Below are 56,855 nucleotides of genomic sequence, written 5' to 3'. Positions count from 1 at the left end.
GCCCGCCGGGGGTCGGGGGGCTTCCGGTCGGGGGCCTCCGGTCGGGAGGCTTTCGGTCGGGAGGCTTCCGGCCGGGTGCCGGCCCGTCAGGAGACGGCGACCTCCGCCTCCGCCTCCGTTACCGGCGCCCCCGCCGTCCTCGGTGTGAGCGCCGCGTAGAGCAGGCCGCCCACCGCGCCCGACAGCACGAAGCTGCAGTCGACCCCGCCGGTCAGGGCGAGCAGCGGCCCTTCGTAGAGCGGGGTGGACACCGCCGCGAGTCCCACGCCGGCGCCGAGCGCCCAGGAGGCGACGGCCCGCGGGTGCCAGCCGGCCGAGAACCAGTACGCTCCGCCGCGCGCCCGCCGGTTGTAGACCTGGAGCGCCTCCGGGTCGTACGCCCCGCCGCAGCGCCGGTGCCCGATCAGCGTGATCACCGCCCACGGCGTGCCGATGGCGGTGAGCAGCAGCACGAACGACGTCATGGCCGTCTGCGCGTCGGAGGCGAAGTGGCCGAGGAAGACGAAGGCCGTCGCCACCGCCGCGACCACCAGCGTCGCCCGCGCCCGGGTGGTGCGCGGCAGGATCGCGTCCAGGTCGAGGCCCATCGAGTACAGCATGAGCCCGGCGTTGCCGACCGAGCCGGCCGTCGCCGCGAGGAGCAGCGGGACGAGGTACCAGACCGGGGAGGCGTCGACGAGCGGCCCGGCGTAGTCGAGGGCGCCGCGCGCCGCCAGGGCCGTGTACGTACCGAAGAGCTGGGGGATCAGCAGGCCGGCGAGGAGACCGAGACAGGTGGTGCGCCAGACGGTCCGCGCGCCGTACCGGGCGGGGGAGACGTAGCGGGTGTAGTCGCCCAGGAGCGTGATGAACGCGACCGGTCCGCTCAGTCCGGCGGCGACGGCGGCCAGCGCCCAGGTCGGCCAGAACGAGCCGAGGAGGTACGGGGTGTCCGGCACCGCGGCGGCCGTGGCATCGCCGGCGTAGGCCGCCACGCCGAGCGCGAGGAGCACGATCATGCCGATCGCGAGCGCCTTGCTGAGCTGGAGCAGCAGCCGGTAGCCGTACACGGCGGCGACGACCGTGCAGGCGGCGAGCAGGGCGTAGACGGCGGCGTGGGTGGCGCCGCCGGTCGGCAGCCCGGTCAGCCGGGCGAGCGTGCCGACCATCACGTCCCCGCCGATCCACAGGGTCAGCGCCGTGTAGCCGAGCGAGAGCAGCAGGCCGACCACCGAGCCGACGAGCCGTCCGCGCACGCCGAAGAAGGCGCCGCTGGAGGTGGAGAGGTTGGTCGCGGTGCGCAGCGAGACGAGCGCGAGCGGGGCGGTGAAGGCGACGCCGACGAGGGTGCCGGCGACGACGGAGGTCACCGACGCCCACAGGCCGAGGCCGAAGGAGACGGGCAGCCATCCGAAGACGATGACGCCGAGGCAGAGGTTCGAGCCGAGCAGGATCGACAGGAGGTCACGGGGGCCGCTGGTGCGTTCCGCCTCGGGGATGGTGTCGACTCCGCGCTGTTCGATCGGCATGGGGCTCCCTGCGGGGGCTAGAGTCCGGACGAGGTTTTTGAGCGACGCTCAATGTGACCTATGCGGACCGGCTCCGTCAATGCTTGGAACCGGCGGATTCTCAGTTTAGAGTGTCACTCAAACAGGAGGTGTTTCTGACGTGCGACTGACCCCCACGGAACGCGACCGGCTGCTGCTCTTCGGCGCCGCCGAGCTCGCCCGGGCCCGCCGGGCCCGGGGCCTGCGGCTCAATGTGCCGGAGGCGACCGCCCTCATCGCGGACACCGTCTGCGAGGCGGCCCGCGACGGCAGGCGGCTCGCCGAGGCGATCGCCGCCGCCCGGTCCGTCCTCGGCCCGGACGACGTGCTGCCGGGGGTGGCCGATGTCGTCACCGAAGTGCATGTCGAGGCCGTTTTCGACGACGGCTCGCGGCTGGCGGTCGTCTCCGACCCGATCGGCGGCGGCGCGCTCGGCGAGGCGGCCCCCGGCGCCCTGCTGCCGGCCCCGGCCCACGCCGAGGAGCCGCCCGCGCTCACCCTGACCGTCCGCAACACCGCGGCCGTCCCCGTCAGCGTCACCTCCCACTTCCACTTCTTCGAGGCCAACCCCCGGCTCGACTTCGACCGCGCCGCCGCCTACGGCATGCGGCTCGCCGTCCCCGCCGGCTCCTCGTTCCGCTTCGACCCGGGCGGCGCGGCCGAGGTCGGCCTCGTCCCCATCGGCGGCGCCCGCGTCGCCATCGGGTTCGCGGGCCTGGTCGACGGCCCGCTGGACGGACCCGGCGCGAAGGAAGAGGCCCTGCGGCGCGCGGCGGCCTGTGGCTACCTGGGAGCGGAGGCGTGATGGACCCCTACGAGTACGCGTCGGTGCACGGACCCCGCACGGGCGACCGGGTCGTCCTGGGCGACTCCGGCCTCGTCGTCCGGGTCGAGTCGGACGCCCAGAAGCCGGGCGACGAGTTCCTCGCCGGCTTCGGCAAGACCGCCCGCGACGGACTGCACCTCAAGGCCGCGGCCGTACGCGACACCTGCGACGTGGTGATCAGCAACGTCCTCGTGATCGACGCCGTCCAGGGCATCCGCAAGGTGTCCATCGGCATCCGCGAGGGCCGGATCCACGCCATCGGGCGGGCCGGCAACCCGGACACCCTCGACGGCGTCGACGTCGTCGTCGGCACGGGCACCTCCATCGTCTCCGGCGAGGGCCTCATCGCCACCGCCGGAGCCATCGACACCCATGTCCACCTCCTCTCGCCGCGGATCATGGAGGCCTCCCTCTCCTCCGGTGTCACCACCGTCATCGGGCAGGAGTTCGGCCCCGTCTGGGGCGTCGGCGTCAACTCGCCGTGGGCCCTCAAGCACGCCTTCAACGCCTTCGACGCCTGGCCCGTCAACATCGGCTTCCTCGCCCGCGGCTCCTCCTCCGACCCCGCCCCGCTGGTCGAGGCGCTCGCCGAGGGCGGCGCCTCCGGCTTCAAGGTCCACGAGGACATGGGCGCGCACACCCGCGCCCTGGACACCGCCCTGCGGGTCGCCGAGGAGCACGACGTCCAGGTCGCCCTGCACAGCGACGGCCTCAACGAGTGCCTCTCGGTCGAGGACACCCTGCGCGTCCTGGACGGCCGGACGATCCACGCCTTCCACATCGAGGGCTGCGGCGGCGGGCACGTCCCGAACGTGCTGAAGATGGCGGGCGTGCCGAACGTCATCGGCTCGTCCACCAACCCCACGCTGCCCTTCGGCCGCGACGCGGTCGCCGAGCACTACGGGATGATCGTCTCCGTCCACGACCTGAAGACCGACCTCCCGGGCGACGCCGCCATGGCGCGCGACCGGATCCGGGCCGGGACGATGGGGGCGGAGGACGTCCTGCACGACCTCGGCGCGATCGGGATCACCTCCTCCGACGCGCAGGGGATGGGAAGGGCCGGCGAGACCGTACGCCGGACCTTCGCCATGGCCGGGAAGATGAAGGCCGAGCTGGGCCCGCTGGAGGGCGACGGCGCGCACGACGACAACGCGCGCGTGCTGCGCTACATGGCCAAGCTGACCGTCAACCCGGCGATCGCCCACGGCCTCGCCCACGAGATCGGCTCGATCGAGGTCGGCAAGATGGCGGACATCGTGCTGTGGCGGCCGGAGTTCTTCGGCGCCAAGCCGCAGCTCGTCCTGAAGTCCGGCTTCCCCGCGTGGGGGGTCGTGGGCGATCCCAACGCCGCCACGGACACCTGCGAGCCGCTCGTCCTCGGACCGCTGTTCGGAGCCCACGGAGCGACCCCGGCCGACATCTCGGTCGCCTTCGTCGCCCAGGCGGCCGTCGATCTCGGCTCCGACGCGATGCCGACCCGCCGCCGCCGGGTGGCCGTCCGCGGCACGCGCGGCATCGGCCCCGGCGACCTGCTCCTCAACTCCCGTATCGGGGACGTCGCGGTCGACGGCCGGACGGGTCTGGTGTCGCTGGACGGCGACCCGATCCGCTCCGAACCGGCCGAGTCCATCTCCCTCAACCGTCTCTACTTCCTCTGAGGACCTTTCACATGACCTTCCGTATGCCGCCGGAGTGGGCCCCGCACGAGCGCACGTGGATGGCCTGGCCCGGCCCCAACCCCACCTTCACCAACGACGAGGAGCTGGCGGAGGCGCGCGCGGCCTGGGCCTCGGTGGCCCGTGCCGTACGCCGCTTCGAGCCGGTGACCATGGTGGTCGGCCCCGGGCAGCTGGACTCCGCGCGGGCCCTGCTCGGCGACGCCGTCGAGCTGGTCGAGCGGGACCTCGACGACGCCTGGATGCGGGACATCGGCCCCACCTTCGTCACGAACGGCACCGAGCTGGCCGCCGTGGACTGGGTGTTCAACGGCTGGGGCGGGCAGGACTGGGCCCGCTGGGAGCACGACTCCAAGATCGCCCGCCATGTCGCGGACCTCGCGGGCGTGACGGTGCGGAGCAGCCGGCTGGTGAACGAGGGCGGCGCGATCCACGTCGACGGTGAGGGAACGGTTCTGCTGACCGACACCGTCCAGCTCGGCGCGGGCCGCAACCCGGAGTGGACCCGCGAGCAGGTCGAGGCCGAGATCCACGCCCAGCTCGGCACGAGCAAGGCGATCTGGCTCCCGCACGGCCTCACCGGCGACTACGGCCTCTACGGCACCCAGGGCCACGTCGACATCGTCGCCGCCTTCGCGAAGCCGGGCGTCGTGCTCGTCCACAGCCAGCGGGACCCGGCCCACCCCGACCACGAGCGCTCCCGGATGTACGTCGACATCCTCCGCCGCCAGACGGACGCGAAGGGCCGGCCGCTGGAGGTCGTCGAGATCCCGGCGCCGACCGTCCTGAAGGACGAGGAGGGCGACTGGGTCGACTACTCGTATATCAACCACTACCTCTGCAACGGCGGTGTGGTGCTGTGCGGCTTCGACGACCCGAACGACGAGATCGCGGCGGGCGTCTTCCGCCGGCTGTTCCCGGAGCGGACCGTCACGCTGGTCGACGCCCGCGCCATCTTCGCGGGCGGCGGCGGCATCCACTGCATCACCCAGCAGCAGCCGAAGGTCTGAACCCGGCGGGCCCCGGACCGCGGGACGGCGAGACGCCCCGCGGCCCGGAGCCCCGAGAAACGATGGGGTAGAACGTACGAGTGACCCGCATCGACCCGGCCGCCCCCCGGCGGCGCAACAACGCCGCTCCTCCGCGTGAGGAGCTGCTCGCCGCCGCCATGGACACCATCGCCGAACGCGGGCTCGACGGGCTCACGATGGCCGGGCTCGGCCGCCAGGTCGGCATGAGCAGCGGCCACCTCCTCTACTACTTCCGCACCAAGGACGAACTGCTCCTGCAGACCCTGGAGTGGAGCGAGGGCCGGCTCGGCGCCGAGCGCAGCGCCCTGCTCTCCCGGCCCGGTACGGCGCGCGAGCGGCTCGACGGGTACGTGGACGTGTACGTCCCCGACGGGCCCCGCGACCCGCACTGGACGCTGTGGCTGGAGGTCTGGAACCGGTCCCAGAACGCCGACGCCGACGCCCGCGCCCGGCAGGCCGCCATCGAGGGGGCCTGGCACCGCGACCTGGTCGCCCTGGTCGCCGAGGGCGTCTCGCGCGGGGAGTTCCGGGCGGTCGACCCCGACCGGTACGCGGCCCGGATGCGGGCGCTGCTCGACGGCTTCAGCGTCCACGTCGCCGTCGGCATCCCGGGCACCGGCCGGCAGCAGGTCCTCGCCCACGTCCGGGACTTCGTCGAGGAGACGCTGCTCCTCCGCCCGTGAGGCGGCGGGACGGGGCCGGACGGTCGCCCCTCGGCGGCCGTGACGCGGCGGGCCGTCGCTCGTTCCGTATCGTGAGATCCGTGTCCCGCGCGCGGCCTGCCTGTGGGAGACTGCGGGCGTGCTTGCTACCACGATGATTATCGGCAGCAGCGCGCCGGTCCGCAGTGACCGCTGAACCGTGGCTCGATCCCCGCGGCAGTGGACACCGTGCCCCAGACCCGCGCGCAGACCTCTCGCACCCGCGAGGGGTTTTTTCGTTTTCCGGCCCCACCACCGCCGGACGGCGACCGCGCGCGAAAATGGGGGCAAGTGGATCCAGACCTTCCGGAGCCACATCCGACAGGAGCCATCAGAGTCATGACCACGGAGACCGACGCGAGCCCGCGTCCCGACGACAGCTTCCACGTCTTCGACACCACGCTGCGCGACGGGGCGCAGCGCGAGGGCATCAACCTCACCGTCGCGGACAAGCTGACCATCGCGCGGCACCTCGACGCGTTCGGCGTGGGTTTCATCGAGGGCGGCTGGCCCGGCGCCAACCCGCGGGACACCGAGTTCTTCGCCCGCGCCCGGGAGGAGATCGACTTCCGGCACGCCCAGCTCGTCGCCTTCGGCGCGACCCGCAGGGCCGGCGGCCGCGCCGCCGAGGACCCCCAGGTCAAGGCGCTCCTCGACTCCGGCGCTCCGGTGATCACGCTGGTCGCCAAGTCGCACGACCGGCACGTCGAGCTCGCCCTGCGCACCACCCTGGACGAGAACGTGGAGATGGTCCGCGACACCGTCTCCCACCTGGTCTCCCAGGGCCGCCGCGTCTTCGTCGACTGCGAGCACTTCTTCGACGGCTACAAGGCGAACCCCGCCTACGCCAAGGCCGTCGTCCGCGCCGCCTCCGAAGCCGGCGCCGACGTCGTGATCCTCTGCGACACCAACGGCGGCATGCTCCCCGCCCAGGTCCAGGCCGTCGTCGCCACCGTCCTCGCCGACACCGGCGCCCGCCTCGGCATCCACGCCCAGGACGACACCGGCTGCGCCGTCGCCAACACCCTCGCCGCCGTCGACGCGGGCGCCACCCACGTGCAGTGCACCGCCAACGGCTACGGCGAGCGGGTCGGCAACGCCAACCTCTTCCCGGTCGTCGCCGCACTGGAGCTGAAGTACGGCAAGCGGGTGCTGCCCGAGGGCGCGCTGGCCGAGATGACCCGTATCTCGCACGCCATCGCCGAGGTCGTGAACCTCACCCCCTCCACCCACCAGCCCTACGTCGGCGTCTCCGCCTTCGCGCACAAGGCGGGCCTGCACGCCTCCGCGATCAAGGTCGACCCCGACCTCTACCAGCACATCGACCCCGAGCTGGTCGGCAACACCATGCGGATGCTCGTCTCCGACATGGCCGGGCGGGCCTCGATCGAGCTCAAGGGCAAGGAGCTCGGCGTCGACCTCGGCGACGACCGGGCCCTGGTGGCCCGGGTCGTCGAGCGGGTCAAGGAGCGCGAACTCCAGGGCTACACCTACGAGGCCGCCGACGCCTCCTTCGAGCTGCTGCTCCGCGAGGAGGCGGAGGGCCGCCCGCGCCGCTACTTCCGTACGGAGTCCTGGCGCGCGATCGTCGAGGACCGGCCCGACGGCATCCACGCCAACGAGGCGACCGTGAAGCTCTGGGCCAAGGGCGAGCGGATCGTCGCCACCGCCGAGGGCAACGGCCCCGTCAACGCCCTGGACCGCGCCATGCGGGTCGCCCTGGAGCGGATCTACCCCCAGCTCGCCAAGTTCGAGCTGGTCGACTACAAGGTCCGCATCCTGGAGGGCCGTCACGGCACGGAGTCCACGACCCGCGTCCTCATCACCACCGGCGACGGCAACGGCGAGTGGTCGACGGTCGGCGTCGGCGAGAACGTGATCGCCGCCTCCTGGCAGGCCCTGGAGGACGCCTTCACCTACGGACTGCTGCGGGTGGGCATCGACCCCGCCGAGTAGGGCCGCGAAGGAACGCGACGGCTCCGCCGAGCGCGACGCGACGCCTTGTACCTCCCCCTGCGCCCCGGCCGGGGCGCACGGGGAGGACGTTCAGCGGGACGTGTACGAGGCCGGCGGAGGAGGCCACCGCCAGATAGTTCGGCCCGTATGGCCTGGTTTTCATCCTTTCGGGTAAGTTTCAAAGCATGAGGACTCGGCCGTTCCACCTTCTGTCGGCCCTCGCGGGGCTGGCACTCCTGCTGCTCCTCGCCCTGGCCCCCTCCGCGGGCGCCAAGGCGACGGGGATATCCGATGCGGCCGCGGCCCTGAAGCAGGGCCCGGTCTACGTCGATCCGGGCGCCGCCGGCCAGCTCTCGACGGCCGAGGCGGCCGCCCTCACCCAGAAGATCGAGGACGCGGACAAGCCCCTCTTCGTGGCCGTCCTGCCCGCGAACGCCGAATTTCCGCCGGACGACCTGCTGCGGAACCTGCGGACCGAGACCGGGGTGACCGGGCTCTACGCGGTGCGGCTCGGTACCGGCTTCGACGCCGGCGCGGACTCCTCCGTGATGTCCCAGGACGCGGTGCGCAACCTCGTGACGGCCGTGCGCCAGCCGGGCGTCGACGCGGCCACGGAGCTGAACAACTTCGTCGATCAGGCCCTGCCGACGGTGCGCGGGTCCGCCCCCGCCTCCTGGGGGTCCGTGGGCGCGGACGACGGCGGCGTGCCCGTCGCCGGCCTGATCACCCTCGGGGCGGTCACCGCCGCCGGCGGCGCCGGTGCCTACGCGGTGGTCCGCCGCAACCGGCTCCGCAAGGAGGCGGCCGAGCGCGAGGCCCTCGAACGGCTCCGGGTCGTCGTCGACGAGGACATCACCGCATTCGGCGAGGAGCTGGAACGCCTCGACTTCCATCCGGCCGAACCGGGCGCCGACGACACCATGCGCGGCGACTACGAACGCGCCCTGGACTCCTACGACCAGGCCAAGTCCCTGATGGGCTCCGCCACGCGCCCGCACGACGTCCGGGCGGTGACCCAGGCCCTGGAGGACGGCCGGTTCTCCCTTGCCCTCCTGGGCGCCCGCCGCGAGAAGCGGCCGCTGCCGGAGCGCCGGCCGCCCTGCTTCTTCGACCCGCGCCACGGCCCCTCCACCACGGACCGGAGCTGGGTCCCGGCCGGGGGCGCGGCCCGCGAGGTCCCGGTCTGCGCCGCCGACGCCGCCCGCCTCGACGACGGCCAGGATCCGCAGGCCCGTACCGTCGAGACCGACGGCGGCCGCCGCCCGTACTGGGAGGCGGGACCGGCGTACGGCCCCTGGGCGGGCGGCTATTTCGGCGGCGGCATGCTCCCCGGCCTGCTGGTGGGCACCATGCTCGGCTCGATGCTCGCGACCCCGGCCTACGCGGCGGAGTACGGCGGCGGCGAGTTCCAGGGCGGCGACTTCTCCGGGGCCGACTTCGACTCCGGCGACTTCGGGTCGGGTGACGCCGGCGGAGGCGGATTCGGCGGCGGCGACTTCGGCGGAGGCGGCGGGTTCGACGGGGGAGGCGGCTTCTGACCACCGGGCCCCCGGCCGAGGCCCGGTGACCGCCGGGCTGAGGGCCTACGCCGGCGGCTTCACCGACATCAGCAGGTGCTGGTGGACGCCGTCGGCCCGGTCGGTGAGCAGGGCGCGCTGCCCCGGTCCCAGGAGGTGGAAGCGGACGGTGCCGGTGTCGAACGAGCCGAGCGCGTCCAGGAGGTACGCCGGATTGAACGCGACCGTCGTGGACACCGCCCCGTCGAGGCGGGCCGGGAGCCGCTGGGAGGCCACGTCGTCCTCGTACCCGGCGTGGAGCCGGACGGCGTCCTCGCCGAAGGACAGCTGGACGGGGCTGTCGCCCTCCGCGACGACGGCGACCCGCTTCACGGCCTCGACCAGCGGGGCCCGGTCCGTCTCGGCGACGGCGTGCTCGCCCAGCGTGAAGAGCTTCTCGTGGCGGGGGAGCCGGCCGTCGAGCAGGCGGGTGGTGGCGCGGACGCCGTCGCCCTCGAAGCCGATCGAGCCGCCGTCGAGCGCCAGCCGGACCAGGCCGGCTCCGGCGAGGGAGCGGGCGATCTCCGTCAGCCGGCGGGCGGGCACCACGACATCGGTGTCCCCCACCGGGCCGGTGCCGCCCTCCGGTTTCCACTCCAGGGTGCGGACCGCGTAGCGGTAGCGGTCGGTCGCGGCCAGCGTCATCTCCGTACCGTCCAGGGCGAGGCGTATGCCCGTCAGGACCGGCAGCGCGTCGTCCCGGCCGGCGGCCACCGCCACCTGCCCGACGGCGGCCGCGAAGGCGTCCGCGTCCACCGCGCCGCGCAGGGCGGGCAGACCGGGCGGGGCCGGATAGTCCTCCAACGGCAGGAGGGAGAGCCCGAAGCGGGCCTCCCCGCCGGTCACCGACAGGCGCGAACCCTCGACCGCGCACTCCACCGGCCCCTTCGGCAGCACCTTGGAGATGTCGAGGAGCCGCCGCCCCAGGACGAGCGCCCGGCCGTCGACGGCCGTGTCCGCCTCGACCTCGATCCGTGCCGACGCCTCGTGGTCGAGTCCGGAGACGCGCAGCCGGCCGTCCGCCGCCTCCAGAAGCAGACCGCCGAGCACCGGGACGGGGGAGCGGGCGGGCAGGACGCGGGCGGCCCAGGCGACGGCGTCGGTCAACGCGCTGCTGTCGATGCGGAATTCCATGCCCGCGACGCTAGCGGCCCCCACTGACAACGGCGTTGACCAGCGGTTCCCGGCGCCCGTCGGTGAGATCGGCCCGCGGCCCGCAGCCCGCGGCCCCGTCCCGGAACGGCCGAGCGCCCGCCCTCGCTGTCGCGGAGAGGCGGGCGCGCTCGTATCGCCGGGGATTCGCGATCCGTCAGGCGGCGGTCTTGATCGCGGAGATGTCGAAGGTCAGCTTCACCTTGTCGCTGACCATGACGCCGCCCGTCTCCAGGGCCGCGTTCCAGGTCAGGCCCCACGCGGAGCGCAGGATCTCGGCCGAGCCCTCGAAGCCGACGCGCTCGTTGCCGTAGACGTCGGTGGCCGCGCCGTTGAACTCCAGATCGATGGCGAGCGGGCGGGTCACGTCCTTGATGGTGAGGTCGCCCGTGATCCGGTACAGGTCGCCGCCCAGCTGCTCGGCCCCGGTCGAGCGGAAGGTCATCAGCGGGAAGGTCTCGGCGTCGAAGAAGTCCGCGCTGCGCAGGTGGCCGTCGCGGTCGGCGATGCCCGTGTCGATCGAGGCGATGGTGACGTCGATCGAGGCGGAGGAGGCGCTCGGGTCGGTGCCGTCGAGGCTCAGCGTGCCCTGGTGCTCGGCGAAGGAGCCGCGGACGTTGGTGACCATGGCGTGGCGGACCGTGAAGCCGATGCTGCTGTGCGCCGGGTCGATGGTGTAGTCGCCGGTCAGCGCGGCCAGGGCCGGGTCGACGGGGCGGGTGGCGACGGCGGTCGCGGTGCCGGTGGCGGTGTCGTTCTTGCGGCCGAAGATGCCCATGACGTGCTCCTTGGGGGACGAGGCGGGGGAGCGCCTGCGGAAACGAACTTGTTGAAGCTTCAACGAGAACGACCGTAGCGCTATTCCGTTCAAGTTTCAACATCTCCCGTAAATGTTCACCTCGACGGCCCCCGGGCCCTCTGGCGGACGCGCGTAGAACTACGGCACCATCTCCTTGCTCGATCGGAACTCTCCGCTCCACCTGCACCGCCGTCCCATCCGTCACGGTCATCAGCAGGAGGCACCCCCCGATGAAGCTCCGCTCCGTCCTCACCGCCCTCGCCCTCGTCCTCGGCGCGCTCTTCGCGCCCGGCGTCGGCGTCCTCTCCGGCGCCACCGACGCCCAGGCGGCCACCAAGATCAGCCACGCCACCGCGACCTCGAAGTTCCGCGCCTCGGGGATCACCTGGTCCTCGTCGGGCGGCTGCTCCGACCGCAACAACCCCACCTGCACCTCCTTCGAGCAGCTCAACCTCGCCACCGCCCAGGGGGCCCAGACGCTCAAGAGCGCCAGCGGCTGCGCCCTCAACATCACGGGCGGCACCGAGACCGGCCACGCCGGCGGCACGTACTCGCACTGGAACGGCTACAAGCTCGACTTCGCCAAGTACGCCTGTGTCGGGACCTACATCAAGAACACGTTCACCTACATCGGTGTACGCGGTGACGGCGCCCCGCAGTGGAAGTCCGGCGCCGGCAACATCTACGCCGACGAGGGCAACCACTGGGACGTGACGTTCTACAACTGCGGCGGCTGCTGACCTCCATCAGGCCCCCTTCGGTGGTCACTTGGACTAACCGAAGGGGGTTCTTGGACTGGCGGGCCCGCCGGGCCGCGATCTCGTTGACGGTGCGCCGGGGGCCGAGGACAACTGGTGCGCATGTCCCTCCCCACGCCCCGAAGGATCCGTACGGCCTGCGCGCTCGCCGCCGCCTCGGCCGCCGTGTTCGCCCTCTCTGGGCCCGCCCTCGCCCAAGCCCCGCGGGAACAGGCCCCGCGGGAACAGGCCCCGCAGGCGCAGGCCCTGCAGGAACAGGCCCCCGGGGCGCAGGCCCCCCGCCAGGAAGCCGCCGCCCTCATCGGCTCCGACCGGCTCACCGTCGCCGTCGCCGAGGACTTCCCGCGTGTCCTCTCGTACACCGACCGGGCGACCGGAGCCCGCCTCCTCGGCAGTACGGCCCTGGTGACCGAGGTCGTCCTCAACGGCACGGCGTACGCGGTCCGCGCCCAGGGCGCCCCCGTCCTCACCTCCTCCACCGCCGCGTACACCCTGGTCTTCCCCGCCCTCCCCGGCGTCCGGATCGACGCCACCCTGGGCGTCAGCGGCCGCGTTACCACCTTCCAGGTCACCGCCGTCCACGACACCGAGGCGTTCCGGGTCGGCACCCTCGACATACCGGGCCACGACCTGGTCTCCGTCGGCTCCGCGGACGGCGGCGCCGCGACCGCCTTCACCCGGCTCGACCCCGACTCCACGCGTACCGCCGACGTCTTCGCCGGGATCACCGACGCGACCCCCGCCGAGTCCGCCGCCACCGGGGCGAGCTACGCACTGGTCAGCACCGGCTCCCTCGCCGCCGCCGTCGAGTCCAACTCCTCCTACGACAAGCCCGCGGGACCGAGCGCCCGCGACGGAGCCCGCTTCTGGCACCAAGCGCGGAAGAACGGCGCCGAGACCCGCGTCGGCGTCTGGTCCGGCCAGTGGACCTACCGGGGCGAGGGCGCCCCCGCCCCGGAGCGCGGCGGGAACCTCCCCTGGGCCAAGGTCGTCGTCACCCCCGACGCCAACGCCGACGGACGCACCGACTGGCAGGACGCGGCCGTGGCCTTCCCCGCCATCGGGATCAAGGCCCCGGGCAGCGAGGCGACCCCGGACCGGGTGATCGCCCACATCCCCTTCAACTTCGCGTCCCACGCCACCCACCCCTTCCTGCGCACCCTCGACGACGTCAAACGGATCTCCCTCGCCACCGACGGACTCGGCCAGTTCGCCCTGCTCAAGGGGTACGGCTCCGAGGGCCACGACTCGGCCCACCCCGACTACGGCGGCAACTACAACAAGCGGGCCGGCGGCCTCGCCGACCTCAACACCCTCCTCAAGGAGGGCCGGAAGTGGGGCGCGGGCTTCGGCGTCCACGTCAACGCCACCGAGTCGTACCCCGAGGCGAAGAACTTCAGCGAGACACTCGTCGACACGAGCAAGCCCGGCTGGAACTGGCTCAACCAGAGCTACTCCATCGACCAGCGCCGGGACGTGAACAGCGGCGATCTCGCCCGCCGCTTCCAGCAGCTCCGCGACGAGACCGACCCGAACCTGTCGATGCTCTACATCGACGTCTACTACACCCACGGCTGGATCGCCGACAAGACGCTGCAGGCCGTGCAGGCACAGGGCTGGAACGTCGCCACCGAGTGGTCCGAGAAGTTCGAGCGCGCCTCGCTCTGGTCCCACTGGGCCAACGACCTGGACTACGGCGGCGCCACCAACAAGGGCCTCAACTCGCAGATCGTCCGCTTCATCCGCAACGGCGAGAAGGACGTCTGGAACGACCACCCGGTCCTCGGCCGGACCGCCCTGGAGGACTTCGAGGGCTGGACCGGCGAGACCGACTGGAACCGCTTCCAGGCCAACGTCTGGCAGAAGAACCTGCCCGCCAAGTACCTCCAGCGGCAGCGCATCACCCGCTGGAACGGCAACGACCTGACCTTCACCGGCGGCGTCCGCGGCACCGTCGAGAACGGGAAGCGCACGTTCCACGAGGGCGGCCGCACGGTCCTCGACGGCGAGAACTACCTGCTGCCCTGGGACGGCGGAAAGAAGCTGTACCACTACAACAAGACCGGAGGGACGACGAGTTGGGCGGTGCCCGGCTCCCGCTCGTACAGCGTCTACAAGCTCACCGACAACGGTCGCGTCAAGACCGGCACCGTGCGGCCCACGGGCGGCCGGATCACCCTCGACGCCGCCGCCGGACAGCCCTACGTCCTCTACCCCGACCGCGCCCCCGAGCCGCGTGACCCGCGCTGGGGCGAGGGCACGCCCGTGAAGGACCCCGGCTTCAACGACAGCCGGCTCCGCGCCTGGACCACGGCCGGCACGGTCGCCCGGGACACCGACGCCCAGGGGCGCAACAGCGCCCGGCTGACCGGCTCCGCCACCGCCGCCGTACAGCAGCGGCTCACCGGCCTCACCCCCGGCGCGCGCTACACCGCCTCCGCCCTGATCGAGGTCGAGCCCGGCCGGACGCGTCCCACCACCCTCTCCGTCGGCGGCCGGTCCGTCACCGTGGCCCGCTCGCCGCTGGTGGACCGGGTCGCCGCCTCCGACTGGAACGGCACCCGCCTCCAGCGCGCCAAGGTCACCTTCACCGCCCCCGCGCGCGGCGCCGCCATGCTCGGGATCCACGCCGCGCCGGGCAGCCCGGCCGCCGTCCGGATCGACGACGTACGGGTCGTGCGCAACGACCCGACGACCAGGCCGGGCGCGACCGTGTACGAGGACTTCGAGGCCGTCGACCAGGGCTGGGGCCCCTTCCTCAAGGGCGACTCCGGCGGGACGACCGACCCGCGCACCCACATCGCCCAGCTCCACGCCCCCTACACCCAGGCCGGCTGGAACGGAAAGCTCGTCGACGACGTCCTCGGCGGCGCCGAGTCCCTCAAGTCCCACGACGAGAACAGCGGGCTCGTCTACCGCACCGCCCCCTGGACCGTCCCGATGCGGGACGGGCACCGCTACCGCGTGGAGTACGACCACCAGTCCAGCCACGCGGGCGCCTACGAGTGGGTCACCGGCTACGACCGCCCCGACGGGACCGCCGTGGAGACCCGCCGCACGCCCCTCGGACAGCAGCGGACCACCGGGCGCTTCACCGAGACCGTCACCGCCGGTTGCGGCGGCACCTGGACCGGGCTGCGCAAACGCGCCGACGCCCCGGACGGCGCCGACTTCGTCCTCGACTCCTTCACCGTGACCGACCTCGGCCCGGCCGCCGAACCCGCCGCCTGCGGCACGCTCGCGCTCGCCGCGCCCGAGACCCTGGAACCCGGCCGTCCGAACCGGGTCACGGCCACCTTCGCCCACGACGAGGCCGCAGCGGTCTCCGGCGCCGTGGCCACGCTCGCCCTGCCCGCGGGCTGGACCGCCGAACCGGCGGCGCCGGTCACCCTCGACCCGGTCGCGCCGGGCGGGCAGGCCACCGCCGCCTGGCAGGTGACGCCGCCGGCGGACGCGGCCCACCGGTCGTACCCGCTCGACGCCTCCCTCACGTACGCGATCGGGGGCCGGGAGCGGAGGCTCACCGCCGCCGCCACCGTCCGCACCCTGCCCCCGCCGCCCACCACCGACAGCTGGGCGACCGACCTGGAGTGGACCTCGGCCACCAACGGCTGGGGGCCGGTCGAACGCGATCTTTCCAACGGCGGGACCGGCACCGGCGACGGCACCCCGCTGCGGATCGGGGGAGTGGCCTACGCCAAGGGGCTCGGCAGCCACGCACCCGCCAGGATCCGCTACTACCTGGGCGGCCGGTGCGCCTCCCTCACCGCCGAGGTCGGGGTGGACGACGCCCAGGCCGCCCGGGGCAGCGTGCGGTTCGACGTCCTGGCCGACGGTGTACGGAAGGCGACGTCCCCGGTCCTCACGGCGACGGACGGGCCCTGGCGGCTGACCGCCGACCTCACCGGCGCCGCCTACGTCGACCTGGTCGTCGACGACGGCGGGGACGGCAACGGCAACGACCACGCCGACTGGGGGAACGCCCGCTTCCACTGCTCGGCCTGACCCCGGCGCACGTCGCCAGGTATCGGACAGCAAGCGCTTGCCCAATCTCTCCTCGCCCGACGTGTCCTACCCATTGATACGTATAGAAAGCGCGTGCTAGACCGGGGGCCGTCCGGTCCCACCCCTGCCCCGGGAGGCTCCCGTGCCCGTCTGGTCCCGCCGTACGTTCCTCACGACGGCCACCACCGCCGCCGCGTCCGCCGCAGCCCTCGGAGCCGCCGCCCCGGCCCGCGCGGCGGAGGCGGAGTTCGAGACGCTGCGGCTGCGCTGGCTCGGCATCCAGCTCGGCGCCGGCTTCGACTCCGGCGCCGAGCCCTACGCCTCCCGCCTCGCCGGGACCGGCGCCCTCGCCCGCTCCTTCCGGGCCGCGATGGCCCCCACCGACACCTCCCTGTGGCCCGGCGTCCCCTTCGACCCGCCCGCCGGGATCACCCAGAGCCACAGCCGCCTGTGGACCATGACCCAGGCCTACGTCCAGCCCGGCACCGGCCTCACCGGCGACCCCGGGCTCCTCGCTGACGTCCTGCGCGGCCTCGACCACCTCTCCGCCCGGGCGTACGCGGCGGGGATCAGGCCGTACGGCAACTGGTGGGAGTGGCAGATCGGCAGCCCCCGCCTGCTCATGGACATCGTCGCCGCGCTCCACCCGCACCTGGGCGCCGAGCGGATCGCGGCCGCCTGCGCCGCCGTCGACCACTTCGTCCCCGACTCCGCCCTGCGGGACTACACCGGCACCTCCACCGGCGCCAACCGCGTCGACCTCTGCCGCTCCGTCGCCCTGCGCGGCATCCTGGGCGGCGACGCGGCCAAGGTCGCCCTCGCCCGCGACGCCCTCTCGCCCGTCTTCCCGTACGTGACCGAGGGCGACGGCCTCTACGCCGACGGATCGTTCGTCCAGCACACCTGGGTGGCCTACTCGGGCACCTACGGACAGGTCATGCTCGACGGCCTGGGCCGGCTCTTCACCCTGCTCGCCGGCTCCCGTTGGGAGGTGACCGACCCCCACCGCCAGATCATCCTCGACAGCGTCGAGAAGGCCTACGCGCCCCTCATCTACGACGGCCTGGCCATGGACAGCGTCAACGGCCGGGCGGTCAGCCGCGGTCTGCTCACGAGCGACGAGCGGCGGATCATGCGCTCCGACCACTTCCACGGCCAGGGCCTCATCGCCGCCATCGCCCTCCTCGCGGGCGGCGCGAGCCCGGCCGAACGCGACCGCTGGCACGCGCGCGTGAAAGGGTGGATCGAACGGGACACGGTCAGCCCGATCCTCACCGCCCCGCAGTACGGCGTCGCCGACCTCGCCCGCCTGCACGCCGTCGCCGCCGCGCCCGTGCCCGCCGCGCCCGAACCGACCGGACACCGGCTGTTCACCGCCATGGACCGGGCCGTCCACCGCCGCCCCGGCTGGGCCGCCAACCTCTCCCTCTCCTCCGAGCGGATCTCCTCCTACGAGTGCGGCAACGGCGAGCACCCGCGCGGCTGGCACACCGGCGCCGGGATGCTGTACTGGTGGACCACCGGCCAAGGCGGCCAATACACCGACTGGTTCTGGCCCACCGTCGACCCCTACCGCCTCCCGGGCACCACCGTCTCCACCCGGCGGCTCGCCGACCGGGCCGGCGGCGAGTGGGGCGCGCACCGGCCCGCCGTCCAGTGGGTCGGGGGCACCACCGACGGCGAGTTCGCCGCGATCGGCCAGCATGTGAAGGGCCTCGGCTCCACGCTGGAGGCCCGCAAGTCCTGGTTCTGCGCGGCCGACACGATCATCTGCCTCGGCGCGGGCATCACCGCCTCCGACGGCGTCCCGGTCGAGACCGTGGTCGACAACCGCAACCTCGGCGAGGCGGGCGCCTCCCGCGCCGCGGGCCGCGGGGGAGACCCCGCCCCGCTCACCACCGGCGCCGGCTGGGCCCACCTCGACGGCCACGGCGGCTGGGTCTTCCCCGGGGGGACCGCCGACCTGCGCACGCTCCGCGAGGAGCGGACCGGCGCCTGGAACGACATCAACACCACCAGCTCCACCGAACGCCGCACCCGCGTCTACCAGACCCTGTGGTTCGACCACGGCACCGACCCGGTCGCCGCCTCCTACGCGTACCTCCTGATGCCCGGCGCCACCCGCCGCACCCTGGCCGCCCGCGCCGCCGACCGCCGCTGGTTGCGCGTCCTCGACAACACCGCCGACCGTCAGGCCGTCTCCGTCCCGTCCCTCGGGCTCACCGCGGCCAACCTCTGGCGGGCCGGTACGGTGGGGCCCCTGACCGTCTCCGCCCCGGCGAGCGTGCTCGTCCGCCGACGGCGCTCCGTCCTCGACCTCCGGGTCGCCGAGCCGCCGCGCACCGGGCAGCCGCTGGAGCTCGTCTGGGACCGCCCGGCCCGCCGGGTGATCTCCCACGACCCGTCCGTGGAGATCCTCGCCACCGGCCGCTCGCTGCGGCTCCGGATCCACCCCGGCACCGCCGGCGCCACCCACCGCTGCAGCGTGCTTGTATAGGAATCCTACAAATGGAAGGGGTCTTCCGCTGTCGACTCGGGCCGAGGGCGGCATGGTTCTGTCCAGCTCCACCAGGAATCGACGCGGGAGACTGTACGGAGTCAACGGCGGGTTTTCCTTGGTCGACTTCGTAGGGTCGGTACATGACCGTTGTGGACCAGATCCCGAGCGAGCCGACTGACGCCCGTGGCCGTGTGGCCGAGCTGCACGCCCTGCGCGAGGAGGCCCGGCGCGGCCCCAGCGATCGGGCGACCGAGGCCCAGCACGCCAAGGGCAAGCTCACCGCTCGCGAGCGCATCGAGCTGCTGCTCGACCCGGGTTCCTTCAGCGAGGTCGAGCAGCTGCGCCGCCACCGCGCCAGCGGCTTCGGGCTGGAGGCCAGGAAGCCGTACACCGACGGCGTCATCACCGGCTGGGGCACGGTCGAGGGGCGTACGGTCTTCGTCTACGCGCACGACTTCCGGATCTTCGGCGGCGCGCTGGGCGAGGCCCACGCCACCAAGATCCACAAGATCATGGACATGGCCATCGCGGCCGGCGCCCCGCTCGTCTCGCTGAACGACGGCGCGGGCGCGCGCATCCAGGAGGGCGTCTCCGCCCTCGCCGGCTACGGCGGCATCTTCCAGCGCAACACCCGCGCCTCCGGGGTCATCCCGCAGATCAGCGTGATGCTCGGTCCCTGCGCGGGCGGCGCGGCCTACAGCCCGGCGCTCACCGACTTCGTCTTCATGGTCCGCGAGACCTCGCAGATGTTCATCACCGGCCCGGACGTCGTCAAGGCGGTCACCGGCGAGGAGATCACCCAGAACGGCCTCGGCGGCGCCGACGTCCACGCCGAGACCAGCGGCGTCGCGCACTTCGCGTACGACGACGAGGAGACCTGCATCGCCGAGGTGCGCTACCTCCTGTCGATGCTCCCGCAGAACAACCGTGAGAACCCGCCGACCGTGGGTTCCGAGGACCCGGCCGACCGCCGCTCGGACGTCCTGCTCGATCTGGTCCCCGCCGACGGCAACCGCCCGTACGACATGCACAAGGTGATCGAGGAGCTCGTCGACGACGGCGACTACCTGGAGATCCACGAGCGCTGGGCCCGCAACATCATCTGCGCGCTGGCCCGGTTCGACGGCCAGGTCGTCGGCATCGTCGCCAACCAGCCCCAGTCCCTGGCCGGTGTCCTGGACATCGAGGCGTCCGAGAAGGCCGCGCGATTCGTCCAGATGTGCGACGCTTTCAACATCCCCATCGTCACTCTTCTGGACGTACCCGGCTTCCTGCCCGGCGTGGATCAGGAGCACGGTGGAATCATCCGCCACGGCGCGAAGCTGCTGTACGCCTACTGCAACGCGACCGTGCCCCGAATCTCACTGATTCTGCGGAAGGCGTACGGCGGTGCGTACATCGTCATGGACTCCCAGTCCATCGGTGCCGACCTGACGTACGCCTGGCCCACCAACGAAATCGCGGTGATGGGCGCGGAAGGCGCCGCCAACGTCATCTTCCGCAAGCAGATCGCCGAGGCCGAGGACTCCGAGGCCATGCGGGCCCGCATGGTCAAGGAGTACAAGGCGGAGCTCATGCATCCCTACTACGCGGCGGAGCGCGGCTTGGTCGACGACGTCATCGACCCCGCCGAGACGCGGGAGGTCCTCATCCGGTCCCTCGCCATGCTCCGCACCAAGCACGCCGACCTGCCGTCCCGCAAGCACGGCAACCCGCCGCAGTAAGAGGAGTCCTCCGTGACCACCCCCGCCAACCTTCTCCGCGTCGAGAAGGGCCACGCAGATCCCGAGGAGCTGGCCGCGATCACCGCGGTCCTGCTCGCCCGCGCGGCCGCCCAGCCGGCCGAGGCGACCGCCCACGGCCGCTCCACGGCCGGCTGGCGCCGCCTGGAGCGCCAGTCGGGCTTCCGTCCCTCCCACTCCTGGCAGGGCTGAGCCCCACGGCACCGAAGGCCCCCCGCTCCTCCTCGGAGCGGGGGGCCTTCGCCGTACGACCGCCGACCACCAAACCCCTCTCACACGGGCACGGAAAAGCCCCGCCCACCGGTCCGGTGTGCGGGGCCTCTGCGTGCCGTGGTCCGGTGGGACTACCGGAGGCGGGCCATCAGTGCGTGCTCCACGAGCGTGATCAGCGCGCTCTTGGCGTCCGCGCGGTGACGGGCGTCGGTGGTGATGATCGGCGTGTCCGGGCCGATCTGGAGGGCCTCGCGGACCTCCTCCGGGTTGTACGGCTGGTGGCCGTCGAAGCCGTTCAGGGCGATGACGAACGGCAGGCCGCTGTTCTCGAAGTAGTCGACCGCCGGGAAGCAGTCGGCGAGGCGGCGGGTGTCCACGAGGACGACGGCGCCGATGGCGCCGCGGACCAGGTCGTCCCACATGAACCAGAAGCGGTCCTGGCCCGGCGTACCGAAGAGGTACAGGATCAGGTCCTGGTCCAGGGTGATACGGCCGAAGTCCATCGCGACAGTCGTCGTCGTCTTGTCGCCGGTGTGCGTGAGGTCGTCGATGCCCGCGGACGCAGACGTCATCACGGCCTCGGTACGCAGCGGGTTGATCTCCGAGACGGCGCCGACGAACGTGGTCTTGCCCACGCCGAAGCCACCCGCCACCACGATCTTCGCGCTGGTGGTTGAACGGGCCGCGCCGCCGCTAGAGCTTGCGAAGTCCACTGAGCACCCTTTCGAGCAGTGTCACGTCTGGCTGACCGCCGGCGGCCTCGTCGCCGCCGGGCTGGTGGATGGCGACAAGTCCGGCCTCTGCCAGGTCGGCGACGAGAATCCGGGCAACGCCGAGGGGGATCGAGAGAAGCGCCGAGATCTCGGCGACCGACTTGATCTCGAAGCAGAGCCGGCAGATCCGCTGGTGCTCGGGCAACTGCCCCTGCAGCCGGGACGGATCGGCCGTCGTACTGACCAGCGCCTCGATGGCGAGCTGGTAACGCGGCCGGGTCCGGCCGCCGGTCATCGCGTACGGACGCACGAGCGGGTTGTGACCGCCCGATCCGCCCGAACCACCCGCGCCGCGCTGGGCGCGCGGCGCGCTCGGCGGCGCGCTCACGGGCGAGGGCTGGGCCTGCGGCTGCTGATAGGGCTGCTGTGTGCCCTGTCTGCTCGGTGCGGAGGGAAAGTTGAACCGGTTCTGCGCGGTGTCACCGTGCGGCTGCTGCGCGTCAAAACCGTTGTAAGGGCGTCCGCCCGGGGGTGTTCCCACTTCTCCTCCTCCGACTGCCTCGCGGTCCATGTCCCTGTGGAGCCGCGCCACCGCACCTTACGGTGCGGTGGCGAGATACGCACTGTCTGTCTATTAGTTGAGCAGACTTCCCTGCAGCTCCGCCCGGAGGTCGGGCGTCAGCACGCTGCCCGCGCGGTCGACGAGCAGCGCCATCTCGTAGCCCACGAGGCCGATGTCGGCCTCCGGGTGCGACAGCACGGCCAGCGAGGAGCCGTCCGAGATCGACATGATGAAGAGGAAGCCGCGCTCCATCTCCACGACGGTCTGGTTGACCGCACCGCCCTCGAAGATCCGGGACGCGCCCGCGGTCAGCGAGGTCAGTCCGGAGGCGACGGCCGCAAGCTGGTCGGCTCGGTCCCGGGGGAATCCCTCGGACATCGCCAGCAGGAGACCGTCGGCGGAGACCACCACCGTGTGGGACACCCCGGGGGTGTTGTCCACGAAGTTGGTGATCAACCAGTTCAGATTCTGCGCCGCCTGGCTCATGCTCACACTAACGCTCCTGGTTGTAGGTACTGCCCGGGCCGAGGCCCGATCCGTTCGTGTCCGTTCCCGCGCTGCGTCCCTGCTGGACACCGCGGCGCAGGTTGCTCAACCTGCCCCGGACGTCCTCAGGTGCGCGGGAGACCTGGGGGCCGCCCTGCGGGGTCTGCTCCGCCGTGCCCTCGACCAGATTGGCCTTGGGGACCCGCTTCGGAAGACCGGACGAGGTGACCCCGCCCGCCTTCGGGTCGCGGAGCTTCTCGGCCCGCTGCCAGCGCTCGTCGTTGGTCGAGCGCCATTCCTCGGGACCGTCGGCTTCGTTCTGCTGGGCCGGCTGCTGCGCCGGCTGCGGAACCGACCGCGTGGGCAGCGGCTGCTGGGCGGGCCGGGGTGCCTGCGCGGCGGTGCCGCCTCGGCGCGGCAGACCGGCGTCGGTCAGCGCGTGCCCGGCGTCCGGGGCCGGGTTCGGGGTGGGACCCGGACGGTCGAAGCCTACGCGCTCCGAGGGCTGCGCGGGAGCGCTGGGCGCAGATTCCGCTTCCGGCCGGTACTCCTGCTCGTAGCCGCCCTGGTACGCACCCTGCTCGGGCCAGGCACCCTGCTGGGACTGGGTGTCGTAGGCGTTGTCGTACTGCGCCTGCCCGTTGCCCTGACCCTGATAGGGAGCTTCCGTATAGCCGTTGTCGGCGGACCGGCCGTAGTCGCCCGCGGCCTGGCCGTACTCGTCGTAGCCCTGCTGCGGGTAGTCGTATCCGGCGTGCTGATGAGCCGGCTGACCGTAGTCGGACGCGTACTCCTGCCCGTATCCCTGCTCCGGTGCGTACGCCTGGTCCTGCTCCTGCTGTACGTACCCCTGCTGCGAGGAGTCGAGCTCGTCACGGAAGAGCGGACGGTCGCCGCCCTGCGCCTGTGCCTCCAGGGCCGCACGGCGCTCTTCGCGCATGAGCGAACGGTTCACCGGGTCGAGCTGGCGCTCCTCCCCGGGCTCGTCGTAGCGGGAGTCGTCGAAGCCGAGCTCCGCGGCGGTCCGCATCGGCTGCTGCTGCACCGGCTCGAAGGCGTGCGACTGCTGCTGCGGGATGATCTGCGAGACGGTGAAGTCGTCCTGCGGCAGCGACTCGCCGCCGCCACCGTGGGTGATCGCGTCCGGCAGCATGACGAGCGAGGTCGTGCCGGCCTGCTCGCCCGAGGGGCGCAGCTGGACCCGGACGCCGTGCCGGTCGGCCAGCCGGCCGACCACGAACAGGCCCATGCGCTGCGAGACGGCGGCGTCCACGGTCGGCGGGTTGGCCAGCTTGTGGTTGATGTCCGCGAAGTCCTCGGCGGTGAGGCCGATGCCCTTGTCGTGGATCTCGACCATCACGCGGCCGTCGGGCAGACGGGTCGCGGTGACGCGGACCTTGGTCTGCGGCGAGGAGAACGTGGTGGCGTTCTCCAGCAGCTCGGCGAGGAGGTGGACGAGGTCGGTCACGGCCTGGCCGTGGATCTCGGCCTCCGGGACGCCGGCGAGCTCGATGCGCTCGTACTGCTCCACCTCGGAGGAGGCGGCGCGCATCACGTCGACCAGCGGCACCGGCTGGTCCCAGCGGCGGCCCGGCTCCTCGCCTGCGAGGACGAGGAGGTTCTCGCCGTTGCGGCGCATACGGGTGGCCAGGTGGTCCAGCTTGAAGAGGTTCTCCAGCTGGTCCGGGTCGGCCTCGTTGTTCTCCAGATCGGTGATGAGGGTCAGCTGGCCCTCGATCAGCGACTGGTTGCGGCGCGAGAGGTTGGTGAAGATCGCGTTGACGTTGCCCCGCAGCATGGCCTGCTCGGCTGCGAGCCGGACGGCCTCGCGGTGGACCTGGTCGAAGGCGCGGGCGACCTCGCCGATCTCGTCCTGGGAGTCGATCGGGATGGGCTGCACCCGGGTGTCGACCCGGCCCGGCTCGGTCCGGGAGAGCTGGTCGACCAGCATCGGCAGGCGCTGCTCGGCGATGGCGAAGGCGGCGGTGCGCAGCTCGCGCATCGAGCGGCTCATCTGGCGCGCCATCATCCCGGCGAGGATGAAGGCGGTGAGGAGCGCGATCACGACGATGCCACCGTTGACGAAGGCGTCCGTCTTGGCGTCGTCGGAGATCGCGGCGGCCTCGGTCACGGCCTTGTCGACGAGCTCCTTCTCGACCTCGGTGTAGCCGTCGAACTTCGCCGTGGCCGCACCCATCCATGTCTCGAAGGTGACGGCCTGCTTGCGCAGGTCCTCGATCGCGTCGGCGTCCTCGGCGGAACCGATCGCCTCCGCCATACCGGTGTAGACCGAGCCGTCGTCCTGGCCCTTGGGCGGGTTGAGACCGGCGGCCTCGAGCTTCCTGGCCCCCTCGGTGGCCTTCTCGTTCATCACCTTCGTCAGGCGGTCCACGTCCGCCTGGGTGCCACCGGAGACGTACTCGCCGAGGGCGATCTTCTCCAGGTAGTTGTACGAGTTGAACGCCACCGACTGCTGGGCGAAGACCTCGGCCCGCTGGCTGGGGCGCACGAGGAGGTGCGTGCCGATCGAGCGCTGCAGCGACGTGGCGGCCTTGGCGAGCTGGATGGCGTAGACGGTACGGCCGTAGCTGGTGATGTTGCCCGTACCGAGCCCGAGCTCGTTGGAGAACTCCATCAGGTAGTGCTGGACGTCGACGTACCCGAGCTGGGTCTTCACCGGGTCCATGGCCTTGGTGTACGCGACCTCGCGCAGCTTCTTGAGGTCCGGCTCCTTGTCCTGGAACAGCTTCAGGCGGCGCTCGAGGCCCTCGCCCTCCGGCATGTTCTCGGCGGCCTGGGAGAACTTCAGCGCGGCGGCGTCGGTGGCGGCGTACGCCTGCGTGACCTCGTCGCTCTCGCGGTCCTTGGCCGAGGTGGCCTTGAGGAGGGGAGCGGCGGTGAGGTCGCGCTCGTTGAGCAGGGCCTGGCTGTACTCCGAGGCGGCGCGGATGATCAGCGCCGTCTTCTCGGCGTTCTGCGCCTCCTGCCAGGTGTCGATGGACCCCTTCACCTGGAAGCCGCCCATGACGAGGCCGACCAGCACGGGTATGAGGAGAATGGCGTTCAGCCTGGTGGGCACACGCCAGTTCCGGGGGGACAGCTTGCTGGAGCTGCCCTGCGGGGCCGGGGGCGTGACAGGCACCTCCGCGGGCGACGCCACCGCGCGGGTCGGCGGCGTGAAGTTGCCGCGCGCCTGCTGCTCCGCGGAGCTTTCCTTGCTTCGCCTCACTCGACCAACAACCTCTCGGCGTCGGCACCTACGTTGTGCCGGTGTTTCGTTCAGGGCCGTACTACTCGGGAGTTCATGAATTGCAGCACGTGAAGGGGGTCCCATCCAAACAGCTCTGAGCGGTCGCTTTCACCGGTCCAGGCCGAAGATAAAACGGGCATAAAGAGCGAGCCCCGGCAAATTGCGGGGCTCATGTGAGCGCAGTGGCACCGAACGGATGCGTCGGGTGTCCACCGCGCACCAATTCTCTTTCGAAACGTTATGAACGCGGGGGCGGACCGTGTCAAAGGACACAGACCGCCCCCAGAGCAGCGTACGACAACTGCCGTACACGGTCGCCTACTTGAGTCGTGCCATCAGCGCATGCTCCACGAGCGTGATCAAAGCACTCTTCGCGTCCGCGCGGTGACGGGCGTCGGTGGTGATGATCGGCGTCCCCGGACCGATCTGCAGCGCCTCCCGCACCTCGTCGGGAGTGTAGGGCTGGTGGCCCTCGAAACCGTTCAGGGCGATGACGAACGGCAGGCCGCTGTTCTCGAAGTAGTCGACCGCCGGGAAGCAGTCGGCGAGGCGGCGGGTGTCGACCAGGACGACGGCGCCGATGGCGCCGCGGACCAGGTCGTCCCACATGAACCAGAAGCGGTCCTGGCCCGGCGTACCGAAGAGGTACAGGATCAGGTCCTGGTCCAGGGTGATACGGCCGAAGTCCATCGCCACCGTGGTGGTGGTCTTGTCCCCGGTGTGGGTCAGGTCGTCGATGCCGGCCGAGGCCGAGGTCATCACGGCCTCGGTACGCAGCGGGTCGATCTCCGAGACGGCGCCGACGAACGTGGTCTTGCCCACGCCGAAGCCACCCGCCACCACGATCTTCGCGCTGGTGGTCGACCGGGCCGCACCGCCGCTAGAGCTTGCGAAGTCCACTGAGCACCCTTTCGAGCAGTGTCACGTCCGGCGTGCCGCCGGCCTCTCCGTTACCCGGCTGGTGGATCGCCACCATGCCCGCCTCCGCCAGGTCGGCGACCAGGATCCGGGCCACACCGAGCGGCATGGACAGCAGGGCCGACACCTCGGCCACCGACTTGACCTCGCGGCACAGGTGGCAGATCCGCTGGTGCTCGGGGAGCAGGCTGGACAGGTGCGCCGGGTCGGCCGTGGTGCTGACCAGCGCCTCGATGGCGAGCTGGTACCGCGGCCGGGTCCGGCCGCCGGTCATCGCGTACGGACGCACCAGCGGCTGGTCGCCCTCATATCCGTACGACTCGTCGAGCGAGGCGCCGTACGGATCGTGAGAGGCGGGGGGCGGGGTCATGAATCCTCCGGGCGTGACAGCAAGAAGTCTGCCGTCTGATGGGGCCGGTGGGGGGCCGAATGGGGCGGCCGGACGGGGTGTGTGCCCAGTGCGGTGCGGAGGGGCGCACCGCACTGTCGGTCTTGGCTGTTCCTAGTGGAGCAGACTGCCCTGGAGCTCCGCACGGAGGTCCGGGGTCAGGACGCTGCCGGCCCGGTCGACCAGCAGGGTCATCTCGTAGCCCACGAGGCCGATGTCGCACTCCGGGTGGGCGAGCACGGCCAGCGAGGAACCGTCGGACACGGACATCAGGAAGAGGAAGCCGCGCTCCATCTCCACCACGGTCTGTGCGACGGAGCCCCCTTCGAAGATCCGGGAGGCGCCCGCGGTCAGCGAGGTCAACCCGGAGGCGACCGCCGCCAGCTGGTCGGCCCGGTCCCGGGGGAACCCTTCCGACATGGCCAGCAGCAGGCCGTCGGCGGAGACCACCACCGTGTGGGACACCCCGGGGGTGTTGTCCACGAAGTTGGTGATCAACCAGTTCAGATTCTGCGCCGCCTGGCTCATCGCACTCAACTAACGCTCCTGCTGGTGGGTGGGGCCGACGTGGAAGGAGCCCGTGGTCGAGTTCCCCGCCTGACGGCCCTGCTGGATGCCACGGCGCAGGTTGGTGAGCCGGCCGCGGACGTCGTCGGGTGCACGCGAGACCTGGGGGCCGGCCGCGTGGGCCTGCTCCTGGGCGGTCCCGGGTACGAGGTTGGCGCGCGGCACCCGCCGCGGCAGCCCCGAGGTGGTGACGCCGCCGGCCGCGGGCTTGCGCACCCGCTCGGCCTGGCGCACCAACTCGTCATTGGGGGAGGTCCGCCAGGAGGCGGGCCCGGCGGCCTGCTGGCCGCCGTCGCCGCCACCCTGCGGCGCGGCGGGGAGCCGCGGAGCCGGGGAAGCGGACGGCTGCTGCTGCGGGACGACCGGGGTCTGCATGGTCTGCTCGGCCTCGGGGACCCGCCCGGCGTCCGGACGGCCCTGGCCGGGCGCCTGGCCCTGGACCGGTTCCTGGCCCTGGGGCTGGCCGCCCTGTGCCTGGCCGTGGAACCAGTTGGTCTCCAGCGTGTCGTACAGCGGCGTACGGCCGTCGCCCGATCCGCTGGCCGGCGGCAGCGCCTCCGGCTGGCGGGGCTGCTGCGGTCGCTGCTGCTGGTTCTGCTGAGGCTGCTGCGGCAGGTTGCCGGCCGGGCGCGGGGCGCCGTATCCGGAACCGCCACCGCGCTGACCCGGGGCCTGCGGGGCCTGCTGCTGGTAGCCCTGGGGCGCCTGCTGCGGTGCGCCGAAGTCGGGGCGCGGGAACGCGGCGGTGGACGCCGGGTCCTGGCCCGCGGGCTGGTAGCCCTGGGGCGCCTGCTGCTGCCCGGTCACGTCCGGACGCGGGAACTGGCCGGTGGAACCGGGGCCCTGGGGCGCCTGCGGACGGGCGTACTGGCCCGTGGTGTCCGGCTCGTCGTGGCCGCGCGGGGCGTCCAGCGGGGACATCTCCTGCTGGGGGCGCCGGACCGGCTGGGCCGGGTCGTTGCCCCAGCTCGCCGCCGGGGGGCGCTGCTGCTGCGGGCCGCCGGGGAGTTCGGCGCGGGCGAAGCCGTTCTGACCCGCCCGGCCACCGCCCTGCGGCGCCTGACCCTGCTGACCCTGCTGCTGGCTCTGCTGGCTCTGCTGGTTCTGCGGGGGCTGGTTGCCCGGACCGGACTGGCTTCCCGGACCGGACGGGTTGCCCTGCCCGCCCCAGACGTCCGTACGGGACGGGATGGCGCGCTGGGCACCGCCGCCGAACCCGCCGGCACCGGCCCCCGGACGCGGCTGCTCCGGAGAGACGGCCGGCATCTGCGCGGTCTGCGCCGACTGCGGGGCCGGCGCCGGGCGCTGACCCTGACCCTGGTTCGCACCCTGGCCCTGACCCGGCCCCTGGGGGGCGCCGTCACGGCCGGGCAGCGCGGCCCGCGGACCGTTGCCCGCTCCGACCTGGCCGCGCGGGGCCGGCGTACCGCCGAGACCCGGGCGACCGCCACCGGCGTTGCCGGGGCCACCGGCGCCCGGACCGCCGGGCAGGCGTCCGCCCGGAGCGCCCGCGCCCTGCGGCATCGCGCCCTGACCGCCCGCACCCTGCTTGGGCACGGGCTTCTTGCCGCCGTGGGCGACGTCGACGGGGAGCATGACGAGCGCGGTGGTGCCGCCGGAGTCCGACGGACGCAGCTGGATCCGGATGCCGTGTCGCAGGGACAGGCGGCCGACCACGAACAGACCCATGCGGCGGGAGACGGAGACGTCCACGGTGGGCGGCGAGGCGAGCCGCTCGTTGATCGCGGCCAGGTCCTCGGGGGAGAGGCCGATGCCGGTGTCGTGGATCTCGACGAGCACCCGGCCGTCGGGCAGCGCGTGGCCGGTGACCCGCACCTTCGTCTGCGGCGAGGAGAACGAGGTGGCGTTCTCCAGCAGCTCGGCGAGGAGGTGCACGAGGTCGTTGACGACCCGGCCGGCGACCTCGGTCGCCGGGACCGCGGCCAGCTCGATGCGCTCGTACTGCTCCACCTCGGAGGCGGCGGCACGGAGCACGTCGACCAGCGGGACCGGACGGGTCCAGCGGCGGCCGGGCTCCTCGCCCGCGAGGACGAGGAGGTTCTCGCCGTTACGGCGCATGCGGGTGGCGAGGTGGTCGAGCTTGAAGAGCGAGGAGAGCTGGTCCGGGTCGGCCTCGCGGGACTCCAGCTCGGAGATGAGCGAGAGCTGACGCTGGATCAGACCCTGGGAGCGGCGCGAGAGGTTGGTGAACATCGCGTTGACGTTGCCCCGCAGGAGGGCCTGCTCGGCGGCGAGGCGGACCGCCTCGCGGTGCACGTCGTCGAAGGCCGCGGCCACCTGGCCGATCTCGTCCCGGGAGTGCACGCCGACGGACTCGACGGAGGTGTCGACGTCCTGCGGGTCGGCCTCGGAGAGCTGCTTGACCAGCTCGGGCAGACGGTCCTGGGCGACCTTGGTCGCGGTGTCCTGGAGCCGGCGCAGCGACCGGATCATGGACCGGGCCACGACGAAGGCGCCGACGAGGGAGACGCCGAGGACGAGGAGGATCAGGGCACCGTTGATGATCGCGTCGCGCTGCGACTCCGCGCGCAGCTCACGGGCCTTGGTGTCCATCTGACCGAGGAGGGTCTCCTCGATGACGTTCATGGCCGTGATCTTGGTGCCGTACTCGTCGGTGAAGTTCAGGTGACCGCGCGGCGTGCGGCCGTCCATGCCGGTGTTGTTGCTCAGCACGCGGTCGGCGTACTTGCTGGCGGCGTCGATGGACGGGTTGCCGGTGGTCAGCGAGGCGGTCAGCTCGTCGGCGTCGCCGCCGGCCGACTCGTAGATGGCGGAGAAGGACTTGAGCTCGACCTTCTCGCCACGCTGGGCGGCGTAGCCGTAGAGGCGGTCGCCCTGCTCCAGCTTGCCGGGCCGGCTGTCGCTGGAGGGGAGGGCCGAGGCGATGATCGCCTGCTGGATGGAGGCGTACTCCTTGGCGGACGAGAACGCGGCGAGCGCCCGGGTCCGCTTGATCATCTCCGGGTTGCTGGTCGCCTGCGCCATGTCCTGGGAGAGGCTCAGCAGCGAGCGGATCAGCCGGCTGTACGCCTCGACCGTCACCGAGTGGGCGACGCCGGGCTTGTAGGCCTCCTGGCGGATGCCGCCGATCTCGACGACCTGCGAGGCAATCTGGCTGATGTTCTGCCGGATGCTCTGCAGCGCCTCGTCGCCCTCGGTCGCGGGCAGCTCCGTGGTGGCGTCCATGAACGCCTTCTGGGCCCGGTCCGTGGCCTTGCGGGGGTTGGCGACCTGGTAGTCGTTGGCCGACTTCTTGTTGGCCAGGGGGCCGGCGGACAGGTCGCGCTCGGCCTGGAGGGCCTGGGCGAGGTCCGTCGCCTCCTTGGTCAGCTCGGTGAGCAGCTGCATGTGCTCCAGCTGCTCCATGTCCTGGAGCGACTCGCTGATGCGGATGCCGCCGAGGCTGGTGGCCGCGACGACGGGCAGGGTCAGCAGCGCGACCAGACGCGTCGAGATGCGCCAGTTGCGCAGGGCTATTCGCGGCCCGGCGTCGACCTCGGCCTTGAGCGGGGGTACGGCCCCGGTCTCGCCGGCCGTCTTGCCCTTGGCCTTCGCGGCGCCCTTGCGCGCGGTGGCCTCACCGCTCTCGGAAGCCGGTCCCTGCGCCTGGTTCTGGGCGTGCTGGGCCGAGGAACCGCGGTCGGTCCCGGCAGCGCGCTCCTGCTCCGCCGCAGCGTCCCCTCGGCCCTGACGGGCCTGGGGAGACCCCATGCCATCCCTCTTGAAACGTCCCTGCACTAGCGTCGCAACCTCTGGACCAGGCGTCCTTTCCGCGTGAACGGAGCAGACGGTGTCGGCGTCGTGGGACGCGAATGCGCCCCATGGTGGTCGTCTGTGACCGGCGCAGATCCCCCTTCCCCACCGCTCACCCGGCGCTGCGTTGCGCCCCCTGCGCGCCGGCTTGAAACCCGCGGCGGTGCGGGAATTCCAGCACAGTGCAGGATCTCCAACAAGGGCCGTGTCCGGGCCCACGAACGGGATGACAACCCGTGAACATCAGGTCACCCCATGTAGAACATGATCACGGAGGAATCGGACGTATTAGCCCCAAAGGCTGACGCGGGCCGAGTGTCCCAGTCGAGATGATCAGGAGCGGAATACGGCATTCAGTGGCGCAATGTCCGTTTCCGTAGCCGCTGATGGCGGTCCGTAATGCCGGGTTTATCCGCGCTTTGGTGAGCAAACTCACACCTGGGTCGTTGTCTGAGGCATGTAATCGAAGGGAAAGGGGCGTTTAGCCTGACGCTTTACATCCGCCCACACTCTGTAGAGGTCCGACACCCGCCATGAAGACGACGATGCTGCTCCGCTCCACGGCCAACCCCCGCCGCACCACGCTCGCGCACCTCGAGGACGCCGAGCGGCTCGGACGCGGTGTCCAGCCGGAGCACGCGGTCGACCTCCCCAACCAGACGGCCAACCCGCGCCGCACGATCCTGATGACGGCGCCGCAGGCCCTCCAGCCCGCAGAGTAACGGCTCGGCTCCCCTCCGCGGCGCCCGGCCCGTCCCCCGACGGCCCGTTCCCCGCCGCCCGGGCGCCCCATCGGCTCACCTCCGGCGCCCCTCACCGCGTTAGCCTGGAGCGTCAGACTCCAGACCAGTAGCAAGTGAGGGGCGACAGCACTCGTGCGCATCGCCAGATTCTCCATCGACGGCAATGTCGCCTTCGGCGCCGTCGAGGGCGAGGGAACCGTCGAGTCGGGCGGCCTGGTCCTCGACATCATCAAGGGCATCCCGTACACCGACTTCGAGCTGAGCGGCACCAAGGTGCCGCTCGACAAGGTCCGGCTCCTGCCGCCCGTGCTCCCCAACAAGGTCGTCGGCATCGGGCGCAACTACGCCGAGCACGCCGCCGAGCTGGGCAACGAGGTCCCCGACGTGCCCGTCGCCTTCTTCAAGCCCACCACCTCGGTGATCGGCCCCGGCGACGCCATCGAGTACCCCTCCTTCTCCAGCGAGCTGCACCACGAGGCCGAACTGGCCGTGGTGATCGGCCGCATGTGCCGCGAGGTCCCGCGCGAGCGCGTCAAGGACGTCGTCTTCGGCTACACCTGCGCCAACGACGTCACCGCCCGCGACGTCCAACGGCGCGAGAACCAGTGGGCCCGCGCCAAGGGCTTCGACACCAGCTGTCCGCTCGGCCCCTGGGTGGAGACCGGTCTCGACCCGGCCGCCGCCGGCGACCTCACCATCCAGGCCACCGTCAACGGCGAACAGCGCCAGCTCGGTCGTACGAGCGACATGATCCGCTCCATCGAGGACCTGGTCGTCCACATCAGCGAGGCCATGACGCTGCTCCCCGGAGACGTCATCCTCACCGGCACCCCCGCCGGGGTCGGCCCCCTCACCGTCGGCGACGAAGTCGCCGTCACCATCGAAGGCATCGGCACTCTCACCAACAAGGTGATCAAGCGTGGCTAACGCGAACGTCCGCGTACGTTTCTGTCCCTCCCCGACCGGCAACCCCCACGTGGGCCTGGTCAGGACCGCCCTCTTCAACTGGGCGTTCGCCCGGCACCACGGCGGCACGTTCGTCTTCCGCATCGAGGACACCGACGCGGCGCGCGACTCCGAGGAGTCGTACCAGCAGCTGCTCGACTCGCTGCGCTGGCTCGGCCTCACCTGGGACGAGGGCCCCGACGAGGTCGGCGGCCCGCACGCCCCGTACCGCCAGTCCCAGCGCATGGACATCTACCGGGACGTGGCCGAGAAGCTGCTCGCCGGGGGCTACGCCTACCACTGCTTCTGCACCGCCGTGGAGCTGGAGGCCCGCCGCGACGCCGCCCGCCTGGCCGGCAAGCCCTCCGGCTACGACGGCACCTGCCGCAACCTGAGCGACGAGCGCATCGAGCGCTACCGCGCCGAGGGCCGCGAGTCGATCGTCCGCTTCAAGATGCCCGACGAGCCCGTCACCTTCACCGACCTGGTCCGCGGCGAACTCACCTTCACCCCGGACAACGTCCCGGACTACGGCATCGTCCGCGCCAACGGCGCCCCGCTGTACACCCTGGTCAACCCGGTCGACGACGCGCTGATGGAGATCACGCACGTGCTGCGCGGCGAGGACCTGCTCTCCTCCACCCCGCGCCAGATCGCCCTCTACAAGGCGCTGATCGAACTGGGCGTCGCCAAGGAGATCCCCTCCTTCGGCCACCTGCCGTACGTCATGGGCGAGGGCAACAAGAAGCTCTCCAAGCGCGACCCGCAGGCCTCCCTCAACCTCTACCGGGAGCGCGGCTTCCTCCCCGAGGGCCTGCAGAACTACCTCTCCCTCCTGGGCTGGTCGTACTCCGCCGACCAGGACATCTTCACCCTCGCGCAGATGGTCGAGAAGTTCGACATCGCCGACGTCAACGCCAACCCGGCGCGCTTCGACCTCAAGAAGGCCGAGTCGATCAACGCCGACCACATCCGCCTGCTGGACGTGAAGGCGTTCGCCGCCGCCTGCGAGCCCTGGCTCCGGGCCCCGCACGCCCCCTGGGCGCCCGAGGACTTCGACCGCGCCGCCTGGGAGGCCATCGCGCCGCACGCCCAGACCCGCGTCACCGTCCTCTCGGACATCACGGCCAACGTCGACTTCCTCTTCCTGAAGGAGCCGGTCTTCGACCAGCCCTCCTGGGACAAGGCCATGAAGGGCGAGCCGGCGGCCCTCCTGACCTCCGCCCGCGCCGCGCTGGAGGCGGCCGACTGGAGCGACCCCGAGTCCCTCAAGAACGCCGTCCTGGCCGCCGGCGAGCAGCACGGCCTGAAGCTCGGCAAGGCCCAGGCCCCGGTCCGCGTCGCGGTCACCGGCCGCACGGTCGGCCTGCCGCTCTTCGAGTCCATGGAGATCCTCGGCAAGGAGCGCACCCTGGCCCGGATCGACGCGACGCTGGCGAAGCTGGCGGCGTAATCTCGGCCGCATGCCGATCCGCGCGGTCCTGTGGGACATCGACGACACGCTCTTCGACTACGCCCGCGCCGACCTGAGCGGCATGCGCGACCACCTCGCGGCCGAGGGCCTGGCCGACGGATTCGCCTCCGTCGACCAGGCCCTCGGGCGTTGGCAGGAGCTGACCGTCCTCCACTGGCGGCGCTTCGAGGCCGGCGGGGTGGACTTCCGGGAGCAGCGCCGCGACCGGGTGCGGGACTTCCTCGGCGCTCCCGCCCTGACCGCCGACGAGGCCGACGCCTGGTTCGACCGGTACGTCGCCCACTACGAATCCGCCTGGGAGCTCTTCCCCGACGCCGTCCCCGTCCTGGACGCGCTGGCGGGTGACTACCGTCACGCCGTCCTGTCGAACTCCAGCATCCTCAACCAGGACCGCAAACTCCGGGTGCTGGGGGTACGGGACCGCTTCGAGGCCGTCGTCTGCGCCGCCGAACTCGGCCACGCCAAGCCGGCCGCCGAGGCCTTCCACGCGGCCTGCGACGCCCTCGGCCTGGCTCCGCGCGAGGTGGCGTACGTCGGTGACCAGCCGGACATCGACGCCCGCGGGGCGGTGGAGGCGGGCCTCACCGGCATCTGGCTGGACCGCGCGGGCATCGGCGGCCGGCCCGAGCTCACCCGCGTCACCGGCCTGCACGAGCTCCCCGCGCTGCTGCGGCGCGATACCCGTTTTGGAGCGTCGGAGACCTTCGGGTAATGTTCTTCCTGCGCCGAGGGGAGCGAGCCGAAAGGCCGGGACCCGAGGAGCACAACCCGAACAAGATCCCGCAAGGGTTCGCGTTTTGGTGGCCTATGGTGTAATTGGCAGCACGACGGTTTCTGGTTCCGTTAGTCTAGGTTCGAGTCCTGGTAGGCCAGCTCGCAGAGCTCATCTGCATCCGCGGATCTCATCCGCAAAAGCCCCCGTTGTGTAGCGGCCTAGCACGCTGCCCTCTCAAGGCAGTAGCGCCGGTTCGAATCCGGTCGGGGGTACAGATCCATCCTGCGCATCACCAGGGTCGCTCCCGGTGAACACGTGGTGACATCGCTCGGCACTCCGGTGCCGGGCGGGATCGCTAGGGCCCCCGTTGTGTAGCGGCCTAGCACGCCGCCCTCTCAAGGCGGTAGCGCCGGTTCGAATCCGGTCGGGGGTACTGGTTTAAACCACCATGGCCTATGGTGTAATTGGCAACACTACGGTTTCTGGTACCGTCATTCTAGGTTCGAGTCCTGGTAGGCCAGCTCGCAGAGCTCATCTGCAACGTACGCGGATCTCATCCGCAAGGCCCCCGTTGTGTAGCGGCCTAGCACGCCGCCCTCTCAAGGCGGTAGCGCCGGTTCGAATCCGGTCGGGGGTACGCATCGAAGAAGCCCTTCCCTACGGGGGAGGGCTTCTTCGCGTCCCGGCGACGACGGACACAACTCCGGCCCACCGCTGCGGCGTTGAAGCGGTGGGCCGGGACGGACGGAAGGAGGGCGGCCGGTCAGCCGGTGCGGCGCAGGGCCTCGGAGAGGCGCGCGGCCGCGTCGATGACCGCCTGGGCGTGCATACGGCCCGGGTGGCGGGTCAGGCGCTCGATCGGCCCGGAGACCGACACGGCCGCCACCACGCGGTTCGAGGGTCCCCGCACGGGCGCCGAGACGGACGCCACGCCCGGCTCCCGCTCACCGATCGACTGGGCCCAGCCCCGGCGCCGTACGCCCGACAGCGCGGTCGCCGTGAAGCGGGCGCCCTGCAGGCCGCGGTGCAGCCGCTCGGGCTCCTCCCAGGCCATCAGGATCTGCGCCGAGGAGCCGGCCTTCATCGTCAGCGTCGAGCCGACCGGGACGGTGTCCCGGAGGCCGGACAGCCGCTCGGCCGCCGCCACGCAGATGCGCATGTCGCCCTGCCGGCGGTAGAGCTGGGCGCTCTCGCCGGTGACGTCGCGCAGATGCGTCAGCACGGGGCCCGCCGTGGCGAGCAGGCGGTCCTCACCGGCCGCGGCGGCGAGCTCCGCCAGGCGCGGTCCGAGGATGAACCGGCCCTGCATGTCGCGAGCCACCATCCGGTGGTGTTCCAGTGCCACGGCGAGACGATGTGCCGTGGGTCGTGCGAGTCCCGTCGCCGCGACCAGACCTGCGAGGGTGGCCGGACCGGACTCCAGGGCGCCCAGGACAAGGGCTGCCTTGTCGAGAACGCCCACGCCGCTAGAGTTGTCCATGCAACGATACTCGCGTCTCACTCTGTGAAACGCAAGTTCAATTTCTCCCGGAACCTGTGACCCTGGTGAGGCGGCCGCACAACGGCCCGCGAAACGGGTCTCTAGTTGTGCCGGCGTAGACGTCGGCCGGAGGGAAAGCGATGGGTAGGACACTCGCGGAGAAGGTCTGGGACGACCACGTCGTCCGGCGCGCCGAGGGCGAGCCCGACCTCCTCTTCATCGATCTGCACCTGCTGCACGAGGTGACCAGCCCCCAGGCCTTCGACGGACTGCGTCAGAACGGCCGGCAGGTGCGCCGCCTCGACCTCACCATCGCCACCGAGGACCACAACACCCCGACCCTCGACATCGACAAGCCGATCGCCGACCCGGTCTCCCGCGCGCAGCTGGAGACCCTGCGCAAGAACTGCGCGGACTTCGGCGTACGGCTGCACCCGCTGGGCGACGTCGAGCAGGGCGTCGTCCACGTCGTGGGCCCCCAGCTGGGCCTGACCCAGCCCGGCACCACCGTGGTCTGCGGCGACTCGCACACCTCCACGCACGGCGCGTTCGGCGCGCTGGCGTTCGGCATCGGCACCAGCCAGGTCGAGCACGTGCTGGCCACCCAGACGCTGCCGCTGGCCCGCCCCAAGACCATGGCGATCACGATCGACGGCGAGCTGCCCGAGGACGTCACCGCCAAGGACCTGATCCTGGCGATCATCGCCAAGATCGGCACCGGCGGCGGCCAGGGCTACATCCTGGAGTACCGCGGCTCCGCCATCGAGAAGCTCTCGATGGAGGCCCGGATGACCATCTGCAACATGTCGATCGAGGCCGGCGCCCGCGCGGGCATGATCGCCCCCGACGCGACCACCTTCGCGTACCTGAAGGGCCGCGACCACGCCCCCGAGGGCGAGGAGTGGGACGCCGCCGTCGCGTACTGGCAGACCCTGAAGAGCGACGAGGACGCCGTCTTCGACGCCGAGGTCGTCATCGACGCCGCCTCCCTGGCGCCGTTCGTCACCTGGGGCACCAACCCGGGTCAGGGCGCCCCGCTTTCGGCGAACGTCCCCGACCCCGCTTCGTACGAAGACGCTTCGGAGCGCCTGGCCGCCGAAAAGGCCCTGGAGTACATGGGGTTGGACGCCGGACAGCCGCTGCGCGACATCAAGGTCGACACCGTCTTCGTAGGCTCCTGCACCAACGGCCGCATCGAGGACCTGCGCAACGCCGCCGACCTGCTGCGCGGCCGCCGGGTCGCCGACGGCGTCCGGATGCTGGTCGTCCCCGGCTCCGTCCGGGTCGCCCTGCAGGCCGTCGAGGAGGGCCTGGACAAGGTCTTCAAGGAGTCCGGGGCCGAATGGCGGCACGCGGGCTGCTCGATGTGCCTGGGCATGAACCCCGACCAACTGGCTCCCGGCGAGCGCTCCGCGTCCACCTCCAACCGCAACTTCGAGGGCCGGCAGGGCAAGGGCGGCCGAACCCACCTGGTCTCGCCCCAGGTCGCCGCCGCCACCGCCGTACTGGGCCATCTGGCCTCCCCGGCCGATCTGTCCGACGTCGCTACGCCCGCGGGGGTCTGAGGAACCATGGAAGCTTTCACCACGCACACCGGCCGGGCCGTCCCGCTGCGCCGCAGCAACGTCGACACCGACCAGATCATCCCCGCCCACTGGCTGAAGAAGGTCACCCGCGACGGCTTCGAGGACGGGCTCTTCGAGGCCTGGCGCAAGGACTCCTCCTTCGTGCTCAACCGCCCCGAGCGGCAGGGCGCCTCCGTCCTGGTCGCCGGACCCGACTTCGGCACCGGCTCCTCCCGGGAGCACGCCGTCTGGGCGCTGCAGAACTACGGCTTCAAGACCGTGATCTCCTCCCGGTTCGCCGACATCTTCCGCGGCAACTCCCTGAAGAACGGTCTGCTGACCGTGGTCCTGGACCAGCAGGTCGTGGACCGGCTCTGGGAGCTGACCGAGGCCGACCCGACGGCCGAAATCACCGTTGACTTGGAGCGGCGGAAGGTGCTCGCCGACGGGATCGACGCCGACTTCGAGCTCGACGAGAACGCCCGCTGGCGCCTGCTCAACGGCCTGGACGACATCAGCCTCACCCTTCAGAACGAAGCCGACATCGCGGCTTACGAAGCGGACCGGCCGGCCTTCAAGCCCCGTACAATTACCGCCTGAGCAGCGCTTTTCCACGACTGCGCCCCCCACCTTCCGGTGGGGGGCGCAGTCGCTTGTTGAGACCCCGTCGGGCGACAACTCGCCCTAGATGGCACAATCTGTGCATGGAACGCGACAGCCAACTCGAGCTCTATGAGGCAGTCGCCGCCCGATTGAAGGAAGCGCACACAAGGGTGCGCGAACTGCAAGTCCCGGAGGGCGTAAGGATGGCGCTGTCCCGGAAGCTGCTGGTCGTCACGGCCGCGGCGAAGCACGATCTCGCGGACGCGGCAACGCGTCTGGACCGGTTGATGAAGGACCTCGACGAGGGCCGATTCCCTGAAGACGACTGACACCAGGAACTCCGCAACGGCACTTCCGCGTTGCGGCACTAGGGTGATTAGCCCGTTTCGTGTTTGATTTGCGGTATATACATGCCTAACGTGCGAAAAAGCTTGAACACTTTCGTTCTGGCAATGTCTCCGAAGGGGAAGACGTGAACAAGGCGCAGCTCGTAGAAGCGATTGCCGACAAGCTCGGCGGCCGTCAGCAGGCCGCGGACGCTGTCGACGCGGTGCTGGACGCGATCGTGCGTGCCGTGGTCGGCGGGGACCGGGTTTCGGTCACCGGCTTCGGTTCGTTCGAGAAGGTCGACCGTCCCGCCCGGTACGCGCGTAACCCGCAGACGGGTGAGCGCGTGCGGGTCAAGAAGACCTCGGTTCCGCGCTTCCGTGCGGGTCAGGGCTTCAAGGACCTGGTCAGCGGCTCGAAGAAGCTCCCCAAGGGAGGCGAGGTCTCGGTCAAGAAGGCGCCCAAGGGCAGCCTTTCCGGCCCCTCGGCGACCATCTCCAAGACCGCCGGCAAGAAGGCCGCGGCCAAGAAGACCTCCGCCGCCGCGGCGAAGAAGGCCGCCGCCAAGAAGACCTCCGCGGCCCCGGCGAAGAAGACCACCGCCACCGCGAAGAAGACCACCGCCACCAAGACCGCGAGCGCCGCCAAGAAGACGACGACCGCCAAGAAGGCGACGCCGGCGAAGACCGCCGCCACCGCGAAGAAGACCACCGCCAAGAAGACCGCCCCGGCGAAGAAGGCCACGGCGAAGAAGGCGCCGGCGAAGAAGACCACCGCGCGCAAGACCACCACCGCCAAGAAGACCACCACCGCCCGCAAGAAGTAAGCGGCGCACGGTCGCAGGGCCACTCACACGCCGGGCCGGGCTCCCCCAGGGGAGCCCGGCCCGCGGCGTTGACCCGGCCGTACGGGCGAGGGCCCGTCCCGGCCGCGCGCGACACGGCGGTACGCGGTACGGCCCGGAGGTCAGAAGGTCTGGAGCGTCACCAGCGTGATCCGCGGCCCGGCGGACCCGGCCTCGGTCTCGATCCGCACCCGCTGCCCCGGACGCAGCAGCCGCAGCCCGCCCGCGTCGAAGGCGTCCGTCCCGAAGTCCAGCGGGGTGCCGTCGTCGAGCAGCACACTTCCGCTGCGGGTCTCGGGGTCGTAGGTGTACGCGGTCGCCTGCATGGCCGCAGCCTATCCGGCGGCCCGGTCCCAGTGGGCCGCCGTCCGCGGACCGACACCGAGCGCGAGCGCGGCCGCCAGATCCTCCCCGGTGTCCACGTCCCGGCGCACGGAATCCACCCCCGTCAGCCGTATTTCCACCGCCCCCGTCGACGAATGCCGACGCCGTGAGGCGCCCCCGAAAGCAGGGGCCAATTCCACCCCCGGCCCTGCCGAGAGGAATGTCGTACCGATTTCCGCGGCATCCGCGAGAAATGCCCGGGGGTATTTCCCGGCCGCCCGCAGCACCCGCTCAAGCTCCGCCGGGCGCAGAGCGGGGAGGTCCGCGTTCAGCGCCGCCACCCGCGCTCCCGGCCGCCCCTCGCGCACCGCGCGCGCCCCGTGGGCCAGCGCCGCGTTGAGCCCGGCGGCGGGGGAGTCCGGCACGATCCGCGCCCCCAGCGCCGCCAGGGCGGCCGCCGCCTCCGGATCGTCCGTGACGACCGCCACATCCCGCACCCGCGGACATTCCAGCGCCGCCGCCACCGTGTCCAGCGCGAACGCCAGCGCGAGCCGACGCCGCGACCGGGCACCGGCGGCCGCCGCGAGCCGGCTCTTCGCCCGCGCGAGGGGCTTCAGGGGAACGACCAGGGACCAGCCGTCATCCGGATCGGTGTTCATCGGGGCCATTGTGGCCCCGCTCGTGGTCAGGCTGTCCGGCGGGAGCCACGGCGCGGGGCGTACGGTGTTCTCGACAGACCGGGAGCATGGGGCGACACTTGGCCCCCTGCAACCCAGTCCCAGAGGAAGGTGTCCGAGTGTCCCGCCGCAGAATCGGCTTCTGGTACCGCCTGGCGGCGGTCATCGCCAAACCGCCACTGGTGGTTCTGTTCAAACGGGACTGGCGAGGAACGGAACACATTCCGGACGACGGTGGATTCATCACCGCCGTCAACCACAACTCTTATCTGGACCCGCTGTCCTACGCGCATTACCAGTACAACACCGGGCGCGTGCCGCGCTTTCTCGCCAAGGCCGGCCTCTTCAAGGGATCGTTCGTCGGCACGATCCTGCGCGGCACCGGCCAGATCCCCGTCTACCGCGAATCCACCGACGCGCTGGACGCCTTCCGCGCCGCCGTCGAGGCCATCGAGCGCGGCGAGTGCGTCGCCTTCTACCCCGAGGGCACCCTCACCCGCGACCCCGACATGTGGCCCATGGCCGGCAAGACCGGCGCCGCCCGCGTCGCCCTGCTCACCCGGGCCCCCGTCATCCCGGTCGCCCAGTGGGGCGCCAACCTCGCGATGCCGCCGTACGCCAAGGAGAACAAGCTCCGCCTGTTCCCCCGCAAGACGCTGATCGTCCAGGCCGGGCCGCCCGTCGACCTCTCCCGGTTCCACGGCCAGGAGCCGACGCCCGAGGTGCTGCGCGAGGCGACCGAGGCCATCATGGCCGCGATCACCGCCCTCCTGGAGGACGTGCGCGGCGAGAAGGCCCCGGCCGCGCCGTACGACCACCGCAAGGCACGGCTGGAACAGCGGCGCAAGACCGCCGGAGAGGGCAAGAAGTGACCAAGGCAGCCGTCTTCGGTACGGGATCGTGGGGCACCGCCTTCGGCATGGTGCTCGCCGACGCGGGCTGCGAGGTGACCCTCTGGGGCCGCCGCGCGGAGCTCGCCGAGGCCATCAACACCACCCGCACCAACCCCGACTATCTGCCGGGCGTCGAGCTCCCGGTGAACGTCCGGGCCACCACCGACCCCGCCGAGGCCGCCCGGGACGCCGACTTCACCGTCCTCGTCGTGCCCTCGCAGACGCTGCGCGCCAACCTCGCCGCCTGGGCCCCCGACCTGGCCCCCGGCACCGTCCTCGTCTCCCTCATGAAGGGCGTCGAACTCGGCACCGCCAAGCGCATGAGCGAGGTGGTCACCGAGGTCGCCGACGTGCCCGTGGAGCGCGTCGCCGTCCTCACCGGCCCCAACCTGGCCCGGGAGATCGCCGCCCGGCAGCCCGCCGCCGCCGTCGTGGCCTGCGCCGACGAGTCCGTCGCCCAGCGGCTCCAGACCGCCTGTATGACCCCGTACTTCCGCCCGTACACCAACACCGACGTCGTCGGCTGCGAACTCGGCGGAGCGGTCAAGAACGTCATCGGCCTCGCCGTGGGCATCGCCGACGGCATGGGACTCGGCGACAACTCCAAGGCCACCCTCATCACCCGCGGCCTCGCCGAGACCACCCGTCTCGGCCTCGCCATGGGCGCCGACCCGCTCACCTTCTCCGGCCTCGCCGGCCTCGGCGACCTGGTGGCCACCTGCTCCTCGCCGCTCTCCCGCAACCACACCTTCGGCACCAACCTCGGCCGCGGGATGACGCTGCAGGAGACCATCGCCGCGACCAAGCAGACCGCCGAGGGCGTCAAGTCCTGCGAATCGGTCCTCGACCTGGCCCGCCGCCACGGTGTCGACATGCCGATCACCGAGACCGTCGTCTCGATCGTCCACGAGGGCAAGCCGCCGATCGTCGCGCTGAAGGAACTGATGTCCCGCAGCGCCAAGTCCGAGCGCCGCTGACCCCGCCGCCGGGAGCCCCGTTGCGCCGGACGCGCGGGGCGCACCGGGGCTCTCGGGCACGTCGGGGACGCAAGGTACGCTCAACGCGATATGAGCGAGAACACCCAGAGCCCCCGCAAGCCGCGCGTGGCCGTCGTCTTCGGCGGACGCAGCTCGGAGCACGCCATCTCCGTCGTCACCGCAGGTGCCGTCCTGCGCGCCATCGACCGGGACAAGTACGACGTGCTGCCCATCGGCATCACCACCGACGGGCGCTGGGCGCTGACCGCCGACGCCCCCGAGCGGATGGCCATCGCCGAGCGCGCCCTGCCGAACGTCTCCGACCTCGCCGAGTCGGAGCGGGGCGGTGTCGTCCTCTCCGTCGACCCCGCCAACCGCGAGGTCGTGTACGCCGAGCCCGGCGCCGTGCCGCAGGCCCTCGGCGAGGTCGACGTCGTCTTCCCGATGCTGCACGGCCCGTACGGCGAGGACGGCACGCTCCAGGGTCTGCTCGAACTCTCCGGCGTCCCCTACGTCGGCGCGGGCGTCCTCGCCTCCGCCGTCGGACAGGACAAGGAGTACATGAAGCGGGTGTTCACCTCCTTCGGGCTGCCCGTCGGCCCGTACGAGGTCATCAGGCCCCGCGAGTGGGAGCAGAACCCCGCCGCCGCCCGCAAGAAGATCGTCGAGTTCGCCGCCGAGCACGGCTGGCCGCTCTTCGTGAAGCCCGCACGCGGCGGTTCCTCCATGGGCATCACCAAGGTCGACGACCTCTCCGGCCTCGACGAGGCCATCGAGGAGGCCCGGCGCCACGACCCCAAGATCCTCGTCGAGTCGCTGCTGCGCGGCCGCGAGATCGAGTGCGGCGTCCTGGAGTTCGAGGACGGCCCGCGCGCCAGCGTCCCCGCCGAGATCCCGCCCGTCACCGACCACGACTTCTACGACTTCGAGGCGAAGTACATCGACTCGGCCTCCGGGATCGTGCCGGCGCCGATCGGCGACGAGGCCACCGCCGAGGTCCAGCGCCTGGCGGTCGCCGCCTACGAGGCCGTCTCCTGCGAGGGTCTGGTCCGCGCCGACTTCTTCCTCACGGAGGACGGCGACTTCGTCATCAACGAGATCAACACCATGCCCGGCTTCACGCCGATCTCCATGTACCCGCGCATGTGGCAGGAGAGCGGGATCGGCTACCCCGAGCTGGTCGACCGGCTGATCCAGGCCGCGCTGACCCGCTCCACGGGCCTGCGCTGACGGACGGCCGGGACCGGGGCCCCGGCCCCGGCCGGGCCAGGCGGGACTTTCCGGGCACGCCCTAGAGGCTGTCCGGGACCGTCTTCTCGATGGAGGCGGCGAGATCCGCGAGCGGGCCGACGTCGTGCGCGTACCGCGCGTCCAGCGACACCTCGACATACGCCTTCCGGTACGTCGTGGTGAAGCGGGGCCCGTCGCCCTCCCGCCGCTCGAAGAGCCAGGTCACGCCTTCGGCGTCGACCCCCTGAGCCTGGGGATCATTCATCTTCTCGGGCCGGGGGACGCCGCAGCGCAGTACGATCGCCGCGTCCCCCCACCCGGCGGTCAGTTCGGACCCTGGCTCCGGATCGTTCCGTTCCAGCCCCGCCACGGTGTCGGGAAGCTCCTTCGCCAGGGCCTGGCAGAAGGCGGCTTCCTCCGCCGGAGGGCGGGGAATGGGGGCCGACGCCTTCGCGTCCGTGGAGGAGCAGCCCGCGACGGACAGCAGCAGCACGGCCGCCGCCGCGGCGGCGGGCAGGCCGAAGGGCCGGTGGGAAGACATCACCGGCCAAGGGTAGACGGGGGCTACAGATGCACGACCGGGCAGGTGAGGGTTCGCGTGATGCCGTCCACTTGCTGGACCTTGGCGACCACCATGCGGCCGAGTTCGTCGACCGTGTCGGCCTGGGCGCGGACGATCACGTCGTACGGGCCCGTCACGTCCTCCGCCTGGATCACCCCCGGGATCTTCGCGATGGTCTCGGCGACGGTCGACGCCTTGCCCACCTCGGTCTGGATGAGGATGTACGCCTGTACCACGGAACCTCCAGGGCGACCACGAGGATCTTGTGGGAGAAAGGGACGCCACGGTACCGCGTCGCCGAGGGCCGCGGGGAGACCTGCGCGCTCAGAGGCGCCCACAGTGTGGCGTACGCACGACAGAAGTTGACGGTCCACTTGACGGTATCTGGCGCAGTGACGGCTCGCGACCCGCGGTCGGCGCGCACGGCCGGCACGACAACACGAGGTGAGACGCGGTGAAGGGCACAGTCGGCGAGTTGGGTGAGTTCGGGCTCATCAGGGAGCTCACGTCCCGGCTCACCTCCACCCCGGCGGTACGGGTCGGGCCGGGCGACGACGCCGCGGTCGTCTCCGCGCCCGACCGGCGCGTGGTGGCCAGCACGGACATCCTCCTCGAAGGGCGTCACTTCCGCCGCGACTGGTCGACGGCGTACGACGTCGGCCGCAAGGCGGCCGCGCAGAACCTGGCCGACATCGCGGCGATGGGCGCGGTCCCCACCGCGCTCCTGCTCGGCCTGGTCGTCCCCGCCGAGCTCCCCGTCACCTGGCCCACCGAGCTGATGGACGGCCTGCGCGACGAGTGCCAGGTCGCCGGCGCGGCCGTGGTCGGCGGCGATGTCGTCCGCGGCGACACGATCACCGTCGCCATCACCGCCCTCGGCGACCTGCGCAACCACGACCCGGTGACCCGGGGCGGCGCGCAGCCCGGGGACGTCGTGGCGTACACGGGCTGGCTCGGCTGGTCCGCCGCCGGCTACGCGGTCCTCTCCCGGGGCTTCCGCTCGCCCCGCGCGTTCGTCGAGGCCCACCGCCGGCCGGAGCCGCCGTACCACGCGGGCCCCGCGGCCGCCGGGCTCGGCGCCACCGCCATGTGCGACGTCAGCGACGGACTCATCGCCGACCTCGGCCACATCGCGGAGGCCAGCAAGGTCCGCATCGACCTGCGCTCCGGCCTCATCGACATCCCCACCCAGATGAACGACATCGGCCAGGCCGTCGGCGTGGACCCGCTGCAGTGGGTGCTGACCGGAGGCGAGGACCACGCGATCGTGGCCACCTTCCCGCCGGACGTGAAGCTTCCGGCCCGCTGGAAGGTCATCGGCGAGGTCCTCAACCCCTCGGCGCTGCCCCAGGTGACCGTCGACGGCGCGCCGTGGCACAGCACGGGCGGCTGGGACCACTTCGGGGAGACCGAGTGAGCGCGGAGCCGGGTGCGGTCGACGTCACGGAGCCGGGCCCGGTCGAAGGCACGGAGCCGGGTGCGGTGGGCCGGGTGCACCCGCCCCTGGTGCTGACGGTCGCCGGCTCCGACTCCGGCGGCGGCGCGGGCGTCCAGGCCGACCTGAAGGCCATGCTCGCCCTCGGCGTCCACGGCATGAGCGTGATCACCGCCGTCACCGCCCAGAACTCCCGGGGCGTCCACGGAGCCTGGGAGCTGCCCGAGGAGGCCGTACGCGCGCAGTACCGCGCCGTCGTCGACGACATCGGCGTCCAGGCGGTCAAGACCGGCATGCTGGCCTCCGCGACGCTCGTCGAGACCGTCGCCGAGCTGCTCGCGGCCACGGACGCCCCCGTGGTCGTCGACCCCGTCGGCGTCTCCAAGCACGGGGACCCGCTGCTCGCGGCCTCCGCGCTGGATTCCGTACGGAAGCGGCTGCTGCCGGTCGCGACCGTCGCCACGCCCAACCTGGACGAGGTGACACAGCTCACCGGCGTCACCGTCGTCCGGGAGAGCGACATGCGGGTCGCGGCCGAGGCGATCCTGGCGTACGGCCCGCGCTGGGCGCTGATCAAGGGCGGCCACCTGCCCACCGGCGACACGGCCGTCGACCTGCTCACGGACGGCTCCGAGGAGCTGTGGCTTCGGGCGCCCCGCCACGACAACCGGCACACGCACGGGACGGGCTGCACGCTGGCCTCCGCGGTGGCGTCGGGGCTCGCGAAGGGGCTGCCGGTCCCCGAGGCCGTCCAGGAGGCCAAGGAGTACGTCACCGGGGCGATAGCCGCCGGCTTCGCCCTGGGCACCGGCATCGGCCCGGTCGACCACGGCTGGCGCTTCCGCTAAGGGCTGTCCCGTCATGCCTGGTGGATCAGCGCGCGGCGTCAGATGCGGTGCATCGCAAGGCGGAGGCACGCCCGCATACTGGATGTATTCGGGCGTGCCGACAACGCGGCGAGGTGCCGTAGCTGTCGTCGCGCGCCCGCCGGGGATTACGGGACAGCCCTGGGGCGCGCGCGTGGGGGAGGCCCGCTCCGGCGGGCCCGCTTCCGCGGCTCCCGTGTCCGGGCATGGCAAAAGGCCGGTTCACCGAGGTGAACCGGCCTTTCAAGGCAACCGCAGGGGCTGCGCTACGACGAAACGTCGGCGGGATCATCCCCGCTGACGCGGGGAGCATCACTTAGCGCGAGACCTTGCCGGCCTTGATGCACGAGGTGCAGACGTTGAGCCGCTTCGGCGTCCGACCGACCACTGCACGCACGCGCTGGATGTTCGGGTTCCAGCGACGGGACGTACGGCGGTGCGAGTGCGAAATGTTGTTGCCGAAGCCCGGCCCCTTGCCGCAGACGTCGCAGTTGGCAGCCACGGGTCACTCCAAAGACTTCAGATTTACAGTGAAATCCGGCGCACCGGAATCAGAGTTCTGAAGTGGCTTGCCGGGGGAATGGCCCGACTCTCGCCGGGCAACCGAAGCAGCATACAACGGCTGCTCCCGTGGAACGAAACTACCACGATCGCCCCGGCCCCCGCCCCGGCCCGGGGCGCCGAGCGGTCTACCCTGCGAGGCAGCCAGCAGCTCAAGGAGGACCACCAGGTGCCGCAGACCGCGCAGACCCTCGACGCCGCAGCGGTCCGATCCTGGTGCGTACGGGCGCTGGAGGCGCTCGGCCGGGAGCGCGAGGAGATCGACGCGATCAACGTCTATCCCGTCGCCGACGGGGACACCGGCACCAACCTCTATCTGACCGTGGAATCCGCCGCCAGTGCGGTGGACGCCGTCTTCGACGCCTGCGCACCGGCCCCCGTCTCCGCTGGACGAACCGGGGCCGCGGCCGGCGAAGGACCCGCGGTGGACCCCGTGGACGCCATACGGGCCATGGCGCACGGCGCCCTCATCGGAGCCCGGGGCAACTCCGGGACCATCCTGTCGCAGCTGCTGCGCGGCATGGCCTCCGTCCTCGCGGACGGCCGTGACGGGGATCACCTCGCCCGCGCGCTGGCCGCCGCGGCCACCGCCGCCCGCCGGGCCGTCGCCCACCCGGTCGAGGGGACCATCCTCAGCGTCGCCCACGCGGCCGCCGACGCCTGCGCCGGCGGCGGCAGCCTGGTGACGGTGGCCAGGGGGGCGTACGAGGGCGCCAGGACGGCCCTGGAGGCGACCCCCGGCCAACTGGCCGTGCTCGAACGCGCCGGGGTCGTGGACGCCGGCGGACGGGGTCTGGTCGCCGTCCTCGGCGCACTGGTCGAGGCCGTCTCCGGGGAGGCGCAGCTACGTCCCGTACGCCCCGCGCGCCCCGTGCCGGCCGAGGAGTGCGCCGGCGAGGACGACCGCCGGGGGCCGGCCTTCGAGGTGATCTACCTCCTGGAAGCGCCCGACGAGGCCGTGGAGCGCCTGCGCACCCGCCTCGACGAGCTGGGCGACTCCCTCGTCGTCGTGGGCGGCGACGGGCTGTGGAACGTCCACGTCCACGTCGACGACGCCGGAGCGGCGGTCGAGGCGGGCGTGGAGGCCGGACGGCCGTACCGCATCCGGATCACCCACTTCGCGGGCGTGGCCCCGCGCGAGCAGGCCCAGCGCGCGGTCGTCGCCGTGGTCCCGGGCGACGGCATCGCGGGCCTGTGCGAGGAGGCCGGCGCCACGACCGTCCTCGCCCGCCCCGGCAGACCCCCCGCCAGCGGCGACCTGGTCGACGCGATCCGCCGGGCCCACGCGCGCGAGGTGGTCCTGCTGCCCAACGACACCGACCTGCGGCACACCGCGGGCGCCGCCGCCGAACAGGTCCGCGCCGAGGGCATCAGGGTCGCCCTCATCCCCACCCGCGCCGCCGTCCAGGGCATCGCGGCCCTCGCCGTCCACGAACCGGAGCGCCGCTTCGACGAGGACGTGGTGGCGATGACCGCGGCGGCCGGCGCGACCCGCTACGCCGAACTGGCCGTCGCCGAACGGCAGTCCTTCACCTCGGCGGGCGTCTGCCAGGCCGGCGACGTCCTCGGCCTGATCGAGGGCGATGTCGCCGTCATCGGCCAGGACCCGACGACGACGGCCCTGACCGTCCTCGACCGCATGCTGTCGGCAGGCGGCGAACTGGTCACCCTGATCGTCGGGGACGACGCCCCGGAGTCGCTGGCGGCCGCCCTCGAACAGCACGTCCGAGGCACCCACTTGGCCGTGGACACCGCCGTCTACCACGCCGGCCCCGGCGCCCCGCCGCTGCTGATCGGCGTGGAGTAGACCCGGCCCGCCGGGCGGTTCGTCCACAGCCTGCGGGACGGTTGTCGGTCCCGTGGTGTGCAATGGATCGCGTGCCCGCGCTCGACGAACCACTGACCACATCGCCCGAGGGGAGCCGCCGTGCTGCTCGGTGACCCGCTCAAGAACGTCCTCGGCGCCGCCACCGCCAAGGCGATGGCCGACCACCTCGACCTCCACACGGTCGGCGACCTGCTCCACCACTACCCCCGGCGCTACGCCGAACGCGGCGAGCTGACCGCCCTCGCCGACCTCCCCCTGGACGAGCACGTAACGGTCGTCGCACAGGTCGCCGACGCCCGCGTGCTGACCTTCAACAAGGGCGGACGGGGCAAGGGCCAGCGCCTGGAGGTCACGATCACCGACGGCAGCGGCCGGATGCAGCTCGTCTTCTTCGGCCGGGCGGTCTTCTTCCACCAGAAGGAGCTGCTGCCCGGCCGGCGCGGGATGTTCGCCGGCAAGGTCGGGCTGTTCAACCGCAAGCTCCAGCTCTCCCACCCGGAGTACAAACTCCTGGACGCCGACAGCGACGCCGAGCAGGTCAAGGCCTTCGCGAGCGAGCTGCTGCCGATCTACCCCGCCTGCAAGCAGCTGGAATCCTGGACCATCGAGCAGTCCGTCTCCATCGTCCTGGACTCCCTGGCCGCCACCGGTTGGGCCGGACTCGCCGACCCCCTGCCGTCCGCCCTGCGCGAGGGCCGCGGCCTCACCGACCTGCCCGACGCGCTGCGCAAGGTGCACCGGCCGCGGACCAAGGCCGACATCGAGGACGCCCGGCAGCGGCTCAAGTGGGACGAGGCGTTCGTCCTCCAGGTCGCCCTCGCCCGCCGCCGCTTCGCCGACACCCAGCTGCCCGCCGTCGCCCGCAGACCCGCCCCCGGGGGCCTCCTCGACGCCTTCGACGCCAAGCTGCCCTTCACCCTCACCGACGGCCAGCGGAAGGTCTCCGCGGAGATCTTCGACGACCTCGCCACCGAACACCCCATGCACCGCCTCCTCCAGGGAGAGGTCGGCAGCGGAAAGACGATGGTCGCCCTGCGCGCCATGCTCGCCGTCGTCGACGCCGGGGGACAGGCCGCCATGCTCGCCCCCACCGAGGTCCTCGCCCAGCAGCACCACCGCTCGATCACCGAGATGATGGGCGAGCTCGCCGAGGGCGGCACCCTCGGCGGCGCCGAGCACGCCACCAAGGTCGTCCTCCTCACCGGCTCCATGGGCGCGGCCGCCCGCCGCCACGCCCTCCTCGACCTCGTCACCGGCGAGGCCGGCATCGTCATCGGCACCCACGCCCTGATCGAGGACAAGGTCAAGTTCCACGACCTCGGCCTGGTCGTCGTCGACGAACAGCACCGCTTCGGCGTGGAACAGCGCGACGCCCTGCGCGGCAAGGGCAAACAGCCCCCGCACCTGCTCGTGATGACCGCCACCCCCATCCCGCGCACCGTCGCCATGACCGTCTTCGGCGACCTGGAGACCTCCGTCCTGGACCAGCTGCCCGCCGGACGCTCCCCGATCGCCAGCCACGTCGTCCCCGCCGCCGACAAGCCCCACTTCCTCACCCGCGCCTGGGACCGCGTCCGCGAGGAGGTGGAGAACGGCCACCAGGCCTACGTCGTCTGCCCCCGCATCGGCGACGGCGAGGACGACCCCAAGGCCAAGAAGAAGCCCTCCGCCGAGGACGACGCCGAGAAGCGCCCGCCGCTGGCCGTCCTGGAGGTCGCCGAGAAGCTCACCGCCGGCCCGCTCGCCGGACTGCGCGTCGAGGTCCTGCACGGCAGGATGTACCCCGACGACAAGGACGCCGTCATGCGCCGCTTCGCCGCCGGCGAGGCCGACGTCCTCGTCGCCACCACCGTCATCGAGGTCGGCGTCAACGTCCCCAACGCCACCGCCATGGTGATCATGGATGCCGACCGCTTCGGCGTCTCCCAGCTCCACCAGCTCCGAGGGCGCGTCGGCCGCGGCGCCGCCCCCGGCCTCTGCCTCCTGGTCACCGAGATGCCCGAGGCGAGCCCCGCCCGGCAGCGCCTCGGCGCCGTCGCCTCCACCCTCGACGGCTTCGAGCTCTCCCGGATCGACCTCGAACAGCGCCGCGAGGGCGACGTCCTCGGCCAGGCCCAGTCCGGGGTCCGCTCCTCGTTGCGGATGCTCACCGTCATCGACGACGAGGACGTCATCACCGCCGCCCGCGAGGAGGCCACCGCCGTCGTCCACGCCGACCCGGACCTCACCGCCCACCCCGAGCTGCGCATCGCCCTCGACGCGCTCCTGGACAAGGAGCGGGAGGAGTTCCTGGACAAGGGGTGACGCCACACCCCGGCCCCGGCCATATCGTGGAGGCGCAGACCCGAGTCCCGAAGAGAAACGGCGAGGACCTCAGATGACCCGCGTGATCGCCGGCACCGCCGGCGGACGCCGACTGGCCGTGCCGCCCGGCACCGGCACCCGCCCCACCTCCGACCGGGCGCGCGAGGGCCTCTTCTCCACCTGGGAGGCGCTCCTCGGCACCCTGGACGGGACGCGGGTCGCCGACCTCTACGCCGGCTCCGGCGCCGTCGGCCTGGAAGCGCTCTCCCGGGGCGCGGCCCACGCCCTCCTCGTCGAGGCCGACACCCGGGCCGCCAGGACCGTCCGCGACAACGTCCGCGCCCTCGGGCTGCCCGGCGCCGAGGTCCGTACCGGCAAAGCGGAACAGATCGTGACGGGCCCGGCGCCCGCCGACCCCTACGACCTCGTCTTCCTCGACCCGCCGTACGCCGTCTCGGACGACGATCTTCGGGAGATCCTGCTCACACTCCGCTCCGGGGGCTGGATCGGCGACGACGCCCTCGTCACCGTGGAGCGCAGCACCCGAGGCGGAGAATTCGGCTGGCCGGCCGGTTACGAGCCATTGCGGGCCCGTCGCTACGGCGAGGGAACGTTTTGGTACGGTCGCGCCGCCTCTACGTGCGAAGACGCACGATGACCGGACCGGAGAGCGAGGGACCCACGTTGCGCCGCGCCGTCTGTCCGGGGTCATTCGACCCCATCACCAACGGACATCTCGACATCATCGCCCGCGCCTCCAAGCTGTACGACGTCGTGCACGTCGCGGTGATGATCAACCAGTCCAAGAAGGGCCTGTTCACGGTCGACGAGCGGATCGAACTGATCCACGAGGTGACCGCCGACTTCGGCAACGTCGAGGTCGAGTCCTTCCACGGCCTCCTCGTCGACTTCTGCAAGCAGCGGGACATCCCCGCCATCGTCAAGGGCCTTCGCGCGGTCAGCGACTTCGACTACGAGCTGCAGATGGCCCAGATGAATATCGGCCTCTCGGGCGTCGAGACGCTGTTCGTCCCCACCAACCCCACCTACAGCTTCCTGTCGTCCTCGCTGGTCAAGGAGGTCGCCGCCTGGGGCGGCGACGTCTCGCACCTGGTGCCCGAGGCCGTCCTCGGCAGGCTCACCGAGCGGCTCGCCGAGCAGCGCGGCGGGCAGTGACCCGCACGCCACCGCGCGCGACCGCCACTGACAGACCGTCACCCGGTGTCGGACGGGGGACGACTGCCCTTACAGTCGTCCCGTCCGTCTCCATCCAGCTGTAGAGAGTGGCGAGCACCCGGTGGACGTGCAGAAGAAGCTCGACGAGATCGTTTCGACGGTCACCCACGCCCGGTCCATGCCCATGTCGGCGTCCTGCGTCGTCAACCGGGCCGAGCTGCTCGCCCTGCTCGACGAGGTGCGACAGGCCCTGCCCGGCTCCCTGGCCCAGGCCCAGGAGCTGATCGGCGGGCGGGAGCAGATGGTCGAGCAGGCCCGCCAGGAGGCCGAGCGGATCATCGAGGCCGCCCACGCCGAGCGCGGCTCGCTGATCTCCGACACCCAGGTCGCCCGCCGCTCCCAGGACGAGGCGGAGCGGATCCTCGACGAGGCCCGCCGCGAGGCCGAGGAGATCCGCGCCGAGGCCGACGACTACGTCGACTCCAAGCTCGCCAACTTCGAGGTCGTCCTCAACAAGACCATCGGCTCCGTCGACCGCGGCCGCGAGAAGCTGCTCGGCCGCGGCCCCGGTCTCGACGCGCAGGGGTACGCCGACGAGGACGCCCCCGAGTACAGCTCGGACCCGCAGACCCTGATCCACCGGGCCGACGAGTACGTCGACGCCAAGCTCGGCGCCTTCGAGGCGGTGCTCTCCAAGACCCTGGAGGCGGTCGGCCGCGGCCGGCAGAAGCTCCACGGCCGGATCGCCACCGACGACCTCGGCGCCCACATGGCGGCCCAGGACGCGGCCGGGGGAGCGGTGCACACCAGTGACGCCGACTATCTGGCCGGACTCGCCGAGCTGGCGGACCCCGCGCCGGTGGGCCGGCAGGCCCCGGAGCAGGCCCCGCAGGTCCCGGCCCAGCACCCCGACCCGTACGGCACCGCCGCCTCCCACACCCAGGGCTACGGCGAGCAGGCCCAGCTCCCGCAGCAGGACGCGTACGCCTACCAGACCCAGGACCCGTACGCGTACCAGAACCAGGGCCAGGACCCGTACGCCTACCAGCAGCCCTACGCCTACGAGCAGCAGCACCAGGTCCAGCAGCACCAGGTCCCGCAGCAGCAGCAGGCGGCGGCGCTCGACGAGACCAGCTTCTTCGACACCGGCATGATCGACCTGGAGCAGCTGCGCCGGTACGAGCAGGGGCAGTGAGCCCGGTGGCGGCCCCGGCCCGGATTGGGTCCTGAGCGAAGCGTCCAGTATCCTGGCTCTTCGGTCGCGCGTATGCCCGCGATCCATGCTGCCCGCTTCGCCTCTCGACGCGCACCCATCGTGTCCCGATGCGAGCACGGCAGCCGCCTCACGATCCGAAAGCAGGAAGAACCCTGAGCACGCGTCTCGACCACCGCAATCCCCTCGTGTTCGACACACACGAGCTGGGGCGGCGTCCTGGTGCCCTCCAGCGGCTCTCCCGTTCGGTGTCGGCCCCGGCCGACCTCGGGGTCGAAGGGGTCGTCGGTGTGCCGGAAGGCGCGCCTGTGGAGATCGAGCTCCGTCTCGAGTCGGTCATGGAAGGGGTGCTCGTCACAGGCACCGCCCGTGCATCGGCCGCAGGGGAGTGCGTAAGGTGTCTGGAGCCCGTCGAGCTCGAGCTCGACGTGGACTTCCAGGAGATGTTCTCGTACCCCGACTCCGACGACCGGGGCCGCTCCAAGGCGGCCGCGGACGACGAAGCCGAGGACGACGAGGACATGATTCCCCTCGAGGACGGCATGTTCGACCTCGAACCCGTGCTGCGTGATGCGGTGGTGCTCGCACTGCCGATGCAGCCGGTGTGCCGGGAGGACTGTGCGGGTCTGTGTTCCGAATGTGGGACCAACCTGAACGACAATCCGGACCACCACCATGACGCCGTCGACATCCGTTGGGCGGCACTGCAGGGACTCGCCGGTTCGCTGGGAACCGATGAGAAGGACAACATGAGCGGCGACGGGCCTGGGTCTGCACGCGCCGCCGAGAAGCAGGAGAAGTAGCCGTGGCTGTTCCGAAGCGGAAGATGTCGCGCAGCAACACGCGCCACCGCCGGTCGCAGTGGAAGGCTGCGGTCCCCACCCTGGTTTCGTGTGAGCGTTGCCAGGAGCCGAAGCAGCAGCACATCGCGTGCCCGAGCTGCGGCACCTACAACAAGCGCCAGGTCCTCTCGGTCTGAGTGGCTGGTGAGAGGCGCAATGTCTGAGTCCCACACGTCGGACAACAAGACGGACAATGCCTCGTCCCACACGCTTCTGGAAGGGCGGCTCGGGTATCAGCTCGAGTCCGCCCTTCTGGTGCGTGCGCTGACCCACCGCTCGTACGCGTACGAGAACGGCGGTCTGCCCACCAACGAGCGGCTGGAGTTCCTCGGGGACTCCGTGCTCGGCCTGGTGGTCACGGACACGCTGTACCGCACCCACCCCGACCTGCCCGAAGGCCAGCTGGCCAAGTTGCGGGCCGCGGTGGTCAACTCGCGTGCGCTGGCGGAGGTGGGCCGCGGCCTCGAACTCGGCTCCTTCATCCGGCTCGGCCGGGGCGAAGAGGGCACGGGCGGCCGGGACAAGGCGTCCATCCTTGCCGACACCCTTGAAGCGGTGATCGGCGCGGTCTATCTCGACCAGGGCCTCGATGCGGCGTCCGAGCTGGTGCACCGGCTCTTCGACCCGCTGATCGAGAAGTCCTCGAACCTCGGTGCAGGACTGGACTGGAAGACCAGCCTCCAGGAACTCACCGCGGCCGAGGGCCTGGGGGTCCCGGAGTACCTCGTCTCCGAGACGGGCCCGGACCACGAGAAGATCTTCACTGCTGCCGCCCGCGTCGGTGGTGTCTCGTACGGCACCGGCACCGGCCGCAGCAAGAAGGAAGCGGAGCAGCAGGCCGCGGAGTCCGCGTGGCGTGCGATCCGCGCGGCCGCGGACGAGCGGGTGGCCGCGGCGAAGGCCGCGGCCGAGGCGGGAACGGAGGAGATCGCCGACGTCTCCTCCCCCGCGGATCAGGCATCCGCCTGAGGCCACACCCTTCCTGACGACCCCGCCCGGAACCTCCACGAGGTTCCGGGCGGGGTCGTTCGCGTGAGGCCCCTCCTCCCACCGGCTCGGGCCGGGACTCCTCGGAGCGGGGGGGGCGAACCCCGGGCGGTAGGCTGACGGGCGTCGTTCCCGTACCCCTCCGGAGGAGTCACGTGCCCGAGCTGCCCGAGGTCGAGGTCGTACGGCGCGGGCTCGAGCGCTGGATCGACGGGCGGACCGTGGGCGAGGTCGAGGTGCTCCACCCGCGGGCCGTGCGCCGGCACCCGGCCGGCGGGGACGACTTCGCGGCGCGGCTGAGGGGCCACCGGTTCGGGACCGCCCGCCGGCGCGGCAAGTACCTCTGGATCCCGCTCGCCGACGAGGACGTCTCCGTCCTCGGACACCTCGGCATGAGCGGCCAGCTCCTCGTGCAGCCGGAGAGTGCTCCCGCCGAGAAGCACCTGCGGATCCGCGTCCGGTTCGACGACGCCCTCGGCACGGAGCTGCGCTTCGTCGACCAGCGCACCTTCGGCGGTCTCTCGCTCCACGACAACACTCCGGACGGCCTGCCCGACGTCATCGCGCACATCGCGCGCGACCCGCTGGACCCGGCGTTCGACGACGCCGCCTTCCAGGCCGCGCTCCGCCTGCGCCGTACGACCATCAAGCGCGCGCTGCTCGACCAGTCGCTGATCAGCGGCGTCGGCAACATCTACGCCGACGAGGCGCTCTGGCGCGCCCGACTGCACTACGAACGCCCCACCGCGACCCTGACCCGCCCCCGCTCGGCCGAACTGCTCGGCCACGTGCGGGACGTCATGAACGCCGCGCTCGCCGCCGGCGGGACCAGCTTCGACAGCCTCTACGTCAACGTCAACGGCGAATCCGGCTATTTCGACCGCTCGCTTGACGCGTACGGGCGCGAGGACGAGCCGTGCCGCCGCTGCGGTACGCCGATGCGGCGCCGGCCCTGGATGAACAGGTCCAGCTACTTCTGTCCGCGCTGCCAGCGACCGCCCCGCACCGTCCTCTGAGCACGGCCGCCCGTCACGGCGCGGCGGTCTCGCGCGCCGCGTCGTACTCCGCGCGGGCCGTGAGCACCTGCGGCATCCGCCCCTCGACCAGGTCGATCAGGCCGTGCAGATGCTCGGCGATCTCCCGGCCGAGCGGCGTCAGGCGGTAGTCCACCCGCGGCGGGTT

Annotated in this window: 51 protein-coding genes and 5 tRNA genes (1 of these 56 running past the window's edge); 38 read left to right on the top strand and 18 right to left on the bottom strand. The window is 71.9% G+C overall.

Annotated elements, in window-relative coordinates:
* Nucleotides 1–86: 86 nt before the first annotated feature.
* Nucleotides 87–1,508 carry a cytosine permease gene (locus ACFZBD_RS11160; protein WP_391138955.1) on the bottom strand — a complete coding sequence of 474 codons (1,422 nt, stop codon included), beginning with the start codon at nt 1,506–1,508 and terminating at the stop codon, nt 87–89.
* Nucleotides 1,509–1,647: 139 nt separating this feature from the next.
* Between ACFZBD_RS11160 and ureA the strand changes: the two genes are divergently transcribed.
* The 6 genes from ureA to ACFZBD_RS11130 all read left to right on the top strand — a co-directional run bounded on the left by ureA (nt 1,648) and on the right by ACFZBD_RS11130 (nt 9,257).
* Nucleotides 1,648–2,331, top strand: coding sequence for an urease subunit gamma (gene ureA / locus ACFZBD_RS11155; RefSeq protein ID WP_391138953.1), 684 nt, complete (start codon nt 1,648–1,650; stop codon nt 2,329–2,331).
* The gene (locus ACFZBD_RS11150) at nt 2,331–4,013 is read left to right on the top strand and encodes an urease subunit alpha (RefSeq protein ID WP_391139657.1); all 1,683 of its coding nucleotides are present in this window, start codon (nt 2,331–2,333) and stop codon (nt 4,011–4,013) included. The genes ureA and ACFZBD_RS11150 overlap by 1 nt, the downstream gene beginning before the upstream one ends.
* An 11-nt stretch (nt 4,014–4,024) precedes the next feature.
* Nucleotides 4,025–5,041: an agmatine deiminase family protein gene (locus ACFZBD_RS11145; protein ID WP_391138951.1), complete on the top strand. Its 1,017-nt coding sequence runs from the start codon at nt 4,025–4,027 to the stop codon at nt 5,039–5,041.
* Between the two features lie 143 nt (nt 5,042–5,184).
* The gene (locus tag ACFZBD_RS11140) at nt 5,185–5,745 is read left to right on the top strand and encodes a TetR family transcriptional regulator C-terminal domain-containing protein (RefSeq protein WP_391139656.1); all 561 of its coding nucleotides are present in this window, start codon (nt 5,185–5,187) and stop codon (nt 5,743–5,745) included.
* Between the two features lie 357 nt (nt 5,746–6,102).
* Nucleotides 6,103–7,719 carry a citramalate synthase gene (gene cimA / locus ACFZBD_RS11135; RefSeq protein WP_391138949.1) on the top strand — a complete coding sequence of 539 codons (1,617 nt, stop codon included), beginning with the start codon at nt 6,103–6,105 and terminating at the stop codon, nt 7,717–7,719.
* A gap of 185 nt (nt 7,720–7,904) precedes the next feature.
* Complete coding sequence (locus ACFZBD_RS11130; protein ID WP_391138947.1) at nt 7,905–9,257, top strand: hypothetical protein; 1,353 nt, start codon at nt 7,905–7,907, stop codon at nt 9,255–9,257.
* Nucleotides 9,258–9,302: 45 nt separating this feature from the next.
* On the opposite strand, the gene dnaN is transcribed toward ACFZBD_RS11130, so the two are convergent.
* Together dnaN and ACFZBD_RS11120 are read right to left on the bottom strand one after the other, a co-directional pair.
* Nucleotides 9,303–10,409, bottom strand: coding sequence for a DNA polymerase III subunit beta (dnaN, locus tag ACFZBD_RS11125; protein WP_391138945.1), 1,107 nt, complete (start codon nt 10,407–10,409; stop codon nt 9,303–9,305).
* A 175-nt stretch (nt 10,410–10,584) separates the two neighbouring features.
* A complete protein-coding gene (locus tag ACFZBD_RS11120; protein ID WP_391138943.1) occupies nt 10,585–11,205 on the bottom strand; it encodes a YceI family protein in 621 nt (206 codons plus the stop codon).
* Between the two features lie 251 nt (nt 11,206–11,456).
* Between ACFZBD_RS11120 and ACFZBD_RS11115 the strand changes: the two genes are divergently transcribed.
* The 5 genes from ACFZBD_RS11115 to ACFZBD_RS11095 all read left to right on the top strand — a co-directional run bounded on the left by ACFZBD_RS11115 (nt 11,457) and on the right by ACFZBD_RS11095 (nt 20,423).
* The gene (locus ACFZBD_RS11115; protein WP_391138941.1) at nt 11,457–11,966 is read left to right on the top strand and encodes a hypothetical protein; all 510 of its coding nucleotides are present in this window, start codon (nt 11,457–11,459) and stop codon (nt 11,964–11,966) included.
* Between the two features lie 120 nt (nt 11,967–12,086).
* Nucleotides 12,087–15,989, top strand: a complete 3,903-nt coding sequence (locus ACFZBD_RS11110; protein WP_391138939.1) for an endo-alpha-N-acetylgalactosaminidase family protein — start codon at nt 12,087–12,089, stop codon at nt 15,987–15,989.
* Between the two features lie 142 nt (nt 15,990–16,131).
* Nucleotides 16,132–18,486: a polysaccharide lyase family 8 super-sandwich domain-containing protein gene (locus ACFZBD_RS11105; RefSeq protein ID WP_391138937.1), complete on the top strand. Its 2,355-nt coding sequence runs from the start codon at nt 16,132–16,134 to the stop codon at nt 18,484–18,486.
* A gap of 143 nt (nt 18,487–18,629) precedes the next feature.
* Entirely contained in the window at nt 18,630–20,213 is a 1,584-nt protein-coding gene (locus tag ACFZBD_RS11100) for a carboxyl transferase domain-containing protein (protein ID WP_391138935.1), read from the top strand.
* A 12-nt stretch (nt 20,214–20,225) separates the two neighbouring features.
* Nucleotides 20,226–20,423 carry an acyl-CoA carboxylase epsilon subunit gene (locus ACFZBD_RS11095; RefSeq protein ID WP_391138933.1) on the top strand — a complete coding sequence of 66 codons (198 nt, stop codon included), beginning with the start codon at nt 20,226–20,228 and terminating at the stop codon, nt 20,421–20,423.
* A gap of 152 nt (nt 20,424–20,575) precedes the next feature.
* Here the strand turns inward: ACFZBD_RS11095 and ACFZBD_RS11090 are convergent, their stop codons facing one another.
* From ACFZBD_RS11090 to ACFZBD_RS11055, 8 genes are all read right to left on the bottom strand, one after another.
* The gene (locus tag ACFZBD_RS11090; RefSeq protein ID WP_050791473.1) at nt 20,576–21,157 is read right to left on the bottom strand and encodes an ATP/GTP-binding protein; all 582 of its coding nucleotides are present in this window, start codon (nt 21,155–21,157) and stop codon (nt 20,576–20,578) included.
* Nucleotides 21,138–21,698 (bottom strand): DUF742 domain-containing protein, encoded by a 561-nt coding sequence (locus ACFZBD_RS11085; protein ID WP_391138930.1) that lies wholly within the window; start codon nt 21,696–21,698, stop codon nt 21,138–21,140. The genes ACFZBD_RS11090 and ACFZBD_RS11085 overlap by 20 nt, the downstream gene beginning before the upstream one ends.
* Nucleotides 21,699–21,791: 93 nt before the next feature.
* The gene (locus tag ACFZBD_RS11080) at nt 21,792–22,205 is read right to left on the bottom strand and encodes a roadblock/LC7 domain-containing protein (protein ID WP_147980024.1); all 414 of its coding nucleotides are present in this window, start codon (nt 22,203–22,205) and stop codon (nt 21,792–21,794) included.
* Between the two features lie 7 nt (nt 22,206–22,212).
* Nucleotides 22,213–25,434, bottom strand: a complete 3,222-nt coding sequence (locus ACFZBD_RS11075; protein WP_391138928.1) for a nitrate- and nitrite sensing domain-containing protein — start codon at nt 25,432–25,434, stop codon at nt 22,213–22,215.
* Nucleotides 25,435–25,773: 339 nt separating this feature from the next.
* Nucleotides 25,774–26,355, bottom strand: coding sequence for an ATP/GTP-binding protein (locus tag ACFZBD_RS11070; protein WP_158990864.1), 582 nt, complete (start codon nt 26,353–26,355; stop codon nt 25,774–25,776).
* Complete coding sequence (locus ACFZBD_RS11065; RefSeq protein ID WP_391138926.1) at nt 26,336–26,743, bottom strand: DUF742 domain-containing protein; 408 nt, start codon at nt 26,741–26,743, stop codon at nt 26,336–26,338. The genes ACFZBD_RS11070 and ACFZBD_RS11065 overlap by 20 nt, the downstream gene beginning before the upstream one ends.
* A gap of 132 nt (nt 26,744–26,875) precedes the next feature.
* Nucleotides 26,876–27,289: a roadblock/LC7 domain-containing protein gene (locus ACFZBD_RS11060; RefSeq protein ID WP_260228050.1), complete on the bottom strand. Its 414-nt coding sequence runs from the start codon at nt 27,287–27,289 to the stop codon at nt 26,876–26,878.
* Between the two features lie 9 nt (nt 27,290–27,298).
* Nucleotides 27,299–31,060: a nitrate- and nitrite sensing domain-containing protein gene (locus ACFZBD_RS11055; protein ID WP_391138924.1), complete on the bottom strand. Its 3,762-nt coding sequence runs from the start codon at nt 31,058–31,060 to the stop codon at nt 27,299–27,301.
* 575 nt (nt 31,061–31,635) lie between these two features.
* Between ACFZBD_RS11055 and ACFZBD_RS11050 the strand changes: the two genes are divergently transcribed.
* The 9 genes from ACFZBD_RS11050 to ACFZBD_RS11010 all read left to right on the top strand — a co-directional run bounded on the left by ACFZBD_RS11050 (nt 31,636) and on the right by ACFZBD_RS11010 (nt 35,616).
* Complete coding sequence (locus ACFZBD_RS11050; RefSeq protein WP_391138922.1) at nt 31,636–31,824, top strand: hypothetical protein; 189 nt, start codon at nt 31,636–31,638, stop codon at nt 31,822–31,824.
* A gap of 153 nt (nt 31,825–31,977) precedes the next feature.
* On the top strand, nt 31,978–32,772 hold the full coding sequence (locus ACFZBD_RS11045) for a fumarylacetoacetate hydrolase family protein (RefSeq protein WP_391138919.1): 795 nt from the start codon (nt 31,978–31,980) through the stop codon (nt 32,770–32,772).
* The gene (gltX, locus tag ACFZBD_RS11040) at nt 32,765–34,243 is read left to right on the top strand and encodes a glutamate--tRNA ligase (protein ID WP_391138917.1); all 1,479 of its coding nucleotides are present in this window, start codon (nt 32,765–32,767) and stop codon (nt 34,241–34,243) included. Before ACFZBD_RS11045 ends, gltX begins: the two co-directional genes overlap by 8 nt.
* 10 nt (nt 34,244–34,253) lie before the next feature.
* Nucleotides 34,254–34,976 (top strand): HAD-IA family hydrolase, encoded by a 723-nt coding sequence (locus ACFZBD_RS11035; RefSeq protein ID WP_391138914.1) that lies wholly within the window; start codon nt 34,254–34,256, stop codon nt 34,974–34,976.
* Nucleotides 34,977–35,065: 89 nt separating this feature from the next.
* Nucleotides 35,066–35,137, top strand: a tRNA-Gln gene (locus tag ACFZBD_RS11030).
* A gap of 41 nt (nt 35,138–35,178) precedes the next feature.
* Nucleotides 35,179–35,251: transfer RNA gene (locus ACFZBD_RS11025), tRNA-Glu, on the top strand.
* Between the two features lie 88 nt (nt 35,252–35,339).
* Nucleotides 35,340–35,412: transfer RNA gene (locus tag ACFZBD_RS11020), tRNA-Glu, on the top strand.
* A 16-nt stretch (nt 35,413–35,428) separates the two neighbouring features.
* Nucleotides 35,429–35,500 (top strand) — tRNA-Gln (locus ACFZBD_RS11015).
* Between the two features lie 43 nt (nt 35,501–35,543).
* Nucleotides 35,544–35,616, top strand: a tRNA-Glu gene (locus tag ACFZBD_RS11010).
* A gap of 126 nt (nt 35,617–35,742) precedes the next feature.
* On the opposite strand, the gene ndgR is transcribed toward ACFZBD_RS11010, so the two are convergent.
* Nucleotides 35,743–36,459, bottom strand: a complete 717-nt coding sequence (ndgR, locus tag ACFZBD_RS11005; RefSeq protein WP_366834024.1) for an IclR family transcriptional regulator NdgR — start codon at nt 36,457–36,459, stop codon at nt 35,743–35,745.
* Nucleotides 36,460–36,599: 140 nt separating this feature from the next.
* Here ndgR and leuC point away from each other — a divergent pair, with 140 nt between their 5' ends.
* The 4 genes from leuC (at nt 36,600) to ACFZBD_RS10985 (ending at nt 39,780) form a co-directional block, all read left to right on the top strand.
* Nucleotides 36,600–38,024, top strand: coding sequence for a 3-isopropylmalate dehydratase large subunit (gene leuC, locus ACFZBD_RS11000; RefSeq protein ID WP_391138911.1), 1,425 nt, complete (start codon nt 36,600–36,602; stop codon nt 38,022–38,024).
* Between the two features lie 6 nt (nt 38,025–38,030).
* Entirely contained in the window at nt 38,031–38,624 is a 594-nt protein-coding gene (leuD, locus tag ACFZBD_RS10995) for a 3-isopropylmalate dehydratase small subunit (RefSeq protein ID WP_391138909.1), read from the top strand.
* A 104-nt stretch (nt 38,625–38,728) separates the two neighbouring features.
* The gene (locus ACFZBD_RS10990) at nt 38,729–38,956 is read left to right on the top strand and encodes a hypothetical protein (RefSeq protein ID WP_260227783.1); all 228 of its coding nucleotides are present in this window, start codon (nt 38,729–38,731) and stop codon (nt 38,954–38,956) included.
* Between the two features lie 143 nt (nt 38,957–39,099).
* Nucleotides 39,100–39,780, top strand: coding sequence for an HU family DNA-binding protein (locus ACFZBD_RS10985; RefSeq protein ID WP_391138906.1), 681 nt, complete (start codon nt 39,100–39,102; stop codon nt 39,778–39,780).
* Nucleotides 39,781–39,920: 140 nt separating this feature from the next.
* Here the strand turns inward: ACFZBD_RS10985 and ACFZBD_RS10980 are convergent, their stop codons facing one another.
* A complete protein-coding gene (locus ACFZBD_RS10980) occupies nt 39,921–40,124 on the bottom strand; it encodes a cold-shock protein (protein WP_391138904.1) in 204 nt (67 codons plus the stop codon).
* A 9-nt stretch (nt 40,125–40,133) separates the two neighbouring features.
* The gene (gene cofC, locus ACFZBD_RS10975; RefSeq protein WP_391138902.1) at nt 40,134–40,781 is read right to left on the bottom strand and encodes a 2-phospho-L-lactate guanylyltransferase; all 648 of its coding nucleotides are present in this window, start codon (nt 40,779–40,781) and stop codon (nt 40,134–40,136) included.
* 137 nt (nt 40,782–40,918) lie between these two features.
* On the opposite strand from cofC, the gene ACFZBD_RS10970 reads away from it, so the two are divergent.
* The 3 genes from ACFZBD_RS10970 (at nt 40,919) to ACFZBD_RS10960 (ending at nt 43,899) form a co-directional block, all read left to right on the top strand.
* Entirely contained in the window at nt 40,919–41,671 is a 753-nt protein-coding gene (locus ACFZBD_RS10970; RefSeq protein WP_391138900.1) for a 1-acyl-sn-glycerol-3-phosphate acyltransferase, read from the top strand.
* Nucleotides 41,668–42,669, top strand: coding sequence for an NAD(P)H-dependent glycerol-3-phosphate dehydrogenase (locus tag ACFZBD_RS10965; protein WP_391138898.1), 1,002 nt, complete (start codon nt 41,668–41,670; stop codon nt 42,667–42,669). Before ACFZBD_RS10970 ends, ACFZBD_RS10965 begins: the two co-directional genes overlap by 4 nt.
* A 90-nt stretch (nt 42,670–42,759) precedes the next feature.
* A complete protein-coding gene (locus ACFZBD_RS10960) occupies nt 42,760–43,899 on the top strand; it encodes a D-alanine--D-alanine ligase (protein WP_391138896.1) in 1,140 nt (379 codons plus the stop codon).
* A gap of 61 nt (nt 43,900–43,960) precedes the next feature.
* Here the strand turns inward: ACFZBD_RS10960 and ACFZBD_RS10955 are convergent, their stop codons facing one another.
* The gene (locus tag ACFZBD_RS10955) at nt 43,961–44,440 is read right to left on the bottom strand and encodes a DUF3515 family protein (RefSeq protein WP_391139655.1); all 480 of its coding nucleotides are present in this window, start codon (nt 44,438–44,440) and stop codon (nt 43,961–43,963) included.
* Between the two features lie 23 nt (nt 44,441–44,463).
* Nucleotides 44,464–44,697 carry an Lrp/AsnC family transcriptional regulator gene (locus tag ACFZBD_RS10950; RefSeq protein WP_064070330.1) on the bottom strand — a complete coding sequence of 78 codons (234 nt, stop codon included), beginning with the start codon at nt 44,695–44,697 and terminating at the stop codon, nt 44,464–44,466.
* Between the two features lie 218 nt (nt 44,698–44,915).
* Here ACFZBD_RS10950 and ACFZBD_RS10945 point away from each other — a divergent pair, with 218 nt between their 5' ends.
* Nucleotides 44,916–45,878: a thiamine-phosphate kinase gene (locus tag ACFZBD_RS10945; RefSeq protein WP_391138894.1), complete on the top strand. Its 963-nt coding sequence runs from the start codon at nt 44,916–44,918 to the stop codon at nt 45,876–45,878.
* Nucleotides 45,879–45,943: 65 nt separating this feature from the next.
* Nucleotides 45,944–46,744, top strand: coding sequence for a bifunctional hydroxymethylpyrimidine kinase/phosphomethylpyrimidine kinase (gene thiD / locus ACFZBD_RS10940; RefSeq protein ID WP_391139654.1), 801 nt, complete (start codon nt 45,944–45,946; stop codon nt 46,742–46,744).
* A 334-nt stretch (nt 46,745–47,078) separates the two neighbouring features.
* Here thiD and rpmB read toward each other — a convergent pair whose 3' ends face one another.
* Nucleotides 47,079–47,264, bottom strand: a complete 186-nt coding sequence (gene rpmB / locus ACFZBD_RS10935; protein ID WP_003957616.1) for a 50S ribosomal protein L28 — start codon at nt 47,262–47,264, stop codon at nt 47,079–47,081.
* A gap of 228 nt (nt 47,265–47,492) precedes the next feature.
* Here rpmB and ACFZBD_RS10930 point away from each other — a divergent pair, with 228 nt between their 5' ends.
* From ACFZBD_RS10930 to mutM, 9 genes are all read left to right on the top strand, one after another.
* Nucleotides 47,493–49,130: a DAK2 domain-containing protein gene (locus ACFZBD_RS10930; RefSeq protein ID WP_391138891.1), complete on the top strand. Its 1,638-nt coding sequence runs from the start codon at nt 47,493–47,495 to the stop codon at nt 49,128–49,130.
* Between the two features lie 174 nt (nt 49,131–49,304).
* Entirely contained in the window at nt 49,305–51,455 is a 2,151-nt protein-coding gene (gene recG / locus ACFZBD_RS10925) for an ATP-dependent DNA helicase RecG (protein WP_391139652.1), read from the top strand.
* A 73-nt stretch (nt 51,456–51,528) separates the two neighbouring features.
* Complete coding sequence (gene rsmD, locus ACFZBD_RS10920; protein ID WP_391138889.1) at nt 51,529–52,113, top strand: 16S rRNA (guanine(966)-N(2))-methyltransferase RsmD; 585 nt, start codon at nt 51,529–51,531, stop codon at nt 52,111–52,113.
* A 26-nt stretch (nt 52,114–52,139) separates the two neighbouring features.
* The gene (gene coaD / locus ACFZBD_RS10915; RefSeq protein WP_391139651.1) at nt 52,140–52,631 is read left to right on the top strand and encodes a pantetheine-phosphate adenylyltransferase; all 492 of its coding nucleotides are present in this window, start codon (nt 52,140–52,142) and stop codon (nt 52,629–52,631) included.
* Between the two features lie 121 nt (nt 52,632–52,752).
* On the top strand, nt 52,753–53,826 hold the full coding sequence (locus ACFZBD_RS10910; protein ID WP_391138887.1) for an ATP synthase F0 subunit B: 1,074 nt from the start codon (nt 52,753–52,755) through the stop codon (nt 53,824–53,826).
* 128 nt (nt 53,827–53,954) lie between these two features.
* On the top strand, nt 53,955–54,647 hold the full coding sequence (locus tag ACFZBD_RS10905; RefSeq protein ID WP_391138885.1) for a YceD family protein: 693 nt from the start codon (nt 53,955–53,957) through the stop codon (nt 54,645–54,647).
* Nucleotides 54,648–54,649: 2 nt separating this feature from the next.
* A complete protein-coding gene (gene rpmF / locus ACFZBD_RS10900) occupies nt 54,650–54,823 on the top strand; it encodes a 50S ribosomal protein L32 (RefSeq protein WP_030496967.1) in 174 nt (57 codons plus the stop codon).
* A 19-nt stretch (nt 54,824–54,842) separates the two neighbouring features.
* On the top strand, nt 54,843–55,655 hold the full coding sequence (gene rnc, locus ACFZBD_RS10895) for a ribonuclease III (RefSeq protein ID WP_391138882.1): 813 nt from the start codon (nt 54,843–54,845) through the stop codon (nt 55,653–55,655).
* 173 nt (nt 55,656–55,828) lie between these two features.
* Nucleotides 55,829–56,689 (top strand): bifunctional DNA-formamidopyrimidine glycosylase/DNA-(apurinic or apyrimidinic site) lyase, encoded by an 861-nt coding sequence (gene mutM, locus ACFZBD_RS10890; RefSeq protein ID WP_391138879.1) that lies wholly within the window; start codon nt 55,829–55,831, stop codon nt 56,687–56,689.
* Nucleotides 56,690–56,702: 13 nt separating this feature from the next.
* On the opposite strand, the gene ACFZBD_RS10885 is transcribed toward mutM, so the two are convergent.
* On the bottom strand, nt 56,703–56,855 hold the end of the coding sequence (locus ACFZBD_RS10885; RefSeq protein WP_391138877.1) for a winged helix-turn-helix transcriptional regulator. The gene runs 231 nt beyond the window's last position; the window shows 153 of its 384 coding nt (coding positions 232–384); its start codon lies beyond the right edge, outside the window; its stop codon occupies nt 56,703–56,705.

It is taken from the genome of Streptomyces sp. NPDC008121 (assembly GCF_042957155.1).
GTDB lineage: Bacteria > Actinomycetota > Actinomycetes > Streptomycetales > Streptomycetaceae > Streptomyces.
Note: the sequence above shows the minus strand (reverse complement) of the source record. Positions and strands in the feature narration are given on the sequence as shown.

What these genes read in the sequence shown, in the direction of transcription:
- ACFZBD_RS11160 (WP_391138955.1), bottom strand. Translation starts at nt 1,508, where the DNA reads ATGCCGATCGAACAGCGCGGAGTCGACACCATCCCCGAGGCGGAACGC.
- ACFZBD_RS11150 (WP_391139657.1), top strand. Translation starts at nt 2,331, where the DNA reads ATGGACCCCTACGAGTACGCGTCGGTGCACGGACCCCGCACGGGCGAC.
- ACFZBD_RS11145 (WP_391138951.1), top strand. Translation starts at nt 4,025, where the DNA reads ATGACCTTCCGTATGCCGCCGGAGTGGGCCCCGCACGAGCGCACGTGG.
- cimA (WP_391138949.1), top strand. Translation starts at nt 6,103, where the DNA reads ATGACCACGGAGACCGACGCGAGCCCGCGTCCCGACGACAGCTTCCAC.
- ACFZBD_RS11130 (WP_391138947.1), top strand. Translation starts at nt 7,905, where the DNA reads ATGAGGACTCGGCCGTTCCACCTTCTGTCGGCCCTCGCGGGGCTGGCA.
- dnaN (WP_391138945.1), bottom strand. Translation starts at nt 10,409, where the DNA reads ATGGAATTCCGCATCGACAGCAGCGCGTTGACCGACGCCGTCGCCTGG.
- ACFZBD_RS11120 (WP_391138943.1), bottom strand. Translation starts at nt 11,205, where the DNA reads ATGGGCATCTTCGGCCGCAAGAACGACACCGCCACCGGCACCGCGACC.
- ACFZBD_RS11115 (WP_391138941.1), top strand. Translation starts at nt 11,457, where the DNA reads ATGAAGCTCCGCTCCGTCCTCACCGCCCTCGCCCTCGTCCTCGGCGCG.
- ACFZBD_RS11110 (WP_391138939.1), top strand. Translation starts at nt 12,087, where the DNA reads ATGTCCCTCCCCACGCCCCGAAGGATCCGTACGGCCTGCGCGCTCGCC.
- ACFZBD_RS11100 (WP_391138935.1), top strand. Translation starts at nt 18,630, where the DNA reads ATGACCGTTGTGGACCAGATCCCGAGCGAGCCGACTGACGCCCGTGGC.
- ACFZBD_RS11080 (WP_147980024.1), bottom strand. Translation starts at nt 22,205, where the DNA reads ATGAGCCAGGCGGCGCAGAATCTGAACTGGTTGATCACCAACTTCGTG.
- ACFZBD_RS11065 (WP_391138926.1), bottom strand. Translation starts at nt 26,743, where the DNA reads ATGACCCCGCCCCCCGCCTCTCACGATCCGTACGGCGCCTCGCTCGAC.
- ACFZBD_RS11060 (WP_260228050.1), bottom strand. Translation starts at nt 27,289, where the DNA reads ATGAGCCAGGCGGCGCAGAATCTGAACTGGTTGATCACCAACTTCGTG.
- ACFZBD_RS11055 (WP_391138924.1), bottom strand. Translation starts at nt 31,060, where the DNA reads ATGGGGTCTCCCCAGGCCCGTCAGGGCCGAGGGGACGCTGCGGCGGAG.
- ACFZBD_RS11050 (WP_391138922.1), top strand. Translation starts at nt 31,636, where the DNA reads ATGAAGACGACGATGCTGCTCCGCTCCACGGCCAACCCCCGCCGCACC.
- ACFZBD_RS11035 (WP_391138914.1), top strand. Translation starts at nt 34,254, where the DNA reads ATGCCGATCCGCGCGGTCCTGTGGGACATCGACGACACGCTCTTCGAC.
- ndgR (WP_366834024.1), bottom strand. Translation starts at nt 36,459, where the DNA reads ATGGACAACTCTAGCGGCGTGGGCGTTCTCGACAAGGCAGCCCTTGTC.
- leuC (WP_391138911.1), top strand. Translation starts at nt 36,600, where the DNA reads ATGGGTAGGACACTCGCGGAGAAGGTCTGGGACGACCACGTCGTCCGG.
- leuD (WP_391138909.1), top strand. Translation starts at nt 38,031, where the DNA reads ATGGAAGCTTTCACCACGCACACCGGCCGGGCCGTCCCGCTGCGCCGC.
- ACFZBD_RS10990 (WP_260227783.1), top strand. Translation starts at nt 38,729, where the DNA reads ATGGAACGCGACAGCCAACTCGAGCTCTATGAGGCAGTCGCCGCCCGA.
- ACFZBD_RS10980 (WP_391138904.1), bottom strand. Translation starts at nt 40,124, where the DNA reads ATGCAGGCGACCGCGTACACCTACGACCCCGAGACCCGCAGCGGAAGT.
- cofC (WP_391138902.1), bottom strand. Translation starts at nt 40,781, where the DNA reads ATGAACACCGATCCGGATGACGGCTGGTCCCTGGTCGTTCCCCTGAAG.
- ACFZBD_RS10960 (WP_391138896.1), top strand. Translation starts at nt 42,760, where the DNA reads ATGAGCGAGAACACCCAGAGCCCCCGCAAGCCGCGCGTGGCCGTCGTC.
- ACFZBD_RS10955 (WP_391139655.1), bottom strand. Translation starts at nt 44,440, where the DNA reads ATGTCTTCCCACCGGCCCTTCGGCCTGCCCGCCGCCGCGGCGGCGGCC.
- recG (WP_391139652.1), top strand. Translation starts at nt 49,305, where the DNA reads ATGGCCGACCACCTCGACCTCCACACGGTCGGCGACCTGCTCCACCAC.
- rsmD (WP_391138889.1), top strand. Translation starts at nt 51,529, where the DNA reads ATGACCCGCGTGATCGCCGGCACCGCCGGCGGACGCCGACTGGCCGTG.
- ACFZBD_RS10905 (WP_391138885.1), top strand. Translation starts at nt 53,955, where the DNA reads ATGCGAGCACGGCAGCCGCCTCACGATCCGAAAGCAGGAAGAACCCTG.
- rnc (WP_391138882.1), top strand. Translation starts at nt 54,843, where the DNA reads ATGTCTGAGTCCCACACGTCGGACAACAAGACGGACAATGCCTCGTCC.